This is a genomic window from Duodenibacillus massiliensis (genome assembly GCF_900128485.1).
Classification (GTDB): domain Bacteria; phylum Pseudomonadota; class Gammaproteobacteria; order Burkholderiales; family Burkholderiaceae_F; genus Duodenibacillus; species Duodenibacillus massiliensis.
The window spans coordinates 81610-139280 of sequence record NZ_LT635859.1; the positions used below are offsets into that span (position 1 = coordinate 81610).

53 protein-coding genes and 1 tRNA gene (2 of these 54 only partly in view) are annotated in these 57671 nt (G+C 56.6%); 20 read left to right on the plus strand and 34 right to left on the minus strand.

The features are described from left to right. Nucleotides 1-265 carry the final stretch of a response regulator transcription factor gene (locus BQ7486_RS03360; protein WP_022373141.1) on the plus strand. Its footprint begins 401 nt before the window's first position, so only the last 265 of its 666 coding nucleotides appear in the window; its start codon lies beyond the left edge, outside the window; it ends in the stop codon at nt 263-265. A 165-nt stretch (nt 266-430) separates the two neighbouring features. Here BQ7486_RS03360 and potE read toward each other — a convergent pair whose 3' ends face one another. From potE to BQ7486_RS03420, 12 genes are all read right to left on the minus strand, one after another. Further along, entirely contained in the window at nt 431-1780 is a 1350-nt protein-coding gene (gene potE, locus BQ7486_RS03365) for a putrescine-ornithine antiporter (protein WP_084765631.1), read from the minus strand. 182 nt (nt 1781-1962) lie between these two features. Next, nucleotides 1963-3813, minus strand: coding sequence for an ATP-binding response regulator (locus tag BQ7486_RS03370; RefSeq protein ID WP_084765633.1), 1851 nt, complete (start codon nt 3811-3813; stop codon nt 1963-1965). A gap of 22 nt (nt 3814-3835) precedes the next feature. After that, nucleotides 3836-4825 carry a S66 peptidase family protein gene (locus tag BQ7486_RS03375; protein ID WP_074008975.1) on the minus strand — a complete coding sequence of 330 codons (990 nt, stop codon included), beginning with the start codon at nt 4823-4825 and terminating at the stop codon, nt 3836-3838. Further along, entirely contained in the window at nt 4818-5750 is a 933-nt protein-coding gene (locus tag BQ7486_RS12195) for a nucleoside deaminase (RefSeq protein ID WP_235836721.1), read from the minus strand. The genes BQ7486_RS03375 and BQ7486_RS12195 overlap by 8 nt, the downstream gene beginning before the upstream one ends. A 10-nt stretch (nt 5751-5760) precedes the next feature. Continuing rightward, entirely contained in the window at nt 5761-7179 is a 1419-nt protein-coding gene (locus BQ7486_RS03385) for a mechanosensitive ion channel family protein (RefSeq protein WP_074008976.1), read from the minus strand. 75 nt (nt 7180-7254) lie between these two features. Continuing rightward, on the minus strand, nt 7255-8421 hold the full coding sequence (locus BQ7486_RS03390) for an iron-containing alcohol dehydrogenase (RefSeq protein WP_074008977.1): 1167 nt from the start codon (nt 8419-8421) through the stop codon (nt 7255-7257). 21 nt (nt 8422-8442) lie between these two features. After that, a complete protein-coding gene (locus BQ7486_RS03395) occupies nt 8443-9753 on the minus strand; it encodes an MFS transporter (protein ID WP_074008978.1) in 1311 nt (436 codons plus the stop codon). A gap of 2 nt (nt 9754-9755) precedes the next feature. Continuing rightward, a complete protein-coding gene (locus BQ7486_RS03400) occupies nt 9756-10286 on the minus strand; it encodes a hypothetical protein (protein WP_143183027.1) in 531 nt (176 codons plus the stop codon). Between the two features lie 10 nt (nt 10287-10296). Further along, nucleotides 10297-10791, minus strand: a complete 495-nt coding sequence (locus BQ7486_RS03405; protein WP_074008980.1) for a hypothetical protein — start codon at nt 10789-10791, stop codon at nt 10297-10299. Between the two features lie 24 nt (nt 10792-10815). After that, nucleotides 10816-11772, minus strand: a complete 957-nt coding sequence (locus tag BQ7486_RS03410) for an SPFH domain-containing protein (protein ID WP_022373151.1) — start codon at nt 11770-11772, stop codon at nt 10816-10818. Between the two features lie 14 nt (nt 11773-11786). Continuing rightward, on the minus strand, nt 11787-12209 hold the full coding sequence (locus BQ7486_RS03415) for an NfeD family protein (RefSeq protein ID WP_022373152.1): 423 nt from the start codon (nt 12207-12209) through the stop codon (nt 11787-11789). A gap of 125 nt (nt 12210-12334) precedes the next feature. Next, complete coding sequence (locus BQ7486_RS03420; RefSeq protein ID WP_022373153.1) at nt 12335-14041, minus strand: cation:proton antiporter; 1707 nt, start codon at nt 14039-14041, stop codon at nt 12335-12337. A gap of 459 nt (nt 14042-14500) precedes the next feature. Between BQ7486_RS03420 and BQ7486_RS03425 the strand changes: the two genes are divergently transcribed. The 4 genes from BQ7486_RS03425 to BQ7486_RS03440 all read left to right on the plus strand — a co-directional run bounded on the left by BQ7486_RS03425 (nt 14501) and on the right by BQ7486_RS03440 (nt 18386). Continuing rightward, complete coding sequence (locus BQ7486_RS03425; protein ID WP_143183028.1) at nt 14501-15136, plus strand: transposase; 636 nt, start codon at nt 14501-14503, stop codon at nt 15134-15136. Continuing rightward, nucleotides 15069-15485, plus strand: coding sequence for a transposase (locus tag BQ7486_RS11600; RefSeq protein WP_074008982.1), 417 nt, complete (start codon nt 15069-15071; stop codon nt 15483-15485). Before BQ7486_RS03425 ends, BQ7486_RS11600 begins: the two co-directional genes overlap by 68 nt. A 330-nt stretch (nt 15486-15815) precedes the next feature. After that, the gene (locus BQ7486_RS03435; RefSeq protein ID WP_074008983.1) at nt 15816-17102 is read left to right on the plus strand and encodes an ATP-binding protein; all 1287 of its coding nucleotides are present in this window, start codon (nt 15816-15818) and stop codon (nt 17100-17102) included. Between the two features lie 141 nt (nt 17103-17243). Further along, complete coding sequence (locus BQ7486_RS03440) at nt 17244-18386, plus strand: ATP-binding protein (RefSeq protein WP_074008984.1); 1143 nt, start codon at nt 17244-17246, stop codon at nt 18384-18386. Between the two features lie 141 nt (nt 18387-18527). Here the strand turns inward: BQ7486_RS03440 and BQ7486_RS11605 are convergent, their stop codons facing one another. The 5 genes from BQ7486_RS11605 to rpsU all read right to left on the minus strand — a co-directional run bounded on the left by BQ7486_RS11605 (nt 18528) and on the right by rpsU (nt 24844). Next, the gene (locus BQ7486_RS11605) at nt 18528-18740 is read right to left on the minus strand and encodes a hypothetical protein (RefSeq protein WP_143183029.1); all 213 of its coding nucleotides are present in this window, start codon (nt 18738-18740) and stop codon (nt 18528-18530) included. 456 nt (nt 18741-19196) lie between these two features. Continuing rightward, nucleotides 19197-21584 (minus strand): sigma-70 family RNA polymerase sigma factor, encoded by a 2388-nt coding sequence (locus BQ7486_RS03445; protein WP_084765637.1) that lies wholly within the window; start codon nt 21582-21584, stop codon nt 19197-19199. Nucleotides 21585-22093: 509 nt separating this feature from the next. Then, on the minus strand, nt 22094-23986 hold the full coding sequence (dnaG, locus tag BQ7486_RS03450) for a DNA primase (protein WP_022372804.1): 1893 nt from the start codon (nt 23984-23986) through the stop codon (nt 22094-22096). A 98-nt stretch (nt 23987-24084) separates the two neighbouring features. Beyond that, complete coding sequence (locus BQ7486_RS03455; RefSeq protein ID WP_022372805.1) at nt 24085-24531, minus strand: GatB/YqeY domain-containing protein; 447 nt, start codon at nt 24529-24531, stop codon at nt 24085-24087. 100 nt (nt 24532-24631) lie between these two features. Beyond that, a complete protein-coding gene (gene rpsU, locus BQ7486_RS03460; RefSeq protein ID WP_008811706.1) occupies nt 24632-24844 on the minus strand; it encodes a 30S ribosomal protein S21 in 213 nt (70 codons plus the stop codon). Nucleotides 24845-25041: 197 nt separating this feature from the next. Here rpsU and BQ7486_RS03465 point away from each other — a divergent pair, with 197 nt between their 5' ends. After that, entirely contained in the window at nt 25042-25656 is a 615-nt protein-coding gene (locus tag BQ7486_RS03465; protein ID WP_074008986.1) for an epoxyqueuosine reductase QueH, read from the plus strand. Here BQ7486_RS03465 and BQ7486_RS03470 read toward each other — a convergent pair. Continuing rightward, nucleotides 25642-26136, minus strand: a complete 495-nt coding sequence (locus BQ7486_RS03470) for an acyl-CoA thioesterase (protein ID WP_074008987.1) — start codon at nt 26134-26136, stop codon at nt 25642-25644. The genes BQ7486_RS03465 and BQ7486_RS03470 overlap by 15 nt on opposite strands. Nucleotides 26137-26536: 400 nt before the next feature. On the opposite strand from BQ7486_RS03470, the gene BQ7486_RS03475 reads away from it, so the two are divergent. From BQ7486_RS03475 to BQ7486_RS03490, 4 genes are all read left to right on the plus strand, one after another. Further along, nucleotides 26537-26630: transfer RNA gene (locus tag BQ7486_RS03475), tRNA-Ser, on the plus strand. A 158-nt stretch (nt 26631-26788) separates the two neighbouring features. Then, nucleotides 26789-27310 carry a hypothetical protein gene (locus BQ7486_RS03480; RefSeq protein WP_143183030.1) on the plus strand — a complete coding sequence of 174 codons (522 nt, stop codon included), beginning with the start codon at nt 26789-26791 and terminating at the stop codon, nt 27308-27310. Continuing rightward, nucleotides 27310-27582 (plus strand): helix-turn-helix domain-containing protein, encoded by a 273-nt coding sequence (locus BQ7486_RS12470; protein ID WP_420865535.1) that lies wholly within the window; start codon nt 27310-27312, stop codon nt 27580-27582. Before BQ7486_RS03480 ends, BQ7486_RS12470 begins: the two co-directional genes overlap by 1 nt. 24 nt (nt 27583-27606) lie before the next feature. Then, nucleotides 27607-28338: a DDE-type integrase/transposase/recombinase gene (locus BQ7486_RS03490; RefSeq protein WP_074008989.1), complete on the plus strand. Its 732-nt coding sequence runs from the start codon at nt 27607-27609 to the stop codon at nt 28336-28338. Nucleotides 28339-28658: 320 nt separating this feature from the next. Here the strand turns inward: BQ7486_RS03490 and BQ7486_RS03495 are convergent, their stop codons facing one another. The 3 genes from BQ7486_RS03495 to BQ7486_RS03505 form a co-directional block, all read right to left on the minus strand. Beyond that, the gene (locus tag BQ7486_RS03495; RefSeq protein WP_235836735.1) at nt 28659-28958 is read right to left on the minus strand and encodes a type II toxin-antitoxin system PemK/MazF family toxin; all 300 of its coding nucleotides are present in this window, start codon (nt 28956-28958) and stop codon (nt 28659-28661) included. A gap of 112 nt (nt 28959-29070) precedes the next feature. Further along, nucleotides 29071-29250: a type II toxin-antitoxin system RelB/DinJ family antitoxin gene (locus BQ7486_RS03500; protein ID WP_074008990.1), complete on the minus strand. Its 180-nt coding sequence runs from the start codon at nt 29248-29250 to the stop codon at nt 29071-29073. A 122-nt stretch (nt 29251-29372) separates the two neighbouring features. Then, the gene (locus BQ7486_RS03505) at nt 29373-29807 is read right to left on the minus strand and encodes a hypothetical protein (RefSeq protein WP_074008991.1); all 435 of its coding nucleotides are present in this window, start codon (nt 29805-29807) and stop codon (nt 29373-29375) included. Nucleotides 29808-29996: 189 nt separating this feature from the next. On the opposite strand from BQ7486_RS03505, the gene BQ7486_RS03510 reads away from it, so the two are divergent. Further along, complete coding sequence (locus BQ7486_RS03510; protein WP_074008992.1) at nt 29997-31496, plus strand: C69 family dipeptidase; 1500 nt, start codon at nt 29997-29999, stop codon at nt 31494-31496. Between the two features lie 259 nt (nt 31497-31755). On the opposite strand, the gene BQ7486_RS03515 is transcribed toward BQ7486_RS03510, so the two are convergent. The 4 genes from BQ7486_RS03515 to BQ7486_RS03530 form a co-directional block, all read right to left on the minus strand. Next, the gene (locus tag BQ7486_RS03515; protein WP_074008993.1) at nt 31756-33159 is read right to left on the minus strand and encodes a flavocytochrome c; all 1404 of its coding nucleotides are present in this window, start codon (nt 33157-33159) and stop codon (nt 31756-31758) included. A 99-nt stretch (nt 33160-33258) separates the two neighbouring features. Then, a complete protein-coding gene (locus BQ7486_RS03520; protein ID WP_074008994.1) occupies nt 33259-34092 on the minus strand; it encodes a hypothetical protein in 834 nt (277 codons plus the stop codon). Nucleotides 34093-34147: 55 nt separating this feature from the next. Then, nucleotides 34148-34678 (minus strand): ATP-binding protein, encoded by a 531-nt coding sequence (locus tag BQ7486_RS03525; protein ID WP_074008995.1) that lies wholly within the window; start codon nt 34676-34678, stop codon nt 34148-34150. A gap of 2 nt (nt 34679-34680) precedes the next feature. Continuing rightward, on the minus strand, nt 34681-35961 hold the full coding sequence (locus BQ7486_RS03530; RefSeq protein ID WP_074008996.1) for a helix-turn-helix domain-containing protein: 1281 nt from the start codon (nt 35959-35961) through the stop codon (nt 34681-34683). A 296-nt stretch (nt 35962-36257) separates the two neighbouring features. Here BQ7486_RS03530 and BQ7486_RS12360 point away from each other — a divergent pair, with 296 nt between their 5' ends. Next, a complete protein-coding gene (locus tag BQ7486_RS12360; protein WP_268874073.1) occupies nt 36258-36386 on the plus strand; it encodes a cytochrome c3 family protein in 129 nt (42 codons plus the stop codon). Nucleotides 36387-36484: 98 nt separating this feature from the next. On the opposite strand, the gene ansB is transcribed toward BQ7486_RS12360, so the two are convergent. Together ansB and BQ7486_RS03545 are read right to left on the minus strand one after the other, a co-directional pair. Next, nucleotides 36485-37534: an L-asparaginase 2 gene (gene ansB, locus BQ7486_RS03540; protein ID WP_074009230.1), complete on the minus strand. Its 1050-nt coding sequence runs from the start codon at nt 37532-37534 to the stop codon at nt 36485-36487. A gap of 265 nt (nt 37535-37799) precedes the next feature. Then, the gene (locus BQ7486_RS03545) at nt 37800-39137 is read right to left on the minus strand and encodes a hypothetical protein (protein ID WP_074008998.1); all 1338 of its coding nucleotides are present in this window, start codon (nt 39135-39137) and stop codon (nt 37800-37802) included. Between the two features lie 343 nt (nt 39138-39480). Between BQ7486_RS03545 and bcsA the strand changes: the two genes are divergently transcribed. From bcsA to BQ7486_RS03570, 5 genes are read left to right on the plus strand one after another with little or no spacing between them, the layout of a single operon-like run. Beyond that, the gene (gene bcsA, locus BQ7486_RS03550) at nt 39481-42087 is read left to right on the plus strand and encodes a UDP-forming cellulose synthase catalytic subunit (RefSeq protein WP_074008999.1); all 2607 of its coding nucleotides are present in this window, start codon (nt 39481-39483) and stop codon (nt 42085-42087) included. Nucleotides 42088-42108: 21 nt separating this feature from the next. After that, complete coding sequence (locus BQ7486_RS03555) at nt 42109-44316, plus strand: cellulose biosynthesis cyclic di-GMP-binding regulatory protein BcsB (RefSeq protein ID WP_143183031.1); 2208 nt, start codon at nt 42109-42111, stop codon at nt 44314-44316. Then, on the plus strand, nt 44316-45425 hold the full coding sequence (gene bcsZ / locus BQ7486_RS03560) for a cellulose synthase complex periplasmic endoglucanase BcsZ (protein ID WP_074009001.1): 1110 nt from the start codon (nt 44316-44318) through the stop codon (nt 45423-45425). The genes BQ7486_RS03555 and bcsZ overlap by 1 nt, the downstream gene beginning before the upstream one ends. 9 nt (nt 45426-45434) lie before the next feature. Beyond that, entirely contained in the window at nt 45435-47063 is a 1629-nt protein-coding gene (gene bcsG, locus BQ7486_RS03565) for a cellulose biosynthesis protein BcsG (RefSeq protein ID WP_074009002.1), read from the plus strand. Then, on the plus strand, nt 47047-50178 hold the full coding sequence (locus tag BQ7486_RS03570) for a cellulose synthase subunit BcsC-related outer membrane protein (protein WP_074009003.1): 3132 nt from the start codon (nt 47047-47049) through the stop codon (nt 50176-50178). The genes bcsG and BQ7486_RS03570 overlap by 17 nt, the downstream gene beginning before the upstream one ends. A 33-nt stretch (nt 50179-50211) precedes the next feature. Here BQ7486_RS03570 and panD read toward each other — a convergent pair whose 3' ends face one another. The 7 genes from panD to BQ7486_RS03605 all read right to left on the minus strand — a co-directional run bounded on the left by panD (nt 50212) and on the right by BQ7486_RS03605 (nt 55723). Then, nucleotides 50212-50601, minus strand: coding sequence for an aspartate 1-decarboxylase (panD, locus tag BQ7486_RS03575; RefSeq protein ID WP_022373079.1), 390 nt, complete (start codon nt 50599-50601; stop codon nt 50212-50214). A gap of 23 nt (nt 50602-50624) precedes the next feature. Then, the gene (gene panC / locus BQ7486_RS03580; RefSeq protein WP_074009004.1) at nt 50625-51470 is read right to left on the minus strand and encodes a pantoate--beta-alanine ligase; all 846 of its coding nucleotides are present in this window, start codon (nt 51468-51470) and stop codon (nt 50625-50627) included. A 12-nt stretch (nt 51471-51482) separates the two neighbouring features. Further along, complete coding sequence (gene panB / locus BQ7486_RS03585) at nt 51483-52340, minus strand: 3-methyl-2-oxobutanoate hydroxymethyltransferase (RefSeq protein ID WP_074009005.1); 858 nt, start codon at nt 52338-52340, stop codon at nt 51483-51485. A gap of 8 nt (nt 52341-52348) precedes the next feature. Continuing rightward, on the minus strand, nt 52349-53392 hold the full coding sequence (locus tag BQ7486_RS03590) for a hypothetical protein (protein WP_074009006.1): 1044 nt from the start codon (nt 53390-53392) through the stop codon (nt 52349-52351). Further along, nucleotides 53383-54018 (minus strand): dTMP kinase, encoded by a 636-nt coding sequence (gene tmk / locus BQ7486_RS03595; RefSeq protein ID WP_074009007.1) that lies wholly within the window; start codon nt 54016-54018, stop codon nt 53383-53385. Before tmk ends, BQ7486_RS03590 begins: the two co-directional genes overlap by 10 nt. A 30-nt stretch (nt 54019-54048) precedes the next feature. Next, entirely contained in the window at nt 54049-55137 is a 1089-nt protein-coding gene (gene mltG, locus BQ7486_RS03600; protein WP_084765646.1) for an endolytic transglycosylase MltG, read from the minus strand. A 112-nt stretch (nt 55138-55249) separates the two neighbouring features. Next, nucleotides 55250-55723 carry a CYTH domain-containing protein gene (locus BQ7486_RS03605; protein WP_074009008.1) on the minus strand — a complete coding sequence of 158 codons (474 nt, stop codon included), beginning with the start codon at nt 55721-55723 and terminating at the stop codon, nt 55250-55252. Nucleotides 55724-55894: 171 nt separating this feature from the next. Between BQ7486_RS03605 and ygfZ the strand changes: the two genes are divergently transcribed. The 3 genes in view from ygfZ to BQ7486_RS03620 are tightly spaced (at most 8 nt apart) and all read left to right on the plus strand, a layout consistent with a single transcriptional unit that may run on beyond the window. Next, complete coding sequence (ygfZ, locus tag BQ7486_RS03610) at nt 55895-56773, plus strand: CAF17-like 4Fe-4S cluster assembly/insertion protein YgfZ (RefSeq protein ID WP_143183032.1); 879 nt, start codon at nt 55895-55897, stop codon at nt 56771-56773. 2 nt (nt 56774-56775) lie between these two features. Continuing rightward, nucleotides 56776-57612: a type I methionyl aminopeptidase gene (gene map / locus BQ7486_RS03615; RefSeq protein WP_022373086.1), complete on the plus strand. Its 837-nt coding sequence runs from the start codon at nt 56776-56778 to the stop codon at nt 57610-57612. A gap of 8 nt (nt 57613-57620) precedes the next feature. Beyond that, nucleotides 57621-57671, plus strand: partial view of a [protein-PII] uridylyltransferase gene (locus tag BQ7486_RS03620; protein ID WP_074009010.1) — the beginning only. 2514 nt of this gene lie beyond the right edge of the window; only the first 51 of its 2565 coding nucleotides appear in the window; its start codon is at nt 57621-57623; the stop codon falls past the right edge of the window.

Genomic DNA, 57671 nt, shown 5'->3' on the forward strand with positions numbered 1-57671 from the left:
CAGCCAGAAGGCCGGGCTTTTAACGCAGGGAAACACCGATACCGCCGAAGCTCCGAAAGAGACCGTGCATCTCACCGCACGCCAAAAGGACGTGCTTGCGACGCTTGCGCGCGGGCTGCCAATCAAACGCATCTGCCGGGAACTGAACCTTTCCGAAGGGACTGTGAAGACGCACGTTGCTGCGATCTACCGCGCCTTTGGCGCCACCAACCGTACCGAGGCATTGATTGCTGCGCGGCGCGCGGGATTTCAGATTGACCTCTGATACGTTTTATCGGTAAAGACACTGAGGGCCGAAAAGTTCGGCCCTTTTTAGCAACAAACGTTGCGCTTTGGCAACGGAAAAGCCAAAGTTCGAATTAAGGAAAGACAAAAAAGAAGCACTGAGCCGACTCAGGGGTGCACACCCCTGAAGCGCGTTTTCCGGCATCTACTCTTCTCCGCGCAACTGCCCCTTCCTTTCAAGCGAATGCGCCGCATAGCCGTAAAGCCAAACACCCAAAAACGTCGCAAGCCCGCCCCACATCATCGCCTGCTCGCCGCAGGCGTATAGCGCGTAGAGGGAATAAACGGACGCAAAGGTCGCAACCATGGTCGTGCGTTTGGCGGTTTTGGTGTCCACAGCGCGTTCGTTTGTTGAGGCGCGGTGCATGATGACGTTCACGGCCGCAAAGGCAAGAAGGTACGGCACGAGGTTTGTGACGACCGCGAGGTCTTTGAGAATATAAAACTGCTGCTCAAGCCGGGGGTCAATCGAAAGCAGTGCCGCCGCGGACTGCAGTATCAGAATGATGAAAATCCCCTTCATCGGGACGTTAAGGCGCGTGACCTGTCCGAAAATCTTCGGAAAATACCCTTCATGCGCGGAGACGCGAAAGACCTCCGAAATCGTAAACTGCCAGCTCACAAGGCACCCGATGCACCCGAGGCACATCAGAGCCATCACGACTTTTCCAACCTCAGGCGAAAAAAGCGTGGCAAACACAAGCCCAAACGGGGCCGTTGAGCGCGAGAGAACGGAATTGTCGACAATCCCGAAACTGATGTTGTTCGCGAGCACATAAACAATGCCGGCACCAAGGGTTGCAAGAACCATAGCCCGCGGCACGCTTTTTTCGGGGTTTTCCACGGCTTCGCTGTTTGCGCACGCGGTCTCCAACCCCAAAAAGCCCCAAAGCGTCATGGAGATCCCTGCGGAGATCCCGTCAAAAAGACTCATGTTCTGGGGATTCCATCCGGCGACGTACCGATCCACCGAAAACCCGCTCCAGCCCATGACGATCAAAATGAGAATCGGAATGAGGATCCCGTAGCTTGAAAGATGTGCGAGCGACCCGATAAAGCGCGCTCCTCCGATGTTTGGAAGACTGCACATCCAGATCACAAAGATGCTCGCAAGGCCCACTTCCAAAGGAGTGAGTTGCACATCAAACAAAACCACCGCATACCCCACGATGCTGATCGCGATCGTGAGGTTTGCGATCACCAGAGACAGCCCGTAGCTGAAATTGGCAATGAAGCTACCCGACTTACCGAAGGCGTAGGCGGCGTAACCGCCAAGGCCCCCGGTCTTGCGGCTGAACATCCCACACTTGGCAAAAACATAGGCAATCGTTGTGGCGCCCGTGATAGTGACGACCCAGGAGAGAATCGATAAGGTTCCGACTTCCGCAAGTTTCGTGGGCATCAGGATGATGGAGGAGCCGAGCATATTGAGCATCACGGCCATCGTAAGTTGCAGGCAGCTCATCTTGGGCTTGGTCACAGCGCGCGTTGTCATTGTCTTGCCAGTATCTTTCGCAAAGTGAGTTCAAAAGGAAATGCGGCAGAGAAAGCGCCCTGCCGGTTTGATGCGGAGCCTACACGAAGTTAAGCAAAATGCCCAAGGTGTTAACCCGCAAGGTTTCTGCCGCACACTAACTGTCGGATTTGCACCACAAAAGGCCCGCAAAAACAGAAATTTCAGCGTTCGGCTACGGCGCGCCTTAAGGCCGAGGCCAGAGACTCAGCGGTCGCGGGTTTCTGCAGGATGACGGGCATCGCCTGCCCGGCGTTGTCGGGATTCAGACATAGCTGCCGGTAGGCCGCCCGGATTTCGTCTTCGTTTACGGCCGTTAAAAGCACACAGGGAATCTTGCGGCCCGAGGCTTTCCGTACCGTAAAGATGGCTTCCAGGCCCGTAGGCTTGCCGCTTCCCAGGTTGTAGTCCGAAATAAAGGCAGACAAGGTTCCGTTTGTGGCCCGGTCAATCACGTCACTCATAAAGGCGTCATCGGGTTCGCCCGAAGCCACCACATCCGCGCCCCAGCTTTTCATCATGAGAACCACCGCATCGCGCACGATCGCGTTATCTTCAAGAAGCGCAATCGAGCCCCGGATATCCAGGCCCGAAGCGATCGGAAGGCCGTTACCCGCGGCCTTTACGGTGCTCTCCGTTTCCACAAAGTTCAGATGAAACACAGAACCTTTCCCGACGCGGGAGGCCACACTCACAGGGATTGAAAGCCGCTGCGCAAGGCCCCGGACAATGGAAAGTCCCAGACCAAACCCCTCTTCCATGCCTTCACTGGATTTACCGCGGTAAAAGGCGTCAAAGATTTTTTCGCGGTCCGCGGCCTCAATCCCGGGCCCCTGATCGTAAACACCGATCTGGATTTTCCCTTGGGGGCGGCGCCTTGCACCAAGCACAATCTTGGAGCCGGGCTTTGTGCTGTACCTCAAAGCATTACTGATGAGGTTTCGGAGAATCCGGGATAAAAGGAGCGGGTCGGTTGAAATCATCGCGTCCACGGGCCGGATCTGAAAGAGAAAACCCTTGGCGGCCGCAACCGGCGCAAACTCACGGCTTAACTCGTTAAAGAGGTCCGCAATCCGGATGTTTTCAAACTTGACTTCGATGTTGCCGGTTTCGATGCGGCTGACTTCCAAAAGCTGCTCCACAAGCATCGAAATCGTCTGCGCGGTCTTACTTAACTGCTCCACCGCTTCTTTGTCCGAGCCGGTCGCGCGCGCCTGCAGAATCTGCAGATAAATCCCCATCGCCTGCAGGGGCTGCCGCAGGTCATGGTTCGCGCCCGCGAAAAACCGTGCCCGGCGTTCACTTGCCAGGGCCGTCGCCCGGCGCTCACTTTCCGCGAGCGACTTTTCGGCTCTGAGTTTTTCCACGAGCTGGGCGTTTTGCGCCTCGCGGATAACGCCGCGGGCCACAATGTCGTTAAAGTGCCGCCCGCAATAGAGCACGCACACCGCGACCACCACAAGAATGAGGCTCACGGCGGCTTCCCCCACGCCGTAGGCCGCGGCAAGCACCAAGAGGACCGGGCTCAAAGACACCACGGTAAAGACAGTGAGCCCGGGCAACCAGCAGGAAAACGCGGGCCAGGAGGCAAAAACGACCGCAATGATGATGCAGACCAAAATCATCTGATCAAGCATCTCATGAGCCATGAGCTGAAACACAAAGCCCGCCGCGCCCCACAAAAGGCCGCTTGCGCCGCAGAGCACCATCCAGCGGCTTATCCACTGACGGACGTTAGTCTGCCGGGCGTCGTCCCTGGCAAAGCGGCGCTTAAAGTCGGTCCAGTACCAAAGCACCGCAACCACCGCGGCCGCCCAGACAAAAAGCACGGGCTTAAAAGCGACCGACCAGAAGTAAAGAAGAATCGCAACAGCGGCCACCGCCTGCGTGGCAATCACCACGGGCTGCAGCCTCAGAGACTGACTGATCTGCTCCACGAGCATGTGCGCCGACACCGGGGTCTGGCTCAGGCGCATGAACGACCGTAGTTTTTCCAGGATCACGCTCGTTTTCACAGCCGGTACTCCACAAAAAGTTCTAATGCCACCAAAGGTCTGCCGGGGGCGCTTCCCTCCAGGGAAGACTTGCAGGTGACGCGCACCCGTATGCAGTCACGGTGAGGCTACTGCCGTCAGAAGCCACATCAGACTCTACCCCGAAGGGCAGCGTCAGGGTATCGGCAAGATGGCCGAAGCGAAGCCCTGAGGCGACGGGAATTTTGGCTTCACGGCGAATCCACGCGAGGGCGTCACTTAGGGAAAAGCGCCCGGCGCCCTCACCCGCCGTTTTATCGGCCCCGGTCATGCCGCCCACGATAAGCGCCCTCTGGCGCGTGAGCACTCCCGCCTGGATTAACTGCAGCAGCATCCTTTCAATGCGCCAGGCCGGTTCCGCGACGTCTTCCACGTACAAAATGCCGCCGTCAATCTTAGGAAACCAGGGGGTACCCACGAGGCTTGTCAAAATCGCGAGGTTTCCGCCCCAGAAAATGCCGCTCGCGTTAAACGCCTCGCCCGTCACAGAGGCCTTGAGGTGAAAGGTTTCACTCATCAAGGCCGCTTCAAAGGCGGCGTCTCTTGCGGGGTTTACGAGCCTGAAGGCTCGTGCGACCGGCCCCTGCCAGGAGGCTTTGCCCGTTACCGCGTAAAGCGCGCAATTGACGGCCGTTGTGTCGCTCAAACCCACAAACGCGGCGCAGCTCGCGCCCGCTCTCTCCCAGTCAACTTTTGGAAGGAGCCTTGCCGTCCCGTAGCCGCCCCGAAGACACAAAATGACGTCTGCGTCCACTTCGTCAAAGGCTTCCTGCAGGCCCGCGGCCCGCGCAGCGTCACTTCCTGCAAAGCGGTGATCCATGAGGCGGACGTTGGCGGTTTCTTTGACGCGCCAGCCGCGGCGCCGGAATTGAGCCTCACAAGCGTCAACCGAGGCCGTATCGTAAGCCGCAAAGTCCTCACCCAGCGTGGGCACCCGTGCGGGCGCGGTGATCACAAGAAGCGGATCGCGTACGGTTTTGACTTCCTCAGTCATCGGCCTTCTCCTTTCTGCGTCCGGCAAAAAAGTCCTGCAGGAGTTTGACGGCCGCTTCTTTTTCCACGCCGCAGGTACAGAGGGGGCTGTGGTTCATGCGGCAGGCCTCAATCACGTTCGTGGTGCTTTTAATCGCCCCGCATTTGGCGTCGTCTGCCCCCCAGACGATGCGCTTAACACGCGCAAGGGCCGCCGCGGCCGCACACATAGGGCAGGGTTCAAGGGTCACGTAAAGAACCGCCCCGGTCAAACGTTCACTGCCGAGCATCCGGCCTGCCTGCCGCAGTACCAGCACTTCGGCATGCGCCGTTGCGTCTTTCATTTCTCTCACGCGGTTGCCGGCCCTCGCGATGATGCTTCCCTCATGCACAAGGACCGCCCCCACGGGAACTTCCCCGCGGTCAGCCGCCGCGCGGGCTTCTGCTAAAGCTTCCGCCATACACCGCGCGTCAAATGCGGCGTCAACAGCCGGCGCCTGCGGGGCATTGACGGCCTTGTTTTTCGCCTGCAGCGTTGCGCGGCGCGCGGCGCGCTCGAGGGCGCGCTTTTGACGAAGCTCAGAAACAGCTGCTTCAAAGCCGGCAAAGGAATCCTTGTCCGAAAAAAGGCGGGGAAGAAGAATACGGACCGTGGTGCCGTCAATGGTGACGGCACCGCAAGCCCTTAAAAAATCCGTGATATCGGGGTTTTGGGCGGCAAGCCACCCGCCGTCATGTTTGAGGAAACTGCGGATGCGGCGCAGGAAATTGGTGAGTCCTGCGGTGTCATCCCCAGCGTTGGCGCCCGCCGCGATGAGGACATCGCGCAGCAGGCGTGCCTCTTCGGGGAAACGCGTGAGGCCCGCGGGCGTAATGCCGCGTTTTAAGGACATCCGCTCCCAAAGGAGCGCCGCATCCGTAATGGCCTTTGCCTCAGCCGCGTCCATACAGCCTTTCCTACTTCACGGCCTGACCGGCCTTCACTTCAGCGGGCTTTACGGCCGGCTGACTCTCAACATTGGCGGCCGGGGTGAGCGCCACCGCGCCCGAGAGCTTCACTTCGCTCTTGGCGTACGGGATTTCGATGTTTTCTGCAGCAAAGCGCCGCAGCACCTCACGGAAAATCGCGGATTTCAGGGACCCTACGCCGGCCTCGGGGTCGCGCACCCAGAAGACGCCCTTAAGCATAATTTCACTGTCGCCAAAACCGCTGATCACCACCCTGGGGGCAGGCGTCTGCATCACGCGGGGCTGTGACTTCATGATGTCAAGGAGGATCTCGAGCGCACGGTCAACGTTGGCTTCATAAGCGATACCCACTTCGACGCTTCCGGTTGCCGCCCGGTCGCTGCCGGAGAAATTCTTCACCGAACTTGTCACAAACATTTCGTTCGGGACCACGAGCTCTTCGCCGCTTAAGTTACGGACCACCGAATAACGGGTGTTGATCTTGGTGACCACACCCTGAAATGCGCCGACTTCAACGAGATCTCCGATACGAACAGAGCGGTCGAGCAGAATAATGAACCCCGAGACGTAGTTCGAAGCAATCTTCTGCAGCCCGAAGCCTAAGCCAACGCCGATCGCGCCGCCAAAGACCGAGAGGATTGTGAGGTCCACGCCCGCAAAGGAAAGCGATATGAGAACGGCTAAGGTTAAAAGCCCCACGCGGCACACGCGGGAGATGACGACCCGGAGGTTTACCTCGATGTTGCCGTTAACCATAATCCGGCGTTCAATGAGGCCCGCAATCCAATTGGCAACCACCAGCGCCAAGGCAACGGTCAAGACGCCGACCATCGCCGACCAAAGCGAGAGTGAGCCCGAACCGATCGGAATCGCCACTTCGTGCATGGCGTCAACGACGTTACCCAAAATCCCCGCAATCTGTAAAACAGCGAGCACCCAGAAGACAATCTTGACGCCCTTTTCAATCGCCCCGTTTTCAAACTTGGGACCGATCATGACGCGCAGCACCTGCAGGATGATGATAATGAGAGCCCAGGCGTAAAAGACGGAATACGCCACCCGCGCAAAAACCGGTTCACCGCCCGCGGCAAGCATGCCCGTTTTCTGCAGGATGTTCACACAAAGCGACAGCACCAGGGCCGCTGCGAGTGAAAACGCCACACCCGAACAAATCCCGAAGAAAAAATCCAAGGGGCGGTTAAATTTTTCGCTGATTCTGTTTTTACTGCGCCAGTAGGCGTGCTTTTTGCCGACAAAAGCGGAGACCCCGGCCGCAATGAAAACGGCGAGCGCGACGGCGGCAAACTGTATCCAGAAGTGCTCTGACATAAGCTGCGGCAGGACCCGGCCTGCGATGTCCCGGAGAAATTCCGGAATGAAATTTAATGTTGATTCAGTTGTAGGCATGACGGTGGGGACCGTGTAAAAAAACAACAGTTAATCATGAGGCGGCCGGGACCATCGGCCCGCTTTTTTACGACTTCAGAGTGCGGCGGTTAAAAGAGCCTCCACGTCTTCCGTCGTTAAAACCTTAAAGTGCCCCAGCGGCCCTTTTTTCGTCGCAAGCGCCGCGATTTCCTTCACCGGCACCGGTTTGTCGGTGAGCTCAGAAAGACGCGTGGGAAGTTCCATCTTCTGCAGGAAAACCGTGAATTTGGCGATACCAAGGGCAATCACTTCTTCGGCACGGCCCTCTTTTTCCACGCCCATCACGTTGCGGGCAAATTGAACAAAACGCGCTTCGTTGGCATGCGCCACGTAGCGCATCCAGCTCGGAATAATTGCCGCGAGCCCAAAGCCGTGCGTGATCGTGGTGTCCCACCCGGACAAAGCATGTTCCATGCCGTGGCAGGCCCAGTCTTCTTCAAACCCGAGACCGAAGTAGCCGTTGTGCGCAAAGGTGCCCGCAAGCCCCACCTGACTCCAGGCATCGTAGTCGCGGACGTTTTCCATCACTTTAAGGCCGTTTGCCATAATCGTTTTCAAAGCGGCTTCGGCCTGGCCGCTTGTGTAGTCCACAGCCGGGGTGTTTGTGAAGTAGCGCTCCATGATGTGGCTCATCATGTCAATGACGCCCGCCGCAACCTGCTTTTTCGGGAGCGTAAAAAAGAGCTCCGGATTGATTGCCGCCACTTTGGGGCGGATCACGCCGTTACCCATCCCGAACTTTTCGTTACCCTGGGTGATGACGCAGCGGATTGACGATTCGCTTCCGGCGGCCGGAATCGTGAGGACCGCCCCCACCGGAAGGCACGTTTCAGGCACCACTTTCCCGGTAAAGAAGTCCCAGCCGTCCCCGGCGTAAGGCACGGAAGCGGCCACAGCCTTGGCGGTATCGATGACGCTGCCGCCGCCCACAGCGATGATGAGGTTCACATTTTCCGCACGGGCAAAGGCCGTGACTTCACGCACAAAATCCATTTCAGGGTTGGGCTTGACGCCGCCCTTTACGACCACCGTAAGGCCCGCGGCTTCACAGCCCGCGACAACGTCGTCCAAAACGCCGCTTCGCTTGGCCGATCCGCCCCCGTAAATCACCAGGGCTTTTTTGCCGTCTTTGGCCCAGGGGAGCATGCGCATCCCGATTTCCTTATGCGCACCGCGCCCGAAAACAAGTTCCGTCGGATTACAGTAAACGAAGTTCTGCATGACGCACGACTCTCCCAAAAATCAAAGACTCACCACGGCGCTTTTCTGTGCCGTGCCGCGCGCAAGATTCACGCGCGATAAAACCAAAAGACCGGCAACGAAAAAAAGGCCGGTAACCAAAATCGCAAGGCGCTGGTTGTTGCCGCTCATCCAGCTCACAGCCCCGTAGGTTAAGGGGCCCACTGCAGCCGAAAGCCAAAGCGCCATATTCCAGAGGCCGTAAAACTCCGCAAGGCGCTTTTCAGGGGCCAAAAGCCCCACCATCGCGCGGCCTGCGGACTGACTTGACCCCATCGCAAGGCCCGCGAGGTTGGCGCTCACCCAAAAAAGAGCTTCGCCCTGCGCGGCAGCAGCTGTTGCGACCATCGCAATCCACAAAAGAAGCGTGAGCGCAAGGGCCCGTTTGTGCCCCAATTTATCCTGCACGTACCCAAAACAAAAGGCACCGACCGCCGCCGTAATGTTGACGGCAAGCACCATGATAAGCGTTTTGGTGACGGTAAAACCCATGACGGCCGAGGCATACACGGCCGCAAGCGCAATCACGGTCGCAATGCCGCACTGATATAAAAACCCACAGCAGGTAAGCCACGCAAAATCGCGGTACGCGGGGATAAGTTCCAGCGTCCCCCGCATTTCCTTAAAGGACGCCAAAACCGTTGCGGTAAAGCTTTCCGTGACCGCACTGGCGCTGCTGCGCTCCTTCACCCACAGGAAAAAAGGCAGCGCCGTCACGGCAAAAACAACCGCCACCACAAGGCTTACCGCCGGGACGCTTTCAGTCTGCGGTATATCAAAGGCCCCCGCAATCTGAAGCACAATCAGACAAAGCGCCAATGTCACAAGGCCCCCGCCGTAGCCCAAACTCCAGCCCCAGCCCGACACGCGCCCGAGGGACTCGGGTTTGGCAAGTTCCGGCAAAAACGCCGAATTCATGGATTCCCCGACGCTGAAACCGATGTTGCTCACAATCACAAGAAGCGCCGCGATGACCACCGTTCCCGGGCCCGTAAACGTCAAAAGGGCCGTGGCCGCAATGCAGCAAAGCGTTGCGATAAAGCACCAGCGCTTTTTCTCGGCACGGATGTCGGCTGCCCGCGAAAAGGCGGGCATCAGAATGAGGCAGAGGATGTTGGATGCCGCCACCACCGCGGTCCACAAAAAGGTCGCCCAGTCGGCACTACCGCAGATGACGCTCACAAAATAGGTGTTGAAAACGGCTGTGAGAATGACGGTGCTGTAGCCGGAATTGGCCGCATCAAAAAGCGCCCACCCCCAGACTTCTCGCACACGTACGCCCGTCTTTAAAGCCGCCGGATCAAAAAGCGCCATGATTAATGCAGCAACACTTCGGCGGGCGCCCCGGTAAGAAGCCTCGCCCAGAAGTTGATGAGGCGCGCAGCCTGCGGAGAGTTTTCGACACCGTCCATGTTGACCCCGGACCGGGAGAGGTCGTTCAAAATCCGGTAGAGGTCGGCCAGAAACACCGCGGCCGCCGCAAAAACGACTTCTTCGTTGTCTTCGGGCACCGCCCCGGCGGTTTCTCTGAGCTCATCGGAAATCATGTCCCGCAGAAAGACCGCAAGGCCCCGCGGATTCCAGTCTTCGCCCGAAGCGTAATGGGGGTTTCCGCCCGAAAACGTGGTGCCGAGCCAGTCCACGAGGCGGTTGTCCGCCTCATCGATTTCCTGGGGACTCATGTCGCCCGCGGCCGCCGAAACCGCGCGCCGCACGGTGTTGCGAACCGCCTGAAAAAGAATGTCACCCACGACTTCAATGGAAACAAGGCTCGGCAATTGCGCCGCGCGGCTTGAAAAGTCATGGCAGCCGCACCCCGGAGAGCACCGTCTTGAAGGACAGGACATGGCTTACCTCCTACACCGACGCGATCGACGGGGTAAAGAGTTTGGCCCAGTCGCTGCAGAAATCATGCACGCGCCGTCCGCTCATTTCAGCGTCTTCCACAGACGCCTCGTTTTCCCGGGCAATGAGTTCGGAAACGGCTTTTTGCAGCTGCAGTACGGCAAAAAAGACGCAGGCCTCATCGTCCTTTTCAAAAATCGCGCGGTGCTCGGGATCAAGCGCCGCGATCTCATCGGCAAAGTGTGTGCGGAGAAACTTCCCGAGTCCCCCGTCACTCCACCCGGGCACGGGCTTAAAGTGCTCCGGCAGCGCGCCGCAGAGAATCCCCGTGAGGTTGCCGGCGAGTTCAGAGTCGGCCTTGGCGCAGTCCTGGGCCGTCACCTTTTCCTGCATCAGGGCATCCAACTGCTCCACGTGGTGTTCCACACAGGAAAACACCAGCGCATAAACAACGCGTTCGTCTGCGAGATCCTGAACCGCTCCTGCGGTCTGGTTTGCTTCACCCATGACACTTTTGCCCGTAAAAATTTGTTATTTCGCGATTTTAGCGGCTTGCGAAGCAGGCGACTTCGAGCCTTGAACAATTTTGAGAGCCCCCGTAATGAGCGTTGCCATATCGCCCATATTGGCGGGCACAACAAGGGTGTTGCCTTTTTGGGCAATGCCGGAGAAGGCTTCGACGTACTTTTCGGCAATCTGCAGGTTCACGGCGTTCATGCCGCCCGGGGCGTTTGTGGCTTCTGCAACGCGCTTTAAGGCTTCGGCGGTCGCCGTGGCAATCGCAAGCGTTGCCGCCGCCTCACCTTCTGCCTTATTGATCTGCGCCTGCTTTTCACCCTCAGACTTCGCAATCGCCGCTTCCTTTTCACCGGTTGCGATATTGATCTGCTCGAGTTTGCGGCCTTCAGAGGCAGCAACCACCGCGCGCTTTTCGCGCTCTGCCGTAATCTGCTGCTGCATGGCCTGCAGAATCACCGCCGGGGGCGTCAAATCCTTAATTTCATAACGCAGGACTTTGACACCCCAATTAAGCGCCGCTTCGTCAATCGCGGTCACCACGGACTTATTGATGAGGTCACGCTCTTCAAAGGTCTTATCGAGTTCCATGCGGCCCACGACGCTGCGCAACGTGGTCTGTGCGAGCTGCGTAATAGCAATGATGTAGTTACTCGTCCCGTAACTTGCCCTCTGAGGGTCTGTGACCTGGAAAAAGAGCACACCGTCAACAGTGAGCTGCGTGTTGTCTTTGGTGATACAGACCTGGCTCGGGGTGTCCAGGGGCACTTCCTTGAGGCTGTGCTTATAGGCCACGCGGTCAATAAAGGGGATGATGATATTGAGCCCCGGGTTTAACACGGCATGAAATTTTCCCAGACGCTCCACCACCCAGGCGTTTTGCTGCGGCACGACCTTAATGCACTGCGTCACGAAAATGACGGCAATCGCCGCAAGCACCACGGCAAAAATCAGAAATTCGCTGATGATCATTTAAAAACTCTCGTTTAGGCAATCGGTTCAACAACAAGTGCGGCACCGTCCACACGCACGATGCGCGCAGAGCCCGCGGTGAGCGGGCTGCCGTCCGCGGTTTTTGCGCGCCAGGACGCACCCCGGTACATGACTTCGGCCGTGCCGTCGGCAGAAACCTTTGTGACGGTGACGATATGACCGGCATCGGGGTGGCTCACGGCGTCATCTTTTTCCGGGTGCTTGGCCTTAAAGCCAAACACCATAAGGCACCCTGCCACGGCGCACACCGATGCGGCAGCGCACTGCCAGGCAAGACTTAAATCCGCCCAGTAGACAACGGCCCCGGCAAGGCACCCCAGGCCGATCATCAAAAGGTAAAACGTGCCTGCCACCATGTCGATCCCGCCCAGAATGAGCGCGGCAACGAGCCAGCAAAGTCCGGCAGAAATCTGCATACTCACACTCCTTTGTGTGGTTCGATGCAGATCAGGCTAGCACACAAAGGAATAAAAACCGCGGTTTTTCGCGGCTTGTTACCGGTTTTTTACGGGCGCGTGTTGCCCGGACGATTCGCTGCGGCTCACTCGTCTTCGGTTTTGGGCGCGTAGTGCGCGTAGATCGCACCCGCAAGGCTTTCGGCCGCCGCTTCCTTATCGTTAAAGACCCCGGTGATGCCGGTCTTTTCAAGCTGCAAGGCTTCGTCATTGTTCCGGGCACGCACCATCACTTCGATGTCGGGATTCAGGGCTTTGGCATTTTCAATGATTTTTGTGACCGACAAGGGGTCGCCTGCCGCGAGAACCAAAAGTCGTGCCGAAGCAATATGCGCCTGCACGAGCACCATGGGGTCTGCGGGATCGCCCTGAATCACGGCCCTTTTAGCTTCTCTTAAGCGCTCGGCCGCTTCAGGCGTTGCCACAACGCACACGACCGGAATGTTCTTTTCCGACAGTTTCTTTTCAAGAACCCCTGAAACCATCCCTTCGCCCACGAGAATCACCTGGCCCGCAAGCAACCGCCTCGGGGTTTCCTGCGGCAGTACCGAGAGTTTGTCAACGACCATCGCGGCGCGCCTCGCCCACGCAAAGTGCCGGATGAGAAACCTCCGGCCCCACTTGGTGGAAGCAAAGACCGCGGGGTTAAGCGCAATCGACAAAATGGAGGCTGCCACGAGCAGGCTCATCACGGAAGGATCCATAAGCTTTAACGCGATCGCCTGGCTTGCGAGAATAAAGCTGAATTCCCCGATCTGCGCCAGTGCTGCCCCGACTGATAGCGTCGTGTGCAGGGGGTAGCCCATAAAGTGCACGAGAAGAAATACCGCGACCGACTTACCAAACAGAATGATCGCGAGAACCGTGAGCACGCCCAAGGGGTCGTTGACGAGCACACGCCAGTCGAGCATCATCCCGACGCCCACGAAAAAGAGCACGGAAAACGCGTCCTGCAGGGGGAGCGACTCCACGGCCGCTCGGTGCGCAAAACGGCTTTCGCGCATCACCATGCCGGCAAAAAAGGCGCCGAGCGCAAAACTCACGTGAAAAACCAGAGACGCCCCGTAGGCTATGCCGATTGCGGCGGCCAGCAGCGAGAGCGTAAAAAGTTCGCGCGACCCGGTTTTGGCAATCTTCATGAGTGCCCACGGAATAAAGCGCCGGCCCACGATCATCATCACTGCCACAAAGGCTGCGACCTGCGCAAACGTTTTGACGATCACCCAGGCAACGTCAAGCCAGGAAACCGCCTTTTCGCTGCCCGCGACAAGGCCCGCGGCGGCGGGCAGCAGCACGAGAATTAAAACGCAGATGATGTCTTCGACAACGAGCCACCCGACGGAAATTCGGCCGTCAACGGTGTTTAACGTCCCCTCCATTTCCAGAGCCTTTAAAAGCACTACGGTTGAAGCGCAGGAAAGGCACAGGCCGAAAACCACGGCCGATGATATGGGCCACTGCCAGAATTCGTGCGCCATCCAGGCCCCGAGAACCGTAGCGGAGGCCATCTGAAGGAGAGCCCCGGGAACGGCGAGTTTTTTAACGCGCAAAAGGTCTGTGACGGAAAAGTGCAGCCCCACTCCGAACATCAGGAGCATGACGCCCACTTCCATCAATTGCGAGGCAACATTCATGTCCGCCACCGGCCCCCAGGTGTGTTTTCCGGCCATGATGCCCGCAACGAGGTAGCCTACGAGCGCCGGAAAGCGGCAGCGCTCTGCAATGTAACCGAAACCGATAGCCAGTCCGAACGCAATCGCAAGCGTCGAGATCAGAGGCAGCGAGTGATCCATACAAACGTCAATTCCGAAAAAGCATGGTGGGGAAATGGGATTTTTGTGTTCCGGCACAGTGCTGAACACGTCTAAAAATTGTATAAAAACCACGCGCAAAAAAGCCCGTGCGCACGAAATTTTTTTCGTGCAGTCACGGGCTCTCCGGCACTGCACCCTTCTCTTACGAGCGATTTTTTACCGGTCTTACCTCGATGAACCCCACCTACTTAACCCGGTATCTGAGAAAAATGACAGAAGCCGTCAGGCACTGAAAGCTTAATCCGCTGCCGGCGCATGCCCCGCTAGCCTGAATTTTGCATGAGCGCTGAAAAAACAGCGCTCTTTCCATGACTTAAATTTTGATTTTAATAAAGAAAAAGGTCTTTTTGTTAATATTTTTCTACCACAAAAAACAAAACAAAAGACCTTTCCGTGCATTTTACTCGAACAGCAACAACTGATGGGTTCGGCCGCAGCGTGCAGATCACCAACGGGCGGTTTGTCGCCACCATGATGACGGGCTTGCTGCCCGTCGCCGATATGGTCTCCCGGATTCAGTTTTTGGCCCCCTTTGAGCAGGCGTTGGAGCAGACACACAAGCCGAAAGACCGCAGTCTGTATTCCGCCGGAGCCATGTTTCGGCAGCGTGTTTTCGCACATATCTGCGGATTTGAGGATTTGGCTGACCACGACGTCATCACAGAAGACGAAGACTTTCTTTCCGCACTCGGGGTTAATGATGCTGCAGGCAGCTCAACCCTCTGCAGATTTGAAAACTCAATAACCCGACACGATCTTGATCGCCTCGACTGCTGTTTTTTGGACGCACTGCTTCGGGCCAACCGAAAGCATCGCATCTTTCCCAGGGCCGGGGCCAGGAAGACTCTGGTACTCACCACGACCGGCATGGCTCACCGCACCATCGGTGAACTCGTTAATTACAAAGCTAAGTCCTGGAAGCAGGAACGTCGGCTCATCGCCCGACGACAGCATGACGCTCGTACCAACCAAATGGATCTGCGCCTGATTCAGACCAACATCAAACATGTCAAAAAAGGGGGAAGACGGCTGGTACGGAAAGTATTCCGAGTACGGCGCTGCCAAGCTGTATGAAGACCTTTACTGCGGTCGGGCGGCTGACTGTGAACTCAATATCGCAGAATTTAAAACAGATTGCTTTGGCGGCAGAGCAAGTTCAACGCGCTTCTGCACCAACGGCGACCGCATGATATTGGGCATGGTGACATTGCTGGTGCTCAAGTTGGCCCGGCACTATCTCTTTGGCGTTGTGAAGGAAAGCGCGAAAAAAGCTGTACGTGTTTCCATTGCCCGGCTCAGAGCCGCTGTCATCCTGGTGACTGCTAAATGGAGCTCAACGATGAACACCGTCCGACTGACGCTGCCCTCTGTTTTGCCGGGAGCCCGAGAGCTGGGAGCGCTTTTCAAGATACCGATACTCTGACGCCTGAGTGTCCCCGACTCACAGAGCGTGCCATCGGGGGTTGGGGGCAATGCACCCAAAATCGAGCTCCGCGTGAATTTTTGCCATGATGCCCCCAGAATTTTCTCGCATTTTGATCTTGCACCAGCCTGCCTTTCTGAAAAATCAAGCTGGTGCAAAATTCAGGTTAGTAAATCAACGAATTCCCAAAGGAAGGAGTGCCCGTAGAACTAACAATCAACATGGAACTCAGGATAAATGTTCAACATATTGAACAGTAACATGTATCTTTGTTCATTTTGCTAAACATTCGATATATAATATTGTTCATCCTATTGAACATGCGCCGAAATGATTGCCTCTGAAACACTGATTCAGGTGATGCTTGACAACCGAGAGCTTGTGGCGTCGAAAAAGGTCTTTCCCAGAGAAACCGAGATCGGCACCTTTCCTCGCTACGTGCTGGTCGGCGTTCGCCGATCCGGCAAGTCATATCTCCTCTATCAAAAGATCCAGTCCCTTCTCGTAAACGGGAAGAGCTGGGACGACATGCTGTACCTCAATTTCGAGGATGAACGGCTTCTGGGATTCGACGTCAGCGACTTCAACAGCATTTTGTCCTGCCATACGCAGATTTCCGGAAAGAAGGACTATCCCATCCTCTTTCTCGATGAAATACAAATCATCGACGGCTGGGAGCGTTTTGCGAGACGCATGGCGGATACAGGCTTGGAAATCTACATCACCGGCTCGAATGCCAAGATGCTCAGCACAGACGTTGCCGCTGTTCTGGGCGGACGGTTTATGTCGATCAATGTTTTTCCGTTGAGTTTCGGAGAATTTCTAGGATTCAAGAACATTCCTTCGGACCTGGCTTCCCGTCTCTCAACAGCCGGCACGGCTTTGATAAAGAACGGTTTCTCACAATACCTGCGCTTTGGAGGATTTCCTGAATGTGCAGAGTTCCAGAATCCAAGAGAGTACCTCAACAGTATTTTGCAGAAGGTCTATATCGGCGACATTGCAGTCCGCAACAAAGTCGAGAACCTTTACGCGCTACGAGTGCTTCTGAAGAAAATAGCCGAATCCGTCGGCCAGCCCGTGTCGTACACCAGGCTAACGCGCATCGTCACAGCCGTCGGCGTTTCGCTGGCCAAAAACAGCTGCATCAGCTACCTTAATTTCGCTCAGCAGGCGTGTCTGATTCTTCGCCTTGATAACATTATTGGGAAACTCTCAGACCGAGAGTCCAATCCGAAGTTCTATTTCGTTGATACCGGACTCATCGAGCTTCTCAAACAGGACAACCTGTCTGACCAGCTGGAAAACCTTGTTGCGATCGAACTGCTGCGCCGGTACGGCCGCGAGGAAGCTGTTTTTTTCTACAAACGGGACATAGAGGTAGACTTCTACATTCCGGAAGAGAAAATCGGCATTCAGGTTTGCGTCAGACTGGGAACTGATCCCGACACCATTGCCCGGGAAATTGGGGCCTTCGACAAAATGGAAAAAGAGGTCGAACTGAAGCGCCGGATCATCATTACTTCCGATGAAGAGAAAACACTCCGCTGCGACATGGGTGACATAACTGTTATACCCGCCTGGAAATGGCTTCTCGATGTCGAACGGAAGGCCTGAAGGCCATCTCCTTGATCAAGCTATTTTTGAAGGACCGGCAGACAACAGATTCTGCCAACAGCCTTGATGCGTTGCAAGAAATCTCCGTTATAATAGTCTGTAATCGGCCGGAAATCGTCGTTATAACGGAGAATTCTTGCAATGGCTCTTCTCAAACGTGCCTTACTAGCATCTATTTTGAAACACAAGCCGCCCAAGGCCATGGTAATTTTTGGTCCGCGCCGTGTTGGGAAAACGACGCTTCTGCAACAAGCAGATGTTTCTCTTTCTGCGACATGGTATACGGGTGACAGCCTGACCGACATCCAAGCATTGAACATTCCTTCCACGGATGACTTGCGGAATGTTTTGCTTCAAGGAAAGGCACTAGTTATTGACGAAGCACAACGAGTACCCGATATTGGCCTGCTTCTCAAGCGACTGGTAGACATAAACGCCACGCTGGAGAATCCAGTAATGATCTTTGCAACTGGATCATCATCCTTCGAGTTGGCCTCTGGCGTGAAAGAGTCGGCCCTTGGACGTATTAAGGCACTTCAGATGTGGCCGTTATCAACCAAGGAACTTGCTGATAACTCTAGTTGGGGAAAGGTTGCTCAAAATATCCGTTGGCACATGGTTTATGGCATGTATCCTGAAATTTGCATGGACCCAGAATGCGCAAAAGAGAACCTGATGGAACATTGCAATGCCATGCTGTTCAAGGATATTTTTTCCCTTGGCGGAATTCGCCTCGGTGACAAGTTTGAAAAGCTTGTGCTGTATCTGGCGTATAACGTCGGTTCTCTGATCAGCTATGACAGCGTCAGCCGTGAGATTGGACTCAATAAGAATACTGTTGCAGATTACATCACGCTCCTGGAGCAATGCTTTATCGTGAAGGTTTGTCCTTCATACGCCAAAAATTTGTCGAATGAATTGAAAAAAAGCAAGAAGATTTACTTCTGCGACAATGGCATTCGCAATGCTGTAATTGGGGATTTCTCGCCCATCTCGAATCGCTCCGATGCTGGTGCCTTATGGGAAAATTTTGTATTCACCGAGCGCCTGAAACTGCATACTCTGAATAACGATTTCGCAAGAATCTATTTTTGGAGAACTTCAGACAGACGGCCGAGAGAGTTGGATTTTATTGAAGTTGTTGACGGGAAAATGACCGCAATTGAATGCAAGATGTCCAAGGAAGAAGTTGCCAAGCCAGGGGATGCTTTTGTCGCAGCATATCCGGAATGCCCAATTCATACGATATCCCCGGTGGATGTCATGAATCTTTGGACTATTTGAGAACTCAACAGATCATTCCAACCTTGCTTGAGAGCCTGAGTCCTTGCGATATGCAAGAAATCTCCGTTACGATCTACTAAAATCGGACTAAATTCGTCGCTATAACGGAGAATTCTTGTAATCGATCTTTTCCAACCTTCCTTATGCAGCCAACAGAAACACTCCGCTGCGACAGTGGCGACATAGCGGTTGTGCGTGCCTTGAAAAGGGAGGCTGCGCTTCGTTGAAATGAGCCTGCGTTAAGGCCGTTAAGCCGTCGGCTTCCATCAGTTGCTCTACGGCATCGTTCAGAATGGCCTGCTGCTGGTCGGTAAATTTTACGGTGTCGTTTATTTTGGGTGTACGGTGTGCCACGGTGATTCCTTTCGCGCCCTACGGGAGCGCTATTATCGCCTGGACACAAAAAACATTACATCCTCGATACAGCATCCTTGTATTGGACTCATTGGCTAGCAGACGCTTGACTATGCGGTCTCGTAGCTCTGTAGGATACCCCCCATTTATCTCTCCTGGTGTGGTTTAACTCCTGGAAAGATATTTTGACATTAAGGGGTGTGTTCCTGTGTCCCAATGGTTAAGAATCAGTGTCCCAGTAGATAAGAATCAGTGTCCCAGTAGATAAGAATCAAAAATTTAGGCTGCTGTCCCAATCTTTAAGAAACCCCCGTCCCAGTGTTTGAGAAGCGCCGTGCCAATAAATAAGAAAAGCCATCTATTAATCGATTAACAGAATGACAGAAAAAAACTCCGGCCAAGCAAAACTCAACCGGAGTCCGAAAACGCTGCCGCCGGTTTTGCCCGGCGGGCGTTTTAGTTATTGGAATGGTCGCGCAGACGTTCCTGGAATTCCGGGCTTCTCAGACGCCGGATCGCAGCGCTTTCAATCTGACGCACGCGTTCACGGGTAAGCCCCATCGCCTGACCGACTTCTTCAAGCGTATGGTCGTGGTTCGTGCCGATCCCGTAGCGCAGACGCAGTACCTGCGCTTCGCGCGGCTGCAGCTCACTCAGGCAATGCTGGATTTCGCCTTCCATCGCCGTGCGAAGGAAACGAACCTGGGGATCATCCGTCTCATCGCCCTTCACAAAGTCAATACGGCGCGCATCTTCATCGTCACCGATCGGGGCGTCGATGGATTCCACACCGCGCATGGCCTGCGTGAGAAGCTGAACCTTCGCAAGCGGCACCTGAGACAAACGCGAAAGCTCGGCGTCCGAGGGGTTGCGCCCCGTTTCCTGCAAAAGCTTCTGGCGCACGCGGCGGATCTTGTTGTAAGACTCCGTCATATGCACCGGGATGCGGATCGTGTTGCCGTAATCCGCCACGGCGCGCGTCACGGACTGACGCACCCACCAGGTTGCGTACGTGGAGAACTTATAGCCGCGGCGGTATTCGAACTTATCCACGGCCTTCATGAGCCCGAGGTTACCTTCCTGAATGAGGTCGGTCATCGCAAGGCCGCGGTTGACGTAGCCCTTCGCAATCGAAATCACGAGGCGAAGGTTCGCTTCGATCATCTTTGCCTTGGCGTTTGCGAGATTCGTCTGCGCGAGCTTAATCTGACGCGAGAGATCACGCTGATCCTTAAGCGACAAAAGCGCGGTCTGCTCGGCCTGGCGGAGCTCTTCCTGCAGATGAAGGATCAGCTCCCGGTTCAAACCGATTTTCACGCTGTAGGGCTTGCCGGCAGCGGCAAGTTCATCAACCCACTTCTCATCCATGCAGCGATCGTTCATGTCAGCGAGGAACTGCTGCACGGGCATGCCGCTGCGGTCAACCATCGCGTTTCTCAGGCGGTGCAGGCTGTCGTTGACCTTATCCATGTGCGCGCCGATGACGTCCGCGAGATGCATCACGGTCTTAACGGCAAAGCGCACCGGAGCGAGCTCTTCGGCAATCTTGGCACGGGCCTTGTCGTACTGGGCTTCCTTGCCCGGAACACCGAAACTGGCGCGGATCTTTTCGATTTCCTTGGCGCAGCCAGCAAAGAGCTTTAACGCACGGTCGCGCATCTCTTCGAGCTGTTCGCTTGTCATGGCCGCGGCACCGATATCGGTCTGAACGGCTGCATCGTCTTCGTCGACGTCAGCAAGTTCCTTCGTATCGGTAAAGCCGTCGATCACCTGGTCAATGGCGGATGCGTCATCTTTGAGCTGCTCGGACTGGCGGATCAGTTCCTCAACGGCCATCGGGTGCTGAATGACGGCGGTAAGAAGCTTACCCGTGTACTGTTCAATGGACTTCGCGACTTCAATTTCGCCCGCACGGGTTAAAAGCTTATGAGCACCCACGCCTCTCAGATACGCGCGCAGCGGATCTTTACTTAACCCCGCGCTTTCTTCGGGGGTGAGCATCGCGGCCGCATCTTCTTCACTGATTTCTTCATCATCACCGACGGGCTCGTTCATGATGATGTCTTCTTCGTTCGGGGTGGTTTCAAAGACCTGAATCCCCAGGCGTCCGAGCTGATCGGTGAGTTCGGAGAGCGCTTCTTCGTTGCGGACCGCGTTGTCCGGGAGCTTATCGTTGATTTCAGCGACCGTCACCCAGCCTCTCTGGCGGCCCATGCGCACAAGCGCACTGTAGCCGTTGCCGGTACCGGCCTCGTCTTCATCATCCTCAGAGGACGAGGTCGTCACGCCGCCTTCGGCCTTTTCCACGCTGTCGGCGAATTTGTCGAGATCTTCGAGTTCGGAAAGTTCGTCGCTGTCGCCTTCGGTGTCGCCGTCATCGGCGTCAAGGATTTCCTCGCCCACGCCGAATTCGTCCTCGTCCACAGCCTTCTTCGCGGACTTCTTGGGACGGCCGGCCTTCGCCTTCACGGTCTTTACGGGCGTCTCTTTCTCAGCCTTTGCAGCCTTCTTTTTCGCGGTCTTTGCAGGTTTTTCCTCAGCCGCTTCTTCGGCCTTTACGGCTTCAGTCTTCTTCGCGGCGGACTTCTTTGCGGCCGCGGTCTTTTTCGCGGGCTTTTTTTCAGCGGTTTCGCTCTCAGCCTTCACGGTCTTGGCGGTCGTTTTCTTGGCGGCAACCTTCGCTTTTGCGGGCTTTTTGGTGGCCTTGGCGGGCGCTTCGGTTTCTTCAGCTTCGGCGCTGACTTCAATTCTCGGATGGTCCTTGAGCCACTTGAGGATGTTTTCCTCACCGCTGTTCGTGCCGCTCACGTCCGTCTTTGCCGTCTTTGTGGTTTTCTTTGCCATTGTTAATCTGACTCAGTTTCAAAAAATGGCCGTTGATCCGTGATTACTGCCTCGGCTCTTGCGTTTTTAACGGCAACAGCAAAGCCCCGTTTTCTGATGCATGTCCATCAAAAAGCGTCAAAAATCATCTGATCACGAAAAAACAGCCCTTTGTTTTAGTCCTGTTGCGCCCGTACTTTCCCAAAAGGGAACGCCGGACGGTTTGCCGGAAAGAGTCTTTACGGTGCGGGCTTACTGAAAACGCGTTCAGCGCCGCCTGCTCCGGGTATCCGCGGCGAAGGCTTAAAAAGGGCCGAGAGCGGTAACTTGGGCCGTCCGGACATTCGTGTCCGGTAACAGCCAGTAAAAGGCCTCACGTCGCACTGATTCTCTGTCGCCCCGCCTCCGACGGCTTTCGCTCGGTCTCCTGGGCGTGTTTTTCTTCCGACAGCAAAAAACACGGGCGGCAAAATCTTTTAGATTATCTCAAATTTCAGATGAAAAGTCAAATAACAGAAAACGGCGTGAAATCAGAGGGTCGCCAGTTCCGCTGTGCGGTCAAAGGCCTGACTGATTTCGTCAATCTGGGCTTTAATGGCCATGCGGCGGGCGGTGAGCGCCTGATAGCGCGCAAGGTCCGGATTGGGCGAAGCCGCAATGTCGGTGAGCATCCGCTCGATGCGCTGCAGTTCAAGCCGGTTCATCGCCACATTGATTTCCTGGCGCGCTGCAGCCAGAGGCGTTTCAATGAGCATTTCCCGCGCCAAAAGCTCGCGGTAATAGGGGGCATTGGGGCTTTGCGCGAGCATTTCCAGAAGAACCTGCGGTTTATCGACCGGGTGGTCGCCGTCACCCTGCACCGCGCGCCAGACTTCCACAATCTGCTGCGCCACCGGGTCTTCGGCGTCCACAAATTCTTCGGCAATGCGGGGCCCGAATTCGTACGCGAGTTCCGGGTAACTCACAAAGTACTGCAGGAGTTTTTCGCGCATGTCGGCCACCCCCGGCACGGGCGTGATGCGCCGCGGCGCTTCCCGGTAGCCGCTTCCTCTGAAAAACCCCGGTTTTTTCTGAAAGCCGAAACCGGGCGTGCGGTTAAACGCGGGGACGGCAGGACGCGCCGGAAGCGGCGCCTGCGCAAGCCCGAAGGCCCTCGCCAGTTCGTCCGGTGTCATCCGCGCGTACATCGCAAGTTCCCCGATCAACTGCCCCCTTAAAAGCGGCGCGTTTTTCATCAGAAGCACCAGGGGCTTGGCTTCAGCCAAAAACTGACTTCGGCCTTCAGCGGTGGCAGGGTCTTTGCCTTCCATCACGCTTTTTACGAAAAACTGCGAGAGCGTCAGACTCTTTTTGAGTTCGTCTTCATAGGCCGAGGCCCCGAGCGCCTTAATAAGGCTGTCGGGGTCATGTTCGGGCGGCAGCACCACAAAGCGGATTTCCTGGGCGTCGCCGACGGCAGGAAGCGCCGCTTCCATCGCGCGCCTTAAGGCATGCTGCCCCGCCGAATCTCCGTCAAAACTGAAGTAAATCTTGTCAACGGTTTTCAGAAGCTTTCGGACGTGATCGCTGGTGATGGAAGTCCCGAGCGCCGCAACCGCCTCCCGAAAGCCCGCCTGCGAGAGCTGGATCACGTCCATATAACCCTCGCAGACAATGGCGCGCCCGGACGTGCGCACCGCGTCCGCCGCCTCGTAGAGCCCGTAGATTTCAAGGCCCTTATGGTAAATCGCGGTTTCCGGGCTGTTTAAGTACTTGGGGTGCTCATCCCCGGTCATCGTGCGGGCCCCGAACCCGATCACCTGCCCGCGGCGGTTTCGGATCGGAAACATGATGCGGCCGCGGAAACGGTCGTAGCGGCGTCCGTTTTCGTTCACGATCACGAGACCGCACCCGTTTGTTTCCTCCATTTCAGGGTCTTTGTAGTGTTCTCCGAAAACGCTCTCAAGGCTCTGCCAGGCGTCCGGCGAATACCCCAGCGAAAACCGTGCCGCCGTTTCTCCGGTAATGCCGCGGGTCTTGAGGTAATCCTGCGCCCGCGTGTTTTCCTTAAGCGCTTCAACGTAAAAGTCCGCCGCCTGCTGCATGCGGTCAGTGAGCGTCCGGGCCCGCGCTTCGCGCTTTGCAGCGCCCTTTTCCTCCGGCACCACCATGCCGACGCTGTCGGCAAGCTTTCGGATCGCTTCAGGGTAGGTGAGCCCCTCGTAGCGCATCACAAAGCCGATGGCGCTTCCTGCGGCGCCGCAGCCGAAACACTTAAAAAACTGCTTCTGGGGATTCACGGAAAAAGACGGCGTCTTTTCCTTGTGAAAAGGGCAGCAGGCCATGTAGTTTTTTCCGGTCTTTTTAAGCGGCACAACCTTGTTGATCATCTCCACGATGTCAACGCGGTTTAAAAGCTCCTGGATAAAAGACTCGGGAATCATGGCCTGTTTAAACGTAAGAAAGAAATCCGCCGGCACCGGTCAGGCAAAAAGGCCCTTCCGGATTGGATTACGGCGGATTGTACGGGTTAAGCCCCAAATTAAGCCGAAAGCACGGCCTTCACAACGGCGCTTACCTTACCCATGTCGGCCTTGCCGGCGCACTTACCCTTCACGACGCCCATCACCTTGCCCATGGCGGCCATGCCGGAAGCACCGGTAGCCTTCACCGCTTCTTCAACGATTGCGCGGATTTCATCCTCGCTCATCTGCTGCGGCAGGTACTTCTGCATCACGTCGATTTCAAACTGTTCCTTGTCGGCGAGGTCCTTGCGGTTGGCGGCGGTGTACTGCTCAACCGAGTCGCGGCGCTGCTTGACAAGTTTGCCGATCACGCTGATCACCACGTCATCGGTCGGTTCGATTCTCTCATCCACTTCACGCTGCTTGACGGCTGCCAGAAGCAGACGCAGGCAGGAAAGCTTGGCGGAATCATGGGCGCGCATGGCGTCCTTCATGTCATTTGTTACGGTTTCCTTGAGTGACATTGTCTTTTCTCCGAACAAAACAAAAGCGGCCAACCCGTTTGAAGAGCGGCCGCTTTCTGGCTTATCAAGCTGATACCGACTCAGGGCCGGTACGAAGCGATCAGTAGAGCTTCTTGGGCAGCATCATGCTGCGCAGACGCTTGTAGTGACGCTTGATGGCAGCAGCCTTCTTGCGCTTACGTTCAGCCGTGGGCTTTTCGTAGAACTCACGGGCACGGAGCTCGGTGAGCAGGCCGGACTTTTCGATGGTGCGCTTGAAGCGACGCAGCGCAACTTCAAACGGTTCGTTTTCCTTAACGCGAATGGTGGGCATTGATAAGCACCTAATCCTAAATTCTGTTGTTTGTTGTGGGCGCCGAGTCGTGCACCCCAACCTAAGGGCGCATATCTACCTCAAACGCAAAAAATTTGAGACACGCATTTTGGCATAATCCCGCGCTAAAGTAAACACCCGGCAACAACAAAAAGTTGTGCCGCCGTGTCTTTTCAACCACAGACTCAGTTTGTCCCATGGAAACCGTACTGCTGCACAGCTGCTGCGCGCCCTGCTCAGCCGCGATCATCGAGTGGATGCTTAAAAACGACATCACCCCCGTTGTCTATTACTACAACCCCAATATCTTTCCGCGGGATGAATATGAAAAGCGCAAGGGCGAAATCACCCGGTACTGTGAAAAACTCGGGATCCGCGTGATTGACGGCGACTGGGAGCACGATCTCTGGCGCAAACGCGTCAGGGGCCTTGAGCTCGAACCAGAGCGCGGTGCGCGCTGCCAGTGCTGCTTTGATCTGCGTCTGGAAAAAGCCGCCCAAAAATGCAGCGAGCTCGGGATCAAACGCTTTACAACGACGCTTGCCTCAAGCCGCTGGAAGACCTTAAGTCAGGTTGATGCGGCCGGCCACGCCGCCGAAAAGAAGTACCCGGGCGTGACCTACTGGGAAAAGAACTGGAGGAAAGGGGGCCTGCAGGACAGACGCGGTGAACTCATCAAAATCAATAACTTTTACAACCAGCAGTGGTGCGGCTGTGAGTTTTCGATGGGACACATGGTGCAAAACCGCGACAAAATCGAGGAAAAGAACCTCCCCGACTTTCTGAAAAAAGGCACCTCAGACGCGCAGTAGGCTGGCCGACGGTGCAAACCGGATTTCCCGGGCAATGCTGTATTGCTGAAGTTCCGGCGCATCGTTGGCCAGCACGAGCGCCGAAAAACGCTCTTTATCGGGCGAAGCGATCGCCACGGGCCGCCCTCTTTCAAGATCGATAAAAACCCATTCCGTTGCACCAATTGCCGCCAGTTCCTCACCTTTTTTGACGGCATAGCGTCTCAGGCACACCGGGCCTCTGACGGCCTGAAGCCACGTAAAGACCGTGAGTCTGTCGCCCTCAAAGCAGGGTTTGAGATACTCAATCCAGTGCTCTCGGGCCACCCAGCTTCGTTTCATCGACACCAGTGTTTTCCAGTCCCAGCCGAAAGTGGCCGCGTGTTCGGTGGCGGCCTCTTCCATCCAGCGCATGTACTCACGGTTGTTGACGTGGCCCTGAATGTCAATTGACTCAGCGCCCACCGTGAGCTCTTTTTTATACAAACTGAAATCCGGCATATTGTTTTCCCGCACACAAATTACGACTCAGTGCACGGCATTTTAAGTACAAGAACCCGTTCTCAATTTTCCGACAAAATTTGCTCTGAAAAATCCGTAACATACTTTTGAAGACAGATCGTCACTCACATTTGCGTAATCCTGTAATGGCCGTCTCTTTAAAGTTAGGCCCGAAAGCAACACTGCTCTTAAGCTGACTGACAAATCTGTGCCTCGGGCAAATCGATCAGCCGCACGCAAACTCCTGATTAGCCTTCTTTCATATTTTCTTTTTTAATCAAATAACAAGACTCAAATCCGAGTCAATTCCCCGGTTTCTGCGGCTTAAAATTTTGCGCCGATGACATGATTCATGTATGATGCGCAATTCCGAAGAACTGCGCGAGCAGAAATTCTTCGCGGAGAAGTGGCCGAGTGGCTGAAGGCACGCCCCTGCTAAGGGCGCAGATCAAATATACCTGGTCTCGAGGGTTCGAATCCCTCCTTCTCCGCCATTGATTAAGTCTCACAAGATATTGATCTTGTGAGGTTTTTTGTTATCTCTGGCTCGTAATCCACTGTTTCATAAACCAATTTCGGCATTTCGCCGAAGTTACATTAGATGTCATACTACCTTTCGCCACCCCTTCAACCTTTCATGGAGTGGCAAAACATGCGATATTCGCAGGAGTTCAAAGACAACGTCGTAGCGCGCCTGCTGAGCAAGGAGCTCAGCATCTCTGAAGCCGTGGAGCAGTACTCAATCGGCAAATCAACGATCTCGTACTGGCTCAGGATTGCCAGAGAGCAAGCAGTCTGCGGCACGCTGCCCAACAAAGGAAATCTCAAACCCATGACCAGCCTCAAGCTCCCTAAAGGAGTGACCTACCTTCAAGCCCACACCGCAGTTGTTGCCAGGGAAATCATGAGCGAGACTGCCTTCGGCCAGTTCTGCCGCAAGCATGGCTACCTCACCTCCACAGTCGATGCCTGGGCCGAATGGTTTAACAATCATCCGGATGCGGTTGACAAGAAGCTCCATGATGCTCAGATGTCGGCCATGTCTGAACTCAAGAAGGACAATGCCAGAAAGGATCGAGAAATCGCCAGAAAAGACAAAGCATTAGCCGATGCTGCAACGATGCTGATGCTGTCAAAAAAAGCCGAGGCGATCTGGAGGGTAAAGGAAAGCTGATCAGTGCCCAAGATCGCCGGGAAATCGTTACTCTGGTCGAACTCGGTCAATCGAAAGGACTGTCGCAGAGGCAATCCTGCGAGGCAGTCGGCATTACCCCACGAACGCTGCAGAACTGGCGGCATGCACCGGATGGTGATGGCCGGCTCGACCGTAGCAACTTTACGAGCCCGCGGCAAATCCCTGAGGACCTGCGTGAGCAGATCGTAGATCGCTTCTGCAAAGCCGATGTGCGGGATCTTAGTCTCCCTCTCTGTCAAAATACTTCCTAATCGCTGATCAGGAGGGCACGGGGATTGAACGCACGCCGTGCGCCTACCCGGGAAGCCCGCCGGCGCAGCAAGCCGACTGCCTACAGCGCACAGAAGCCAAACGAGGTGTGGACCTGGGACATCACCTATCTGCGCTCGAGCAAGTACACGGGCAGGTTCTACTACGCGTATGTCATTGTCGACGTCTACAGCCGCATGGTTGTGAGCGCCAGGGTATTCGAGGCTGATAATGCCGACTTCGCCGCGCGCTTTCTCGGGGATGCCTTCAGGCGATACGGAATCAAGCCCGGACAGCTTGTCGTGCACTCAGACAATGGTGCGAGCATGAAGACCGCTCCTACTTTGGCTTTGCTTGAGAAGAACGGAATTACCTTCTCGCACAGTCGTCCGCGAGTCAGCAACGACAATCCGTATTCGGAGTCCTTCTTCCGTACGCTCAAGTACAGCGGCGATTACCTGTACCCCCGTGACGGCTTCGACAATGATGAGGAAGCTGAGCAATGGGTGCAGGGCTTTGTAGACCACTACAACGAGCACCACAGACGCCGCGGCATCCGCATGGTAACGCCGGGGCAGCGCTATCGCGGCGAGGATGCGGAGGTGCTGCGCCGACGCAGGGAGACGATGCTGGAGGCTCGCAGACGCCATCCGGAGCGCTGGATCACCGGGAGAGTGCTGAACTGTACGCCGATCAAAGAGGTGTGGCTTAACCCCGAAAATGGGCAGTTGGAGGAAAAGCATGCCAAGGCAGCTTGAACAAACGCCCCGCAGCTGCTGCAACAAGGCGTTCGGCGGTTTTCCGCGGGCCTCAGGCTCGGACTCCTCCTGCCTGAGGCAGGCTCATTCTACCGGCCTGCCGACCTCTCCGCGCGAACGGTGCTGCACAGCTGCATCAAAGGTTTTCTACGGGCCAAAAAACTCTGGGTGAATCCGCCGAAGGCGGAGAGGGCAAAGCACTCACTGAGCTCAGACTACAACCTACTTTTTAAGAACAAAATCGGCGAAAGATCACTTGACATTCACCGCCGTCAAACACTTCATCCGTCCGGGACTTCAGCAACAGAAGTAGAAACTTTTCAAAGGCCGAGCACCTTACGCAGTGACTCAGAAACCTTCTGCATATCGGATTTCGACAGCTGACAGACTTTGTTTTTTAATGCACTGACAGGCACAGCCATGATCTTTTCCGTCGCAATCCAGCTTGTCTTAAGAAGTCCGTTTGCAGGGCTCGGCTCGATTCTGACGCGCGTCGGAATATCGTCTGACACAAACGACGTAATCAGACACATCACCGTAGAGCCGAACTGTCCGGAAACCGCGTTGTCCTGCACGATGAGGACTGGGCGCGGCTTGGAGGCATAGCCTTCGAGAGGCACGTCCAAACATCACCGCGCTCCATGTCGGGCCTCTTCTTCATCGAATCTGCGCATCATGTCCGCGCCGGTAGCCTGCACAAAATCATTCATTTCAGCTTCCGAGGCAAACGGCTCAGCCTTGTTTTTTTTCCTGATTCAGGCGAATCGGAAAAGGGAAACCGCCTGATTGGACATAAGCGTATGCAAACATCCGGAAGGCATCGGTGGCAGAGATACCCAACCGCTCAGATACCTCCTTCACCTTCTGCCCGACTTCCGCGTCCAGGCGAAAGGCAAACTGCAGTGTTGCCATGGTTTTCTCCGATGAAATTCACCACACACCGCAATTTTATCAGCTGGTTTACAACAAAATGCTGTTAATTTGTTGTTAATTTGCTGACGTGTCATTCCATAAAAAGAAAAAGAGAGCTTCAGCTAACAGCAACTCAAACAAGTGAGAGACTGAGGTTTCGGCTTGTTTGTTTTCTCGATGTTGGCGATGTACATCGGATTGCGGCCCATGGCAAGTGACATTGCCCTTCGGCTCATTCCGAGCGACTTCCGAAGGTTCGTAATCCATACGATCCGCGGATCAAGTGCTTTCTCTTCAGCGGCCTTGCCGTAGTAATCAACATCAGCCTTGTAACCGGCCGCGAGATCCGGATCAATGCCGGAAATACCGGCAAGAGCGCTGAGCCGAAACATGCTTATTTCTCTCAGCCGTGCCGTACCTTTGCTGACGTAGTAGCGAAGATAGCCCTTACCGACCTCGAGCCTTTCTTCGAGTTTGGAGAGATCCTCAAGCCCGTGCTTCCTGATGAAAGCATTAAACGCCTCAGCACTTTTTGGGTACGTCCGTTTCTTTGGCATAGCGACCCATCATGCATACAAACATCTGATTCAAAAAGGATTTTACAGGAGAAGCCGGGCCTGTTTCGAAGTTTCAGCTGAGTTGCCCACTGCCACACATCCCTTCCGGGTACGGTCCAAGCACTGAGACAAGCGTATGAGTAGAATAGCTTAGGTTGTTTTGCTTATCTTTATTTAGAGCGGGTTGAAATGAAGCTCAATATGGTCGCCGCCGCACTCGCCGCGGCCCTGGTCTCGGGTGCAACGCTTGCCTGCACCACGGTTCTTGTCGGTTCGGAAGCCACCTCGGACGGCTCGGTCTTCATTGCGCGTTCGGTCGATTCGAGCGCACTCAATCCCTCGCTTCTCATCATGCACCCGGCAGCCGTCAACAAGACCGGTGCCGTGTACCGCGGGTCAGACAATTCGAAAAAGGAAACCTTTGAGTATCCGCTGCCGAAAAAGTCGCTCGGCTACTCCACAGGCCCGGACTGGGATTCGATGCGCTACGGCGGCTGCGGCTTTAACGATGCCAGGCTCGGTGTCTCCGCCACGGAATCGATCTACGCCCGCGATGATGTGTTAAAGCTCGACCCCCACACCAAGCTCGGCATCAAAGAGCGCGATATCACGGACGTGATCCTAGCGCAGGCCAAGACCGCCCGTGAAGCCGTCAAACTTCTCGGCCGGATCGTGGAAACCCAGGGCGCCGGTGAAAGTTTCGGTGCGGGGTTTGTGGATAAAAACGAGGCCTGGTACTTTGAGGCGGGTTCCGGCCACCAGTGGCTTGCGCAGCGCCTTCCCAAAGACAAGTACTTCGCTACAGGAAACCAGGGACGGCTGCAATCCTACGATCCCAAGAACCCTGACTTCATGGCCTCCAAGACCCTTGTGAGCTGGGCACAGGAACACGGCTTTTATGACCCCGCCAAAGACGGCGCCTTTAACTTTGCCAAGGCCTACATCCGTAACGATGAGCGCGACCTCACGTACAACTATCCCCGCGTCTGGCAGATTCAGAAGATGCTCACACCGTCACTGAAGCAGAACATCACACAGGGGACAACCTTCCCCGTGTTTGCAACGCCCGAAAAGAAGGTGACGCTTGCGGACATGAAGGCGATCCTGCGCAATCATTATGAGGCGGGCGAACTCATGAGCCACGACCCGTATTCCAAGGGCTTAAACAGCAAGGAAGAGTACCGCCCGGTGAGCGTCTTCCGTGCGCAGAACACCCACATTCTGCAGGTGCGCCCGGATCTGCCGCAGGCTATTGCCCAGATTAACTGGTTTGCGCTCGGCATGTCCGACCTCTCGGTCTATGTACCCTTCTACCAGGGGCTCTCAAAATTCCCGACAAGCTACACGGCTGCGACCGATGAAGCCGATGACGTGAGCGCCTACTGGAAATTCAGAAAGCTGCAGACATTGGTGATGACGGACTATCCGACGCTAGCGCCGATCGTCAAAAAAGCATTTGCCGAGTTTGAAGCCGAGACCGAGAAAAAGCAGGCCCGCTTTGAAGCCAAGTACGTGAAGCTCGTCAAGACCGATCCGAAGGCCGCCGCGAAACTTCTTGACGACTTTAACCTTGGGATCGTGGAAGACGCCGTGGCACTCGCAGGGCGCCTCACCAACAAGGTCTACACCCAACGTACGAAGGACATTCAGGCCACGGTTCCCTTTAAGAACCGCAAGAAGAACGACTGAGTCTGTTACGGCTGTCACGCCCGGTTTCTGTCGGTCCGATGACTCTCAGAAACCGGTTACACCTACAGCACAGAGAACTCAGGAGGCAGAGACCGGCGTTCATTAACCCCTGGCCCCGTCCTCCCGGGTTCCTCTCTTTTCAACGGGCTTAACCGCTCCTGATCAGTCAGGCATCAGGAACACGGATACCGAAGAACGGCAGCGGGTTTCAGCGCCGTATGGCTCACGAACCCCGCCCGCCGTCCGCACCAAAGCCTGCTTAGTGAGCCTTGGCGTAGGCTGCCGCATCCTTACCGGCAATACGCCCGAAGGTCACGATATCAGCCACCGCGTTACCGCCGATGCGGTTGCCGCCGTGCACGCCGCCCGTGACTTCACCCGCAGCAAAAAGCCCCGGAATGCTCTTACCGGCCTTGCTCTGCACTTCCGCCTTGGTGTTAATCGTGAGACCGCCCATCGTATGATGAATCCCCGGCGTGATCTGCGCGGCATAGTACGGCGCCTTATCCAGCGCAATCACCATTTCGGGACGCCCGAAAGCGGTGTCTTTCTGCGTGTCGTAGGCCTTCTTGTAGGCGGCAAACGTGGCTTTGAGCGTCTTTGCGGGCACCTTGATCTTCTGGGCGAGCTCATCGAGGTTCTCAGCCTTCACAGAGTAGCCGTCCTTGTAATAGCCGCGGGAGAGCTTGTTGCTATCAAAGATGCTCTGATCGTAGATGAGGTAGGCATAGCCGCCGGGCTGCTTCAAAACATGCTGGCTCACGACGTCGCGGGTGAGAAGTTCATTGCAGAAGCGTTCACCCTTTTGGTTCACCATAATCGCGCCGCGGGCACGCATGGATTCGGAAATCAGGTGACCGTCGCGCTTAATGACGGTCGGATGGATCTGAATCTGTTCGATGTCGGTAAGCGACGCACCGACGTCTTCACCGAGCTTAATGCCCTCGCCCAAAGCGCCCGGGTGGTTTGTGGTGGAAAAGCCCTTCAATTCCGGACGGTACTTCGTCACCATCGCCTGATTGGCGCCGAAGCCGCCGGTCGCAAGCACCACGGCCCTTGCGTCAATCGTCTTCACGCCGTCTTCGGTCTTAACCTCAACCCCGGCAACCGCGCCGTTTTTCATCACGATTTTGACGACCTGGTTTTCAGTGCGGATGGCAATCCCGTCCTTGGCCGCACGCTCGGTGAGCACACGCAGGATTTCAGGGCCCACAGCCGAGCCGTCACAGGGGCCGTGACCGCGGGCAATGGACTGACCGCCGCCGCGGCCCTTGCGGAAGCAGAACTTCGCGCCAAGGTCTACGAGCCATTCTTCCGCGTACTTCGCGTTTTCCGTGAGAGTCTTCAGCAACGCAGGGTTATTGAGATTATGCCCGCCCTTCATCGTGTCCTTGTAGAAGAGCTCAGGGCTGTCCTGCGTCACGCCCGCTGCGAGCTGCTGCTTGGTGCCTGCGGCATTCATGCCGCCCGAAGCAAAATTGGAGTTGCCGCCGATGTAGGCCATCTTTTCCAGAACCACAACCGTAGCGCCGGACTCCTTGGCCGTAATGGCGGAGGAAAGACCTGCGCCGCCTGAGCCCACGACAACAACGTCAAAACCTTCGGCCATGGCGAAGGTGGAAACGGCGGAAAGCGTCAGAAACGCGATGTGTTTTAACTGCATATGATGGCTCCTTCTTTGGTTACCGGATCCGGATGATCCGGAATTTATAATAATCCTCATTTTGCCCAATGCCTGCAGGGAATTTCACGCGTTTTGCGGTCAGCGTTGCTCTGTCTTCGGGACTACAGCGGGCTTACCGCTCTTACGCGGCACTATCACGGCAAAGTTGTAAACGTGATCCTTATTGATCACCACCTGCGGCGTGTCCTTCCCGTCAATCCTGTAGGACGGCACGTAGGCGTACATGCCGGCCGTCATGTGCTTTTGCAGGCCTATCACAAAGTCATGCTGCAGTCTGACTTCATCCTCAATGTTATCTGCTTCGTCCACAAAGAGCGGCCCGAAATGACTGTCTGTGTAACCGAGAAATGCCATCCAGGCGTCTTTCTTACCGTCACCGCCCAATGCATCGGGCACGATGCCTGACTGAAAGAGCCAAGTTTCGTCAAAAGACGGCGTATATGAGGGGTACGGCACCCACTCCACGCGGCACACGTCCTCGCGCTCCGTTGCGTCCGTCACCTTCGGACAGCCTAAAGCCTCATTTTCCAGGGGTTGCCAGATATAGTTCCAGTCAAGGCCCCAGTTGGACTCCCGGAAGAAATTCACCCAAATCGGGCCGACACGGGTAAAACCGAAATCCACGGCGGTTTTGGCTGCCACCTCGACAAATGTCTTCGCAGCAAAGAGGCGTGCGTGCTGAGCATCCTCACCGGGGTACTCCGGCTTATAGCCTTCAACACGCACCTTCTTGACTTTGGAAAACACGTACCCAAACTTAAAGTTTTCCGTGGACGGACTGGTGTTGACGCGTTCGACATACTCGGTGCTGCCGCTCCCGGAGGACAGAATGCCGAGCAGAAGGCCTACGCCGAGGCCGGCACCGATTGACGGACTGTTGTTCCAGACGCCGTCCAGGGAATCGGCCACCATAAAGCCCGAGGCGATGGAAACGCGCCCTTCACCTGAACGTTTCTCTTCTGCCGGCTTAACAGCGGCCTCTTCCCGCGCCCTCCTGATTAGCGATTAGGAAGTATTTTGACAGAGAGGGGCGCAACTCCTCAAACAGCTTGCTTGCCTCTTTAAAAAGAACGCTGTAGCCTCCCAAGGCGATGGCCCGTTTTCCCAAAGCAACGGACAGGTGTGTCTTTCCTAAACCGGAGGGACCATAAAACAAAATATTCTCTCCGCGCGCAATCCAATGGCAGTTAGACAGCTCGGTCAAAACTTTCTTCTGCCTGGTTTGTACTCGTGAGAAATTGAAGTTTTCCCAGGTCATTGCGGGGCAAAGCCGGGCCATCTTCATCAGCATCTCGATTTTCTGAGAGTCGCGGCATTTAGCAATGACAGCAAAGATCCGTTCGACGGCTTGCCTCGGCGAAACATTGTTCTGCTCGCACTGCAGCAAAGCCGCATCAATGGCGTCCTTATAGCCGTTGAGTCCGAGGCGCTCCAGATAAATATTGATTGCGGGTTGCGTGTAGTCAGCCGTGCATAACGGCGTAATTTTTCGTTTCATAGTTACTCCTGATAAAGAACATCCAGATCCGCCATGGCACTGCTCATGTGCCGTGCACGGGGTTGCGCTTGCTGTGTCTGAGCTACCGGGTTAGGGCCTTGATCCCTGGTGCAGTTCTGCAGGTTTCCAACGGGCACGGAGTCCTGCACAAGAACTCTTCCGTCTCCGGACGTGACAATGAATTCACCGTTAAGCCGCATCGCTACGCAGACACGGGTATTTGCCTGTTGCCTGCCAAGTTGGACTTTCGTACCGTAAACGTGAATGACCGAGCTCGAGGACACTTCAGTTGTCCAGGTCGTTACGTCGAAATTCACCCCGAGATCACTGGCAAATGTCAGGTGCTCCCGCTCCTGTGCATACAGCTCTTCAACGGTGCAGAGATTGCCGTCCACCTGATAGCAACGCTTATCGGCGACGTTCTTGATCCAGCGATCCAATACAGCCTGCAGCTCAGAGGCATTACGGATATTGCTTCCTACGGATACGTCAATCAGACCGTTTTCCTGCAGATAGCGGCCGAAGCGCTCAATTCTTCCCTTGGTCTGTGGCCGGGACGGCCGTGCAGCCTTTGGGCGAATGCCCAAAGGCCTGCAGAGCCAGTCAAAGGCGGGGTTGTACTGAATGCGCTTGTGCTGCCAGTCATTCCTGATGACAAGACCTTTATCGTTATCGCAGAGAATCGTCCTGGGAATACCCAAAACAGCCAGACACTTAGCTATGCCCAGCAGCCACGATGCCTGCGTCATGTCGGGGCACACCCATACAAACGATTTACGTGACCAGGCGTAGCAAGCCTCAAAGATGTAGACCGTGGAAGGTGCATCGGTACTGCCGCTGCCGCCGTAGCGGAATTTGGCCTGCACAAAGTCGATTTGCAGCTGCTCGCCTTTCTCGCAATGAAAGGGTTGCACCGGCAACATGGCAGACTTGGCAAAAAGTCCCGGAAACCTGGCTTTTCCATAGCGCTCTACGGATCGCCGGGATACTGTCGTATCAGCCGGCAAGCCATAGCCGACAGGATCCGCATTGATGCGCTGTGTTACCACCGCGCAGTTAGACGGACTGGCTTTGAACAACGCCTCAATCTTGGCCTGATTGCCGGCATCAAGCTTGAATGGTTTGGGCCTCTGCAGCATCTCAGGCCGCAGACCACGCAGTGGGTCTTTTAAATAGGCATAGACCGTTTGACGGGAACAACCGACGAGGCCGGCTATTTCGGCCTTGGGCAGTCCCTCTTTGTGGAGGCGCTTTATTTTGCACGCCATTGCATCATTAATCATTGATTTAACATGAAAAGTAAAGTTAATGCACATCGGAAGTAATGTGCATTTGACCGCGCCTTTGATTACTGCGCGCGATCGGCTTGACAGGCTAAGTTAAATCAATCTTTATTTTGTAATAGATGCAGGCTAAAAATTTTGAGGAGGAATAAAGAGAAGAGAGCTTTATGAGGTTACAGAGGGATAGCTATGCGCCAAAATCGTGTGCATTTGATGCCGCCAATGTCCAATTTTTACGCGCGCATTTGTGTAAAAGCCACCCCGTCCTCCAACACCATACGCCCGCGCCCCCGACAGTGAAGTTTGAAAACTGCCTGCAGTGCCACGGCGGCGTTGATAAGCTCATCTCCCGCAAGCCCGTGCATGCCGTTTTGAAGAACGGTAAGCCCAACTGCGGTATGTGCCACAAGGGCCACAAGGAATAATTTTTTCCGACTGCTGCCCACACAAAAATTCCCCTTTCCGAAACCGGTCAGGGGAATTTTTTTGACTTCAGAAATCCCGGGAAACCCCGGTCAGACAATTAGTACTGATCGAAGTAGTCCTGAAGCTTCTTGTAGTCGTGGGTCTTCGTAAGGCCCAGCTGCAGCAGGATGCGGGCCTTCTGAGGATTGAGCGTGCCGGAAGACACAAAGCCGTACTTGTTGTCGTCGACTTCCGCGTCCTTGGTGGTGGCGCCCGTGGGAACGCGCGAGCTTCTCACAACGGCGATACCGTTCTTGGCGGCCTTTTCAAGCACCGGGAAGATGGACTTATGGATGTTGCCGTTACCGACACCGGCGTTCACGATGCCTTCGTAGCCGGCGTTCACAAGCGCCTTCACCTGCACGTCTTCCACGCCGCCGTGGTTATAGACGATACCGACCTTCGGGAGCTTCGTGAGGTTATCGACCTTAAAGGGCGTCTGGTAGGTGTGCTTGCGCAGGGGCTTACTTTCGTAGGTGACCTTGTTGTTGAAGATCGTGCCGACCTTGCCGAAGTTGCCGGCGATGAAGGTATCGGGCTGCACGGTGTTGGACTTCAAAACGTCACGGGCACCGACAACGATGTTGTTCATCGCAACGACAACACCCTGTTCGGCCGTCGCCTTCGTGGAAGCCACGAGCACGGCGTTATAGAGGTTACGCGGACCGTCCGCACCGAGACCGGTCGAAGGAAGCATTGCGCCCACGAGCACCACGGGCTTCTTGCAGCGCAGCGTGAGGTTGAGGAAATACCCCGTTTCTTCCATCGTGTCCGTGCCGTGCGTGATCACAAAGCCGTCATACTTGCTACAGTCGGCGTTGATGGTCTTATTGAGTTTGAGCCAGACGTCATCGGTCATGTCCTGAGAACCGATCTGCACGACCTGCTTGGGAACGATGTTGGCGATTTCGGCAAGCTGCGGAACAGCAGCCACCAGGTGGTTCACCGAGACCTTGCCCGCGGTGTACGAGGACCCCGTTGCGGAATTGCCGGCGCCGGCAATCGTGCCGCCCGTGGCGAGCACGGCAATGTTGGGCAGGCCGGCAGCCGAAACGGACACGCAGGCAGCGGCAGCGGCGGCTGCCATCATGGTCTTAACTAACTTCATCTTCTCACTTCTCCGATGTAGGCATCCTTTGTGAGCGGACGCCTTCGTGGTGTTTTCCGCCGGACAAAAGGGAAGGTTCCGGCAGAGCTTGAGCGCCCGGCGGCTGGCCTCATCTGAGACCCCCGGCGGGGGAAATGACGGGGGGCCCATTAAGACTTATCCGCAAAGCGTTGTGTCGACGCAAAAATCTACGCCGTTTACCTTAGCAACAATACGATAAAGCGCGGCGCACCGCAAAGAAAAATTCGATTTTTTTCGGATTCTTCTAAACAGCCCGCGCTTGAAAGCGCGGGGTTTCCTGACACGGTGCAGGCTTTCCCGTAACAGCCAATGTTTTTGAGGCCTTGTCTGCCCGGGTGTCCCCTGCACCACAGGAACATTTAAAACGCAACCGCTCTACGGGTACGGGCTTCATCAGCTCGATCCGTCGGTTCCGGCGAAGGACTGCTTCGTCTTGCCGATTCGCTGGTTTGTACTGCACTATCGATCCGGCGTTCCCTGAGACTTGTTTGAGCCTCGCAAGCGCTGATTGCTCAGCCTTCAGATCGTAGCTGTCAGTGGCGGGATCCGCAAAATACAGGTTCATGGCGGCCGCGACATCGCGGTCCATGTACCAGTCCGTGTCTCCCAACTGATGACTTCTCTCCCAAAGAGCCTTCTTACGGTACGTTCCCGTTTCGGGATCGTGCTGACTCGGGCGCAGTTTCCGGAGACTGACTTTCACCACACAACAGCCGGCGCTTTCAGCCTTACTTGTCATCCGGGTTATCAATCCTGCAATACCGCTTTTGCCCAAACTCTTGCCGTATCCGGCTCTCTGAAATGCTTTGTATGAGTTCTTCTCCACAATGACGGTGCCGGCCCGGCCGAACACCTGGTTAATCACTTCGCCGTGCAGGCAACGGCGGGTTTGCGCCTGGCGGCGGTACAGATCCGCAAGTTTTGCCTTTGTTGCCTTATAGGTCTTGGATTCCTTCCAGACAATCTTTTTTCCGGCGGCTTTAACGGTGCCGTCCGCGTTGTAGCACTCCCGATTCGTGTCTCTGCGGGAGCGGTCCATGGCACGTAAAAGACGCGCAATCTCCTTTTCCTGAGAGACAGTACCCGCGCTCACCAAAATCTTTTGCTGCCACTCGGGGCTGTAAAACGTCATGGTCCTCGGGCCCGGGTCAACAGCCACCTTGAGATCCTTGGGAGCATAAACGTGCTTGACGGGCGGTACGCCTTCGACAATGAGCTGAACAAAGTAGCGCATACGGCCGCGGATCATCCGCCGGACAAGACGGCAGTATTTGACACGCTTAAAGCCGGACGGATCTGTTGCTGAAAGAAGAGCTTCTTTCTGCCAGGCATCCGGCGCTTCAGCCTTTATCACCAGATCCAGAACCTCCAGCGTCCACGTCTTGGCCTTCCAACGCAAACCTGTTTTGTTTGATTTTCCCTCAACGCTGTGCAAGCCCCGTTTTGCACTCTTAAACCGCGGCTGACCTCCCTGATGAAGCAGCCAGCGCTCAATGCCCTGCCAGACACGTGTGGCAATTTTCTGCGCTTCGTTGATGCCGATGCGCTTTGTAAAGCCGCCCTTGGCACGGTGCTCTTTCACGACATCATGCAGGGCATACTCGGAAAGGAGGGCGGACNCGCACTTTCCTGATCCTCTCCGGTTTTCAGGTCCAGCTCGATGACAAAGGACGGGGTGCGCGATTTCATAGCGGCTGAATATGCCTTAAGCGAAAACTATGTGCATGGTTTGGCTGCGTTTGCGCCAAGATTAAAAAAATTTCGAAAGCCCGCATTCCTGCCGGGGCTCAAGCCCCGGGCTTTCTGCGGGAAATTCTGTGAATAACAGGTGCGGGCCGTAACAAACCTTTAAGAATCGGCCCTGAAAGGGCCCCCGCCCACGTAAAATGGCGGGTCAACGCGATTTTTCAGTTCCGGCCACTCCCATGCAGTTTTCCTTGTTTTCCTCGGTCTGTGAGGCCGGGCGGCGTCGTTTAGCCCTGTGGCTTGCCGCCGGCACCTCCAAAGCCGCCGCCTGTGTGAATCTCTTTTTTCTCGCCGCGGCCTGGCTGATTCTTCCCTTGGAAAAAGATCCTTGGAAGGGCATTCTCGTGCGCTTTTCCCGCGTGCTCCCCGATCCCGCTAAGGGGGCGCTTCTTCCCCTGGACGCCCTGCGTATCGTCATTGAGTTTGTGTGGCTTACCCTTTTCCGGCAGCCCGCGGAAGGAACGACCCGGTTTGTTGCCTGGGTGAAGGCCGCCCTGCAGGGGGTTTGGGCGAAACTTGCGCTCGCAGGCGACATCTTTGCCGAAAAAGGCCGTCAGTTCATTAACCGCAGTGACGCCGAGATGGACTCGGTGGAAGCGCGCGGCGCCCATTTGTCGCCTGCGGTGCGTAAAGTCCTTCTCTGGACCGTGGGGCTTGTGTCTTTCGGGCTTGCGCTTTTAACGATCACGCAACCCTTTGACCTTGAGGGACAGGTGCTCTTCCTTTCGGCGATGCTCGTTCTGGCGGTTCTCATCGTACAGATTCAGGCGCGCCTGCCCCTGATGCTTCTTTTCGTGATTTCGATTGTGGTCTCCGGGCGCTACCTCTGGTGGCGCTGCACGACAACCATCAGTCCGGACTCCTGGATCGAAATTGTGCTCGGGCTGATTCTGCTTGCCGCGGAAATCTACGCCTTCCTCGTGATGGTGCTCGGGTACTTCCAGGTCTGTTGGGTTTTGGACAGAAAACCGGCGCCCCTGCCTGCGGACCGCAGCACCTGGCCGCACGTTGACATCTTTATTCCGACCTATAACGAGTCCTTAGACGTCATTAAGCCCACCGTTTTTGCTGCGCTTAACCTCGACTGGCCCAAGGAAAAACTCCACGTTTATCTGCTGGACGACGGCTCGCGCCCGGCGTTTGCCGACTTCATGCGCGAAGTGGGCGCGGGCTACATCAAACGCAAAGAACACAACCACGCCAAGGCCGGCAACATCAATCACGCGATGACCGTGACAAACGGCGAATTCATCACGATTTTTGACTGTGACCATGTGCCCTCCTGCGACTTTCTCTTAAAGACGATGGGGTGGCTTGTTGCCAACCCCAAAATTGCGCTCGTTCAGACGCCGCATCACTTCTATTCGCCCGATCCCTTTGAAAAGAACATGCATCTTGAACGCGCAATGCCCATTGAAAACGCGCTCTTTCACGACTTTATTCAAAAGGGGAACGACACCTGGAACGCCACGATGTTCTGCGGGTCCAGTGCCGTGATGCGCCGCAAGGCGCTCGAAGAAGTCGGAGGCATTGCCGTTGAGACCGTGACGGAAGATGCACACACGTCTTTGAAACTCAACCGCCGCGGGTGGTCCTCTGCCTTTATTGATACGCCGGTTGCCTCGGGGCTTTCCACCGACAACCTCGCTGCGCACATCGGACAGCGCATCCGCTGGGCGCGCGGCATGATTCAGATTTTCAGGCTGGACAATCCCCTGTTGGGCCGGGGCCTTACGCTGCCGCAGCGGCTCTGCTTTTTTAACGCCATGCTGCACTTTTTCCACGGTCTGCCGCGCATCATCTTTCTGGTGGCGCCCCTGCCCTACATGTTTTTCGGCACCTACGTGATCTACGCGACGGCAGCGTCCATCTTTGCCTACGTGCTACCGCACATGATTCACTCGGCCTTAACCAACCAGCGCCTGCAGCGCGGCCACCGCTATCCTTTCTTAAGCGGCGTCTACGAGACGATTCTCTCCTGGTACATCCTGCTGCCCACAACCGTTGCGGTGATCTTTCCGCACAAGGGAAAATTTAACGTAACCGCCAAAGGCGGCACCATCGGCCAAAAGTATCTTGACTGGCATATTTCGGTTCCCTACCTCATTTTGCTCGGGTTAAATGCCGCGGGGCTTGTGGTGGGTTTTTTCAAGGCCTTTATGAGCCCCGATCCCGAATATCTGACGCTTGCGATCAATATCGGGTGGATCGCGTACAACCTCATGATTTTGGGCGCCACGATGGCCGTTGCCGTGGAAGACGTGCAGCCCTATAAGTTCCCGCGCATTGCGCTCAGAATCCCCGCGCCCGTGACGCTCCCTGACGGCCGCATCATCAACGCGCAGATGACCGAGTACTCGCAGGATACGGTCTGCATTGCGCTTGAAAATCCGGCCGAAGCTGAAAGTCTTTCGGCCGCCAAATCTGCTTTCGTGACGCTTTCAACCGACGGGCAGGACTACCGCTTTGCGGTGACGCCGTCGCTATTTAAAGCGGGCGGCCGGGCCGAACTCACATTAAACCTCACGACACTGCGCGAAGAAATTGAATTTAACCGCTGCACCTTTGCGCGCCGCGGTATGTGGGCAATTGCTCCCGAAGGGCACGTTGACGACCGGTTCCTCACGGGGTTCGTGCGGCTTGGGAAACTTGCCCTTTACGGCTTTGCCTCCATGATCGAATTTCTGCCGGGACGCTTAGGCGTCATCCGCACCGCCTGCCGGTGGCTTGCGAGCTTTGCGCCGCGAAGCCTCAAAGCGGGCAGCAACACAACCCTTAATCCGTGACCTCGTATGCGAACAAAGAAAATGCAACTGATCCGCAAACTTGCCGTTGCCGCACTTCTGCAAACAGCGCTCGCGGCCGGCGCCGCCGACGTTCTTCCAGCCGCCGCCCCCGCCGTGCCCGCTGCCGCCGACGCCGCGGCCGTCATGTCCGCCTCCTACCCCCTTCTGGACCTTGTGCCCGGGGGCGCAGTGCAGACCGTGCGCCTTACAGGCACCAACGGCACGCAGTTCTTTGACTTCGGCGTTCGTAACGATGAGTCGGTGACGTCCGCCAAGCTCAAACTCGTCTTTACCGCTTCCCCGTCGCTTTTGGCGGAAACCTCGCAGTTAAACGTCTACTTAAACGGGCAGCTGCAGGATACGGTGACGCTGAAAAAAGACCTCACCGGCAAAAGCGTGCAAAGCGAAGTAATGCTTAATCCCAATTCGATCCGCGAGCACAACCAAATCTCGGTGCAGTTTATCGGGCACTATCAGCCCGTGTGCGAAAACCCCACGAACGAAGCGCTGTGGCTTACGTTGGATCCGGCTTCAAAACTCACGGTTGAAACGGAACGCCTGAGGCTTTCCAACGACCTCGCCCGGTGGCCCGCGCCCTTTATTCAGGCTTCAGGCACCAAGCCCACGGTGCTCCCCATTGTCTTTGCGGGTGATCCCGACAACGAAGAAAAGACCGCGGCCGCGGTGTTTGCCTCGGCTGCCGGGAAAATCGCGGGCTGGCGTGGCATTGACTTTCCTGTCTACTACAACACCGTCCCCCCGGAAGGGCACTTCATTGTGTTTGCCGCGGACAACAAACGCCCGGCCTTCTTAAAGGACATGGCCCCGGCTTCGGGTCCTGAAATCCGGATTGCGGACGCGCCGGCAAGCCGCTACGCCAAGATGCTCGTTGTGTCCGGCAAAACCACCAAGGACGTGGTGACGGCAGCAAAAAGTTTTGCCACAAGCGAACACGTTCTGATCGGCGAGCGCCTCCGAATCAAGGACTACAAGGAACCCGCGGTGCGCGACGCTTACGATGTGCCGCGCTGGATCAAAACGGACTCCACGGTCGCGTTTTCGGACCTGATGGAATACCCGGGACAGTTAACGGCCAAGGGACAGACGGCTCCCGCGGTGCATCTGCCCTTAAGGCTCCCGCCCGACCTCTACCTCACGGGCGGCAACGATCTGACGCTTAACCTCCGGTACCGCTACACTAAGCCCAGTGTCGGCGACACCGCGCAGCTTCGCGTGCTCATCAACAATTTCCTTGTGGATTCCGTCAACTTGAGCGACAAGGACAGCCGCGGGGAAAAGACGGTGCACCTCCCCTCCTTTGAAGGCGCCTTAAAGCCGCGCGCGGAAAAAGCGCTTGCTTTGGGGGCAGTGAACGACCTCCGGTTTGAACTCAATTACTCGCAGTCTTTTTCGGAAGGCACTCTGCAGAACTGCCGTTCGGTGACCTTCCTGCCGCACCAGCTTGAGATTGAACCGGGGTCCGTTGTAAAACTCGCCGGGCCCTACCACTGGACTGAGCTGCCGAACCTCTCGCTTTTCACGCAGACGGGGTTCCCCTTCTCCAAGTACGCCGATCTCTCGCAGACCGCGCTTGTGACGCCCAAAAATGCAACGCCCGCCGAAGTGACCTCCATGCTTAACGCCGTGGGGCGCATTGCGGCGGTCACGGGCCTTGCCGCCGTGCACATGACGGTTTCCGACAACCTCAAAGACCCGGCGGTGCGTGACAAAGACATTCTCTACACGGGAAAACTCCCCGACGGGGAACTTGCGGACTTTAACGAGCAAAGCGCCCGGGCGCTTACCTCGCACCTCGCCGACACGTTCAGTAAGGGTGAAGTCACAGAAGGCGCTGCCGCGAAAGAAAAAACCGACGATGCGGGCGCAGGCGTCATCGTCAGTTTTGAGTCGCCCTTTACTCAGGGCCGCACGGTCGTTGCACTTTTAAATGAAGGCGAACGCGGGGGCTACGAACTCAACACGCGCCTGGCTGACCCCACGGCGCTTACGCAGGCCGCCGGAAGCGTCTCCGTTGTCACCGAAGGCAAGACCCTTTCCTTTGACACGGGCTCACACTTTATGAGCGGCAACCTCCCCTGGTACTGGCGCGTCTGGGTGGCGGTGAGCGACCATCCCTTCATCCTCATTATCTGTGCCGTTTTGTGCGCCCTCATCGTGGGAACCGGCATTTTCCGCTTTATGCGCCGTCAGATTAAGGAGCGTGCCTGATGCGACTCACACCGTTTGTTACCGCGGCAGCGGCCGCCCTGATGTTTTCCGCCTCGGCTCACGCCTCCTGGGATCTCTGGGACAAAATGAAGGCCGTCGGGATGGAAGACGCCCGTGTCGTTGACTACAGCGACTCTCGTTCGATCACCACGAGCGAAGGGCAGTCTTATGCGCTCTTTTTTGCGCTCGTTGCCGGTGACCGCGACACCTTTGAAAAAATGGTGAAGTGGACGCAGGACAATCTCGCGGGCGGCAGGCTTGATAAAACCCTGCCCGCTTGGCTCTGGGGCGCAACGGGGGGCGACGGTGCCGCCCGGCGCTGGGGCATCATCGACACCAATAATGCCGTTGACAGCGACATGTGGATTGCGTACTGCTTACTGGAAGCCGGACGCCTCTGGAACCGGCCCGACTACACGGATAAGGGTAAGCAGATGATGGCACTGATTGCCAAAGAGATCCGTGACGTTAAAAACGTCGGCAAAGTCCTTCTGCCCGGGCGCATGGGTTTTGAAACGAAGGACACGGTGAAACTTAACCCCAGCTACTACCCCTTGTTTATCCTGAGGCGCTTTGCCGAAATCGACCCCATGTGGAACGCCGTTTTTGACGGTTCTCTCAGAGTGCTGCTGCGCTCAGCCCCCAAGGGCTTTGCTCCGGACTGGGTGCGGTTTGACAAAGAAGGGCGCATCGTTGAAATGCAGGACCCGGACAACGCGATCGGCAGCTATAACGCCATCCGCACCTATCTTTGGGCCGGCATGATGAGTCCGAAAGACCCGGCCTACGCGGTTTTAAAGCGTCAGTTTCAGCCGATGGTGGAAGCGGCGGTGACGCTCGGAGCACCCCCGGAGAAAGTCAACCTCAATACGCTCGCGATGAACAAGGCCGGCAATCCCGGGTTTGCCGCCTGTATTCTGGAACTTGCCGAGCGCACACCCTCCGCACAGAAAACGGCTGCGAGGATCCGCACGATGCTTACCGCCATGCCCGTTCAAAAGGACAACTACTACACCAACATGCTCGTTCTTTTCGGTCTCGGGTTTGACTACCGGCTCTTTGCCTTTGATGAAAACGGGCGCGTGTGGTTTCCGCGCGCGGCAAAGTAAGGAGGCGCGATGACAGAGAAAGTAACGACGGTTTCCTCCCTCTTTGAGAGCCCCTTTTTACGGGGCCTTGGGTGGTGGAACGTCTTTTTTGCCTGCGAGTTTGCGCTTGCGGCCTGCGACTACTTAAGCCTCAGTGTTCTTTATAACGCGCTGCTCTTTTTCGTGCTGCTTCTGCCGGTTGCAAACCGAAAGATTTCGATTGCCCGGCATGTTCTCGCGGCCGCGGGCGCCGCGGTGCTCGTTTATTCCGAAAGCTGGCTCCCCGGTTTAGACAGCATCACAAGTAACGCCGCCAACATCGCCGGGTTTTCCGCGAGTTACATCAAAGAACTGCTCTGGGACTTTGTGAACTTTGAGATGGTCGGCTGGGGCATCGTGATTGCGCTTGCCTACCTCGTGCTCAGAAACTGGATCCGGCTTTCCGTTGTCACCGTCCTCTATTTTGTCGGCTTTGTACTGACGCCCTATCTCTGGAACGCCGTTAATCCCCCGGAAACGGAAACGCCGGAATTGGCTGCCGCCGACACAACAGCAGCGGAAAGCAAAAAAACGGCTGCGGGCGCAGCTGACTCCGCGACCATCACGAAGTGGCTCGCGGCCTTTCATGAGTATGAAAAGGACCGTAAGGCGCAGCTCCCTGAGGGGCTTTCCGCCAAAGACACGCCCTTTGACATTGTGATCATGAACATCTGTTCGCTCTCCAACGACGATCTCGCGGTGAGCGACCTCACCAACCACAGTGTCTTTTCGCGCTTTAACCTCATTTTCGACCGGTTTAATTCGGCAACGTCTTATTCGGGCCCGGCAACGCTGAGGCTTCTAAACATGGCTTGCGGTCAGCCCTCGCACGACGATCTTTACGTCTCGCGCCCCGAATGCCAGATCATGAACCGGCTCGACAAACTCGGCTTTAAGCAGCATCTCTATCTCGACCACAGCGGCGACTACGACGACTACCTCGAGACGTTGAGAAACAAGGCCGGACTCACCGCGCCCCTGGAAAGCGACAAGCGCTATCCGATCCGCTACATGGGCTTTGACGATGAGCCTTTGGCCGATGACCTTGCCGTGTTAAGAGACTGGAACCGCCGCACGGCGCGTGAAAAGGGAAGAAGCGTCACGCTCATGAACTTCATGGCGCTTCATGACGGCAACCGCCTGCCGCGCCACGCCCACTGGGAAAACTTTAAGCCCCGCGCAAAGATTTTCCTTGATCAGCTGCAGGCCTTTATGCGCGATATTGAGCGAAGCGGCCGCAAGGTGATGCTGATCGTCGTGCCCGAGCACGGTGCTGCCGTAAGAGGCGACCGCGTGCAGACCGCGCGTCTGCGTGACATTCCGAGCATGCGCATCACGCAGGTGCCGACGATGGTGAAGTTTTTCGGTCTTAAGGAACTTAACAGCAAGACCGTGCATGTCACCGGGGACACGAGTTACCTCGCTTTGGGCGCACTGATCGGCAAAGTCCTTGAGACGAACTTCTACTCTTCCCCCAAGGGCACGGTGGACCTTACGGAACTGGCTGCAGAACTGCCGCAGACCAATCCCGTCTCGGAAAACGCCCAATCGGTTGTTCTTACCTATAAGGGCCGCGACTACTTAAAGCGCGGTGATAACTGGGTTGTCTATCCCAAGTAAAAAGCGCGGGGCCGGATTCTACGGCCCCCTGCTTTCGGTCCCCGCCCGCGCCGGACTCACGGTCCTGACGGCTGCGCTCGTCCTTTGCGCGCCGGTGTCCGCGGGCGCTGCGGACACAAAACCCGATGCGGCCCAACTCATTGACCGCGTCATCAACGCGCACCGCGCAGGGCACTTTCAGCAAGCCTCTGATGCTGTCGATGCGCTCATTGCCTTACGGCCCGCGCGCGCGGACTACCGGCTTGAAAAGCTGCGTTTGACAGCACTTACCCCGGGCGAGAACAAGCCGGGGTTAAGCCCTCAGCTTGAAATTCTCTGCAGCAGCAATGACGGCCGCGTCTGTGAGCAGGCCCGCTTTGTCGCGCAGTTAACCCAACCCCGTTATGCCGAGAGGCTCAGGCGCATTTTTGCGCTCGAAAAAGACGGGAAGTACGCCGAAGCTTTGGCTGGTTACGACGCACTTTTCGGGGGCGCACCGGGCGAAAACGGCCTGATGGTGCGTTACTGGCGCAATATGCTGCATACGCCCCGCGTGAAGGACGCGGAAGCCGCGCTTGCGCTCTTGGCAGGCACGGCGCCCACCGATCCCTTAATCGGCCGCCGGGCCGCCTTTGAACTCAAAACCTTCCGGCTTAACCGCCTCTCGGTAAACGGTCTGCGTGACATCGTGAACCCCAAAAAACGCCAGAGAGCCGCGGAAGACTTAAGCCTCGCGCTTTTAACGGCGCCCGAGGACAGCCGCGCCAAAACCTGGCGTAAGGCGCTCGATGAAGGCATTTTCCGGATTGCGGTTGAAAAGGCGAGGGACGCCGTGAAAGCCCGGGAACTCGCGCAGGCTGAAAGCTGGTACTTACGGGCGCTCCCCGCGGCGCCCGCCGCCCGCAAGACCGGCGTGATGCTTGATCTTGCCGACATCGCGCGGCAAAAGGGGGAGTACGGCAAAGCCGGAAAACTCGTTGAGAGGGCGCTCTCCGGAAAGAACTCAAGCGCAGAACTCAGGCGCGAAAAACTCGACGCGATCTACGCTGAAGAGTTGGCGTCACTTGCGAACATCTACGAAAAAAACGGCAACCGCCCGCTTCTGATTTACGTTTTGCGTAAGCAGATCAATCTGGTGGGCGAAACGCCCGTTTTGGTGCGGCGCCTTGCGCAGGCCTATCTCGCCGAAGGCGACAAAACCCGCGCCCTTGCGCTTTTTGAGTCCGGAGACAAAAAGCGCCTTGCGTCCGCCGCCTGGGCCTACGCCTATGCGGTGACGCTTTACGGCGCGGAAAAACCCGATGACGCGATTGATGTTCTCACGAAGGCCGAAGGTAAGCGCCCCGAGCACCTCGCGTTTTTAGAGCGCCTCATCACCGAGCGCACCATCCGCACCGCCAAAGCCCGCGCCAACCGCGGTGAATGGCAGCAGGCCTTAAAGGAACTCAATACCCTCACGACGGCAACGCCTGACATCACAAGCCTCAGGGCGGACTGGGCAAGCCGCACGCCGGATAAAGAAGAGGCCTTGAGGCAGTACCGGCGCCTTTTTGACGAACCGCAGTTTACGGTGGAAGCGCACCTTTCGGCCGCAGCGATTGCGCTTGAGCTGGGGCGCGCCGATGATGCCGCAGGCCTTTTGGACACCATGACTTCGGACCCCCGCAACCGCATGACGATTGCGCAGGTCAGGAAAGCCGTGGCAACCTACGGCAAACTCGGCCGCACGGCCAAGGTGCGAGACCTCTACAAAACCTACTCGCAGAACATCCCCGCGGCCGTTAACCGCGACTACGCGCTCTTTAACCGCGACAAGGCCGCCTGGCTTCAGGAAAGAGGCGACACCGAAGGGGCACTCACCGCCTACCGGCAGGCCTTCGTAAACGCCGGCCTTACCGCAGCCTACCCGGCCGACGACCGCGACTTTACGCGCGCGATGTTGTCGCCTGATACCGAAGACGACTGGATGCGATCGGCCTTAAGGCTTCACTCCTCGCTTCTTTACCAAAACGACAATGTGATCGTCACGACGGGCTACCGCAAGGTCCACGATGAAGGCACCCCGGGGTATTCGGACACGCGCGCCGATATCGGCATGGTGCAGATGATGATGCCCGCCAAGGGCGGCACGCTCACAATCCGCAGCGACACGGTACGCTACGACATGGGGGAGCTTGTTCCCGGCGAATGGGAGTCGATGACGGGAACCTGCTTTTCCGGGGGCTGCAATCCCGCGGGCGGCAAGACCCGCGCCACCGGAAGCCTTATTGCCGCGGCGTGGGACAACGGCGTCTGGGCCTTTGATATCGGCACCACCCCGATCGGTTTCCACTACACCGACATCACAGGCGCCCTTTCCTACAGCTTTAACTGGGGAGGCACGAGTCTTACGGCAGAGGCCTACCGGCGCGCCAAAGACGCGTCGCTTTTAGCCTACGGCGGGCAGCGTGACCCCGCAACCGGCAAATGGTGGGGCGGCGTACGCCGTACGGGCGTGTCGCTTTCGGCTTCGCGCGATGACGGTACCGGAATCGGCCTCTGGGGCAAGATTTCCGCCGAAACCATCCGCGGACGAAACGTCGCCGACAACACCAGCTGGCAGGCAATGGGCACGGCCTACACGCGCCTTATCAGCAAACCCAACCATGAGTTCACACCGTCCTTTTTTGTGATGCTCTGGGGTTTTGACAAGGATTTAAGCGGCTATACGTTCGGCCAGGGCGGCTACTATTCACCCCAGCGCTATGTGGGTTTCAACATTTCCTTAAACGATACGGGCCGCACGGAAAACTGGACCTGGCGAGTGACCGCCACCGCTGGGCGCTCTTACGCCAAAACCGAAGGCATTGCCCGCTATCCGCTCCCCGGAAGTATTCCGGCCTGGCAAAAACCCAATATGTCGGATTTGACAAGCGTAAGTTCCACTTCCGCGGACTGGAGTAACAGCTGGTCGGTGCAGGCCAACCTTGAGCGCCGCCTCGGCAGCCACGTCTCGGTGGGAGCCGCCGCCGGCATTTCGCGCGCCCCCGACTACAACTACCGCTGGGGGCTTGTGTATCTTCGCTGGTACATGCGAAGCTGGGAAGGAAACCTTCCGATGCCAGTACCCCTTTTGGTCCCCTACTCCGAGCGATAAAAAAAGCGCCCTTAACTCGGGCGCTTCAGGATCTTACTGGTCCACAAGCCTGCCGTGCTTTTCGTAGTGCGTCACGCGCACGGGGCGGTTGGCGTCATCGACAAACACGACTTTGGGCTTAAAGCTCTGCGCCTCTTCGGGCGTTACCTGCGCGTAAGCCATGATGATCACCTTGTCGCCGGTGCTCACGCACCGCGCCGCAGCGCCGTTTAGGCAAATGACGCCGCTTCCGGCCTCTCCGGCAATCACGTAGGTCTCAAGCCGCTCACCGTTATCGACGTCGGCAATCTGCACCTTTTCGTATTCGAGGATGCCCGCGGCGTCCATCAACGTCCGGTCAATCGTAACGGAGCCCACGTAATTAAGTTCAGCCTGCGTCACACGGGCCCGGTGGATTTTGCCCTTGAGCATTTCGATGAGCATTTGTCTTTTCGTCCTTTGCGGGCTTATCCCGCGTACACGAAGTTATCGATGAGGCGCGTCTTCCCGATATAAACGGCCATCGCAAAAAGCGTTCCGGGCCGTACGGTCGTCACCGGTTCAATCGTTGCGGCGTCCACCGCTTCAACGTAGTCGATTTTTGCCAGAGGCTCGTCTTCAATCACCGCCTTCATCGCACGGATAATCGTGGCAACATCGGTTTCACCGGCTTTGCAAAGGGCTTCGCCCTTAGCCACCGCCCGGCTTAAAACGAGCGCCGCTTCTTTTTCCTTATCCGACAAATACGTGTTGCGGGAAGATTTCGCAAGGCCCGAAGCCTCACGCACGATGGGGCAGCGCACGATCTCAACGTCAAAATTAAGGTCCCGGACCATGCGCTCGACAATCGCCGCCTGCTGCGCGTCCTTTTGACCGAAGAAGGCCTTATCGGGCTGCACGATGTTAAAGAGCTTCCCGACAACCGTGCACACGCCCTTAAAGTGAATGGGGCGCGTTTTGCCGCACAGGCCCTCGTTTAAGTGCTCGGGCACAATCCACGTGCTGAAATCCGGCGCGTACATCACTTCGGGCGTCGGGTGAAACACCATGGCGCAACCGTTTTTTTCCAGCAACTCACAGTCGTGCTTAAAGTCCCGGGGGTAGCTTGCGAGATCTTCGTTCGGCGAAAACTGCACGGGGTTCACAAAGACCGAGGCAACCACACGGTCACAAAGCGAAACGGCCTTTGTGATGAGGCTTGCGTGCCCTTCGTGCAGATACCCCATCGTGGGCACAAGCCCCACCGTGAGTCCCTCTTTTTTCCAAGCGCGCACCTGTGCGCGCACTTCTTCAACTGTCTGAGCAATGATCATTTGCACTGTCCGTTAATTGGTCTTCGGACCGTCTTCAGGTCCGTAAAGTGTCTTCATTGTTTTTTGAGCCGCACCAAACGTGTGTTCGGGGCCCGGAAACGTGTTTGCCTTCACTTCGCTCACGTAACCGTTAAAAGCGTCTTTTAAAACCGTTGCGGTATCGGCCCAGCGCTTCACAAATTTGGGCGCAAAGTCCGTAAAAAGCCCCGCCATGTCCTGCCACACAAGAATCTGACCGTCACAGGCCGCACCCGCGCCGATTCCGATCGTGGGAACCCTCAGCGCCTCAGTGACGACACGGGCGGCAGAAGCGGGCGTACATTCAATGACCACGGCAAAAACGCCCGCTTCTTCAAGGGCGAGCGCGTCATCGACAAGGCGCTTGACGGCCTCTTCGGTTTTGGCCTGCACGCGGTAGCCTCCGAGGGCGTTCACCGACTGCGGCGTGAGCCCCAGGTGCCCCATCACCGGGATCCCGGCCCTCACGATCGCCGCGATTTCTTCAGCGTAGTCGCTGCCCCCTTCAAGCTTTACGGCCTGGGCGTGCCCGTCTTTCACGAGGCGTCCAGCGTTAATGACCGCATCGCGCACCCCGGTCTGATAACTCATAAAGGGCATGTCAGCCACGACGAATTTGTCCGGCGCCCCGCGCACCACCGCCTGCGTGTGCCGGATCATGTCTTCCATTGTGACGCTTAAGGTGTCGGGGTAGCCGAGCATCACGGTGCCCAAGGAGTCCCCCACCAAAAGGCTGTCAACGGCCGTGGTGTTCATGAGCTTTGCGGTTGAATAGTCGTAGCAGGTGAGCATGGCGATGGGTTCCCCCGCCGCCTTCATCCGCGCAAAGTCCGTTACTTTAAATCCTGCCATTTGTCACCCTACCTTGCTGCCGGAGCGATCGCTCTCAGGTACGCCAGAAGCAGCGCTTCAAGAATGAGTTTGGGCGAAAGGGGATGGTCGCTCACGCGGCAGACGTCTCTCACGGAATTAATCCACATAAAGAGTTTTGCGGCATCCATCCCCTGAGCGATCTCACGGAGCACCTGTCCTTCTTCCGTAAAGTACCGCGGTGCGGCGCCGTTAAAGGCAGCCGCAAGATCCCACGCCCAGCGCGAAAGAAAGACGGAAACCGCCTGAAGCGTCATGTCGCGCGTGACGGCGTTAAGGGCCGCGTCCGCCCCCGCGCGGCGTCCCGCACGCAAAAACGCCAGAAGCTTTTCACGCTGCTCATCGGTGACGATGCGCTTTACATCCTTTTCAAAGACCGCGAGAGGCATGCCGCCCGCAAGCGCGAGCGACTTTTCCGGGTGATCGACGTGCTCATGTTCCAGCCAGGCAAGCGCCTCGGCGTGCGTGGGCATATCAGCCCTTAAAAGCCGGCAGCGCGAGCGGATGGTCGGCAGCACAAAGTCGATGCCGTCGGCTACCAGCAAAAACACCGTGTTTTCCGGGGGCTCCTCGAGGTTTTTAAGTAAGGCTGCCGCTGCTTCGGCTCTCAGCTGATCCGCGGGGTACACAAGCACCACGCGCAGGCCCCCTTCGTTTGTTTTGAGGCTGAAGATTTCCGCAAGCCGCCGCGTCTGGTGAATGAGAATTTCGCGGTACTGGGTTTTGCGGTCGCTTGCGGCGTTATCCGGTTCCTCAAAAGGAATGTCGCGCGGCAGCGCCTCGGCTTCGCTTACCACGTAGACCAAGTCCGGATGGGCGTAAGACGCGGTCAGGCGGCAGCCCTTACAGTGTCCGCAGGGCGTGCCGTCCGCGGCGGGCGACGTGCACATAAGGCTTTTTGCAAACGCATGCACCAGTTCAAACGTTCCGATCCCGCGCGGCCCGTAAATCAAAAGGCCGTTGGGAAGCTTTCCGCGCATCCCGTTTAAGGTGTCCGCGAGGTGCTTTTGCCACGGAAAAACCGCTAAAGCCATGCCTCCGCCTCCTTTAAAACCGCAGCCGTCACCTCAGTCTGAGGGCGCGCTGCGTCCACCACACAAAAGCGTTCGGGGCTTGCCTCGGCACGCGCAAGATACGCCTGCCGCACGCCCGAGAAAAAGCCGGTGCTCAATTTTTCAAAACGGTCGGCTTCGCGCGCGCCCTTAAGGCGCTCGGCGGCCTTCACAGGATCAATGTCAAAAAGCACCGTCACATCCGGCTGCAATGTCCCCTGCACGAGTTTTTCAAGGGTCTCGACAACAGCGGGATCGATGCCCTTACCTCCCACCTGATAGGCGTAGGTCGCATCCGTAAAACGGTCGGAGAGTACCCAGTCGCCCCGGGCAAGAGCCGGTTCAATGACTTGGGCGATATGTTCGGCGCGCGACGCGAAAAAAAGCAGGGTTTCGGTTAAGGGCACCATGTCATCCGCAAGCAGCATCGCCCGGATTTTTTCTCCGAGAACGGTACCCCCGGGCTCACGCGTGCGCACCACGCGGATTCCCTTTTCACGCAAAAACGCCTCACAGGCGTCGATCTGGGAGGTTTTTCCCGCGCCGTCAATGCCTTCAAACGTAATAAAACGGCCGCGGCCGTTTGTGTCCGCACTGATCTTTGTCATAACCCGAATCTCCGGCGTCCCGACCAACGCTCAGCGCCGGTTGCGCTGATACTTGTTGACCGCCTGGTTGTGATGCTCCAGAAAACGCGAAAACTGTGTGGTCCCGTCGCCGCGCGCCACAAAGTACAGAAACTTCGATTTGGCCGGATTTAACGCCGCGTCAATCGAGGCGTAGCCCGGCATGGCAATGGGCGTGGGCGGCAGGCCGTAGTTGCGGTAGGTATTGTAAGGGCCGGGACGCTGCAGATCTTTTTTACGGAGGTTGCCGGCAAAGTTTTCCCCGAGCGAATAGATAATCGTGGGATCGGTCTGCAGGGGCATTCGCACCCGCAGCCGGTTATGAAAGACGGAACTCACAAGATACCGGTCCTCGGGGTGCGCCGTTTCCTTTTCGATGATGGAAGCCAGAATGAGGGCCTCATAGGGCGTTTTGAGTTTAAGTCCCTCGGCACGCTTGTTCCAAAGCGTCTGGAGAACTCCCTTTTGCCGCTGGTAGGCCATGCGGTAGACGGCAATGTCGGTTGTCCCGGAATTAAATTTGTAGGTTTCCGGCGCGAAAAGGCCTTCGGCGGAACCTTCGGAGGCCCCGATGGCGGTGAGTAATTCGCCCTCTGTCATCTCCGCGGTCGTCACCGTAATGTCGGGATTACTTTCCACGGCCTTTCTGAGTTGCCAGATCGTCATCCCGTCGGCGATACGGATGCTTCCGGCTTCCACCGCGCCGGTGGCGAGCTTATCGATCACGGCCTTCATCGTCATGCCGTCGGTGAAGCGGTAGCGTCCCGCGTGAATGCTTAACGCCCCGTGAATGCGCATGGCGGCCACAATCTGATCAGCAGACGTCTTAAGTCCGGCTTCCACCAACTGCGCGGCCGCAACGCGCGCCGAAGTCCCCGGCACAATCCGCACTTCCAGTGTGCGGGAGGCCGTATCCACCGGAATCGGCCGCTCGGCGTACCAGTAAACGACGCCGCGCCAGGCACAGGCCGCAAGAATGAGCGAAATCACAAGGGCCGCCGCGGCTCCCGTAAGCATCGGGCGCGCCGAAGCCCACGCCCAAAGCGCCCTGGCTTTGGTGCGTGCCGCTTCTGCGTAAAGTTTTAACTGTTGCTGATCCAAGACCGCGCCCGCTGCTTAAAAATCCGCACGAAAAAATGTGCCTGCGCATTGTAGCGGGCGCGCAGGACGCCTCTGCGCCAAAAACAAAGTCGGAAACAAAAGAAAGTAGAACCTATGCCCAGCGCGTGTAGGGAGTCTTCGCGAGATTACTGTTGTAGTAGCGCGCCTCGCCCGAGACTTCTTTTCCGAGCCACGCGGGCTTAACAAAGGTCGTACCCTCTGAGGGAAGTTCAATCTCCGCCGTGACAAGCCCCGCATTCTCCCCTTCAAAAACGTCAATCTCCCAGGTGAGCCCCTCTCCGGCCGACACTCTGAAACGGATTTTCTTCACAATACCGCCGCATGAGAGCGTCTCAAGCATCGTAAGCGCGTCACCGGCCGGAATGTCATACTCAAATTCGGCCCGGGAAATACCGGTGTTGCGACCCTTAACCGTCAGAAACCCGCGGTTTCCCGCCACCCGCACCCTCACGACGGCGCGCTCTGTATCAGCAAGATAGCCCTGCGCCATCACGGTACCGGCGCCAGCCGTCGCCCGCCAGGCATCACTTTTCACCAAAAATTTGCGTTCGGTCTCAACACCCATCGCCAGCCTCGTTTCCAAAATCTTTGCAACACGGCATTACAGCACGGTTTCCCGCGCTTTGTCAGCGCTTTGCGCGGGTACAATCTCAGCACCAAAAATCATAGGCAGGACGCGTTTCCGGAAACCCTCGTTTCCGGGCTTACGCCTCCGGCGAAACTCAATTTTTCAGTTATGAGTGAAACAAACCTTTTAAAGGGCGCTGCGGATCTGTCGGCATCCGTTGCCCTGTTGCGCTTCACCGGCGAAGACCGTGAGGCGTTTCTGCAGGGGCAGCTCACCAACGACGTGAGGCACCTTACCGCGGACTCCCTGATGACAGCAGGCTGGTGCTCCCCCAAAGGCCGGCTTCTCGCGGTCTTTCAGTTGTATAAAGACAATGACGCGGTCTACGCCTTCACGGCGCGCGAAACGCTGGACACGACCGTTAAGCGCCTCAGAATGTACATTCTGAGAAGCAAGGTGAAGGTTGAAGAAGTAAAGGACCTCACCGTTGCCGGGATCGTGGGAGACGTGCCCTCTGATCTTCCGACAGTGAAATGCTTTACCCAAACGTCGGGAAGCCCCGAAGCACTTGATGCTCTCGGGCTTACCTCAGGCCGCGCCCTCGCACTCGTTAAAGCCGACACGGAACTCACGGGCAGCGCCGAAGCTTATTGGGCCGCAACGGCGGCCGCGGGCGTTCCCTTTATTGTTTCGGCCACAAGCGACAAATTTGTCCCTCAGGCCGTGAACCTCGAGTGCATCGGGGGCGTGAGCTTTAATAAGGGCTGCTACACCGGTCAGGAAATCGTCTCCCGCGTGGAGCACATCGGTAAGACAGCACGGCGCGCCGCGCTTTTTGCCTGCGGTAAGGCACTTCCCGCAGGAAGCGACATCACCGATGCCGGCGGCACCGTTGCCGGCACCGTGGTGCTTTCAGCGGCCGCAGGCTCCAAGGCCGCAGTGCTTGCGCAGGTCGCAGCCGACAAAACCGCTGACACATACCGAGCGGGCGAGGCGGTGCTCACGGCTCTTTCCCTTCCCTACAGTTATTCCCGCAGCGATAAGTAATCATGGCAGACATTCACATCAATACCCCGGAAGAAATTGAAGGCATGCGGCGCGTGGGCCGCAAGGCAAGTGAACTTCTGGACTTCATTACCCCGTACGTCAAGGCAGGCGTCACGACGCTGGCTCTCGATAAACTCATGCTTGAGTACACGGTGGACGAACTCAAATGCAAGTCCGCATGCCTCAACTACGCCCCCAAGGGCTGCATTCCCTATCCGGCCGCGACCTGCATTTCCCCCAACCACGTGATCTGTCACGGGATTCCGAGCGAAAAGAAGGTTCTTAAAAACGGCGACATCGTCAACATCGACATCACGATCGTGGACGAAGACGGTTACTACGGCGACAACTCCCGCATGTTTGAGATCGGTAAGCCCACGATTGCCGGCCACCGTCTCTGCGAAGCGACGTTTGAATGCATGTGGAAGGGCATTGAAGCCGTTCGCCCCGGCAACTGCTTTAACGATATCGGCATTGCCTGCCAGAAGTACTGCGATTCGCTCGGTTTAAGCGTTGTGAAGGAATACGGCGGACACGGTATCGGCCGCCACGTCTTTCACGGGGACCCGCATGTGAGCCACTCCCCGATTGCAACGCCCACGGCGGAATTCAAACCCGGCATGATCTTTACCATTGAACCGATGGTTAACGCCGGGCGCCGTCACATCATGGACTTAAACGACGGCTGGACGGTGGTCACGAAAGACCGCTCGCTTTCGGCGCAGTGGGAGCTTGAGGTACTTGTCACCGAAACCGGTTACGACATCCTCACCGTGAGCAAAGGCTCGCGCGAAGCGCCCGCCTGGGTTAAGGGCTGGAAAAAGCCGCACTTTGACTGATCACGACAATGGCCGCGCCCGCTGATACCACCGCCCGTTTTGTCACACTGCGCCGGGAG

Coding starts and splice junctions, on each gene's coding strand:
- potE (WP_084765631.1), bottom strand. CDS start 1,780: ATGACAACGCGCGCTGTGACCAAGCCCAAGATGAGCTGCCTGCAACTT.
- BQ7486_RS03375 (WP_074008975.1), bottom strand. CDS start 4,825: ATGACTGAGGAAGTCAAAACCGTACGCGATCCGCTTCTTGTGATCACC.
- BQ7486_RS12195 (WP_235836721.1), bottom strand. CDS start 5,750: ATGGACGCGGCTGAGGCAAAGGCCATTACGGATGCGGCGCTCCTTTGG.
- BQ7486_RS03385 (WP_074008976.1), bottom strand. CDS start 7,179: ATGCCTACAACTGAATCAACATTAAATTTCATTCCGGAATTTCTCCGG.
- BQ7486_RS03390 (WP_074008977.1), bottom strand. CDS start 8,421: ATGCAGAACTTCGTTTACTGTAATCCGACGGAACTTGTTTTCGGGCGC.
- BQ7486_RS03395 (WP_074008978.1), bottom strand. CDS start 9,753: ATGGCGCTTTTTGATCCGGCGGCTTTAAAGACGGGCGTACGTGTGCGA.
- BQ7486_RS03400 (WP_143183027.1), bottom strand. CDS start 10,286: ATGTCCTGTCCTTCAAGACGGTGCTCTCCGGGGTGCGGCTGCCATGAC.
- BQ7486_RS03405 (WP_074008980.1), bottom strand. CDS start 10,791: ATGGGTGAAGCAAACCAGACCGCAGGAGCGGTTCAGGATCTCGCAGAC.
- BQ7486_RS03410 (WP_022373151.1), bottom strand. CDS start 11,772: ATGATCATCAGCGAATTTCTGATTTTTGCCGTGGTGCTTGCGGCGATT.
- BQ7486_RS03415 (WP_022373152.1), bottom strand. CDS start 12,209: ATGCAGATTTCTGCCGGACTTTGCTGGCTCGTTGCCGCGCTCATTCTG.
- BQ7486_RS03420 (WP_022373153.1), bottom strand. CDS start 14,041: ATGGATCACTCGCTGCCTCTGATCTCGACGCTTGCGATTGCGTTCGGA.
- BQ7486_RS11600 (WP_074008982.1), top strand. CDS start 15,069: ATGTCAAAAAAGGGGGAAGACGGCTGGTACGGAAAGTATTCCGAGTAC.
- BQ7486_RS03435 (WP_074008983.1), top strand. CDS start 15,816: ATGATTGCCTCTGAAACACTGATTCAGGTGATGCTTGACAACCGAGAG.
- BQ7486_RS03440 (WP_074008984.1), top strand. CDS start 17,244: ATGGCTCTTCTCAAACGTGCCTTACTAGCATCTATTTTGAAACACAAG.
- BQ7486_RS03445 (WP_084765637.1), bottom strand. CDS start 21,584: ATGGCAAAGAAAACCACAAAGACGGCAAAGACGGACGTGAGCGGCACG.
- dnaG (WP_022372804.1), bottom strand. CDS start 23,986: ATGATTCCCGAGTCTTTTATCCAGGAGCTTTTAAACCGCGTTGACATC.
- BQ7486_RS03455 (WP_022372805.1), bottom strand. CDS start 24,531: ATGTCACTCAAGGAAACCGTAACAAATGACATGAAGGACGCCATGCGC.
- rpsU (WP_008811706.1), bottom strand. CDS start 24,844: ATGCCCACCATTCGCGTTAAGGAAAACGAACCGTTTGAAGTTGCGCTG.
- BQ7486_RS03465 (WP_074008986.1), top strand. CDS start 25,042: ATGGAAACCGTACTGCTGCACAGCTGCTGCGCGCCCTGCTCAGCCGCG.
- BQ7486_RS03470 (WP_074008987.1), bottom strand. CDS start 26,136: ATGCCGGATTTCAGTTTGTATAAAAAAGAGCTCACGGTGGGCGCTGAG.
- BQ7486_RS03480 (WP_143183030.1), top strand. CDS start 26,789: ATGCGATATTCGCAGGAGTTCAAAGACAACGTCGTAGCGCGCCTGCTG.
- BQ7486_RS03500 (WP_074008990.1), bottom strand. CDS start 29,250: ATGGCAACACTGCAGTTTGCCTTTCGCCTGGACGCGGAAGTCGGGCAG.
- BQ7486_RS03505 (WP_074008991.1), bottom strand. CDS start 29,807: ATGCCAAAGAAACGGACGTACCCAAAAAGTGCTGAGGCGTTTAATGCT.
- BQ7486_RS03510 (WP_074008992.1), top strand. CDS start 29,997: ATGAAGCTCAATATGGTCGCCGCCGCACTCGCCGCGGCCCTGGTCTCG.
- BQ7486_RS03515 (WP_074008993.1), bottom strand. CDS start 33,159: ATGCAGTTAAAACACATCGCGTTTCTGACGCTTTCCGCCGTTTCCACC.
- BQ7486_RS03520 (WP_074008994.1), bottom strand. CDS start 34,092: ATGGTGGCCGATTCCCTGGACGGCGTCTGGAACAACAGTCCGTCAATC.
- BQ7486_RS03525 (WP_074008995.1), bottom strand. CDS start 34,678: ATGAAACGAAAAATTACGCCGTTATGCACGGCTGACTACACGCAACCC.
- BQ7486_RS03530 (WP_074008996.1), bottom strand. CDS start 35,961: ATGATTAATGATGCAATGGCGTGCAAAATAAAGCGCCTCCACAAAGAG.
- ansB (WP_074009230.1), bottom strand. CDS start 37,534: ATGAAGTTAGTTAAGACCATGATGGCAGCCGCCGCTGCCGCTGCCTGC.
- bcsA (WP_074008999.1), top strand. CDS start 39,481: ATGCAGTTTTCCTTGTTTTCCTCGGTCTGTGAGGCCGGGCGGCGTCGT.
- BQ7486_RS03555 (WP_143183031.1), top strand. CDS start 42,109: ATGCAACTGATCCGCAAACTTGCCGTTGCCGCACTTCTGCAAACAGCG.
- bcsZ (WP_074009001.1), top strand. CDS start 44,316: ATGCGACTCACACCGTTTGTTACCGCGGCAGCGGCCGCCCTGATGTTT.
- bcsG (WP_074009002.1), top strand. CDS start 45,435: ATGACAGAGAAAGTAACGACGGTTTCCTCCCTCTTTGAGAGCCCCTTT.
- panD (WP_022373079.1), bottom strand. CDS start 50,601: ATGCTCATCGAAATGCTCAAGGGCAAAATCCACCGGGCCCGTGTGACG.
- panC (WP_074009004.1), bottom strand. CDS start 51,470: ATGATCATTGCTCAGACAGTTGAAGAAGTGCGCGCACAGGTGCGCGCT.
- panB (WP_074009005.1), bottom strand. CDS start 52,340: ATGGCAGGATTTAAAGTAACGGACTTTGCGCGGATGAAGGCGGCGGGG.
- BQ7486_RS03590 (WP_074009006.1), bottom strand. CDS start 53,392: ATGGCTTTAGCGGTTTTTCCGTGGCAAAAGCACCTCGCGGACACCTTA.
- tmk (WP_074009007.1), bottom strand. CDS start 54,018: ATGACAAAGATCAGTGCGGACACAAACGGCCGCGGCCGTTTTATTACG.
- BQ7486_RS03605 (WP_074009008.1), bottom strand. CDS start 55,723: ATGGGTGTTGAGACCGAACGCAAATTTTTGGTGAAAAGTGATGCCTGG.
- ygfZ (WP_143183032.1), top strand. CDS start 55,895: ATGAGTGAAACAAACCTTTTAAAGGGCGCTGCGGATCTGTCGGCATCC.
- map (WP_022373086.1), top strand. CDS start 56,776: ATGGCAGACATTCACATCAATACCCCGGAAGAAATTGAAGGCATGCGG.